The organism is Ensifer sp. CCNWLY38 (genome assembly GCF_037120565.1).
Taxonomy (GTDB): domain Bacteria; phylum Pseudomonadota; class Alphaproteobacteria; order Rhizobiales; family Rhizobiaceae; genus Ensifer; species Ensifer adhaerens_H.
Map to the genome: position 1 here is coordinate 342,431 of NZ_JBBBBO010000006.1, position 57,066 is coordinate 399,496.

The window sequence follows — 57,066 nt, forward strand, 5'->3', positions numbered from 1 at the left end:
GCCGTCTCTTCCCGAAACACGCCGGCATCCACCTGGCGCACGAAGCCGCCAGGTACTGCGACGGCAAAGCTTGTGCTTTCGCTGAGCGTGGTTGCGACGCGCAGGCTGTAGGTAACGACGCGCAGGTCGCGGCGCTTCAACAGGCCCCGGGCCACCGCCTCGCAGGTCGTGCCGGTGTCGAGGAAGACGGCAGCGCCATCCGCAACGAGATCTGCCGTCAGTTGCCCGATGCGTTCTTTCAGCGCGGCATTGTCGACGCGCCGCTGCCGATAGATGTTGGGGTCAACCGGGGTCGCAATGGTCGCGCCGCCATGCAGGCGGCGCACCTTGCCGTCCTGTTCAAGCGCCATGATGTCGCGGCGAGCCGTCTGCGTCGTCACGCCGAACAGCTCGGTGATCTCTTCGATCGAGATATAGTGGTTCTTTTCAAGATGGCTGAGCAGCTGCGCCTGCCGGCGCGTTTTTTTGTCTCCGCCCACGATTTCCCGATCGTCCATCACCCTCATCCCGATTGCCCCTCAGCATGCCTTGCTACCACAGCGTTGCCGGGGTTCTCCATGGAAATCCACGCCTTGTTTGAGCCGCTGTATACAATTTCGGGCGACCAGCCAAAATGTTGTAAAACTGACATTTGACTCAACTAGTGTCCGAAATTGTACATTTTAGTGAACTCTTCCGCTCATCAACACCATCGCCATGAAGGTCTTGTGACGGGGCGTGTTCGCATCGTGACATTGGAGCAAGATAATGAGACTACGTGGACACGACCTCCGCGGGGTGCGGGCTTTTGCGCGCCTCACGCAACCGCTTCGCCTGGCGACGGCGATCCTTCTCTGTGGAACGAGCCTGACGCTTTCGGCAGCCGAAGCGCGCGCCGCCGACGACAGCATGAAGATCCTGACGCTGAACACCTGGCTGGACCGCTTCAAGGCCAATCCGAGTGTCATGTCGGACTTCTTCATCAAGGGCAATTACGACATCCTGACCTTCCAGGAGTTTCGTGCCAACAGCACCTATGCGCGCGACATTCCGGGCATACTGAAGAATGCCGGGCTTGGAACCTACGGCACGCGTCAGGACAGCGATACCGGCGTCTTCTCGCGCCTGCCCGGCACCTTCGGCGCCAGCACGCTTGGCGACATCGTGACCTATACGGTCGTCGATCCGACCGTCAGCAAGCCGCAGGTGGCCGTCGGCACCACCCACCTCAATTATTACGACCCGCCGACCACCCGCATCAACGAGGCCAAGGGCATCAATCAATGGGCCAAGTCTGAGACACGGCCGATCATCCTGACCGGTGACTTCAACGCCGGCGACGTGTCAGAGCGCGGCCTGCATTCGGTGAGCCAGCAGGAACTGCTCCTCAAAACCTACGTCAAGAACCCGACCAACAGCTTCTACATGAGCCTGCTGCGCGACTACGCGAAGGACCAGCAGAAGCTGGATGCCTATATCGCTGAGTGGAAGGGCAAGGGCGCCACTGCGATCAACGCCTCGACGGTCCCAACAGGCCTCTTTGCCGACGAGATGTATCCGGTTGCGGGCAACCTGCCGCAGACGATGAACATCCTGAAGAAGCAGTTCCAGCTGCTGCAGCTTCCGAACGAGCGCGAACAGTTCTCGCCGCATGCGCTCAACGACGGCAGCGTCACCTGGCCCTCGCATGGCGAAGACGCCACCAACACCTGGGCGAGCTGGCACCGGGTGAAGATCGACCATTTCCTGGCATCGCGCCCCTTCGGCAAGTGGTGGACGCTCAACGACGATCCGAAGGATCCCTATTCCGGTGTGATCACCGATGTCAGCTACGTGACCAATCCCGATGGATCGAAGACACCGCTTTCGGACCACGAGCCAGTAGCGCACACGGTGCGCTGGGTCGGCCCGGTGCTGCAGAACTACACCGATCCCGCAACGTCGGCGGCCAAGACCCGGATTGTTTGGGGCGATGATGCGTCGACCTTTGCCGAGAAGGGCGGGGTGTTTACGCTTAGCCGCAACAATATGCGCAACGACGTCTATCTCGGCCAGATCGCCGACGGGAACGGTTTGCCTGTTCTCGCCGGATTGACCGACCAGGAGAAGAAGACGCTGCTCGACTGCAAGAGCACCGATCCGCGCTTCCAGCAGGCGATCCGTGATTACTGCATCGACGATCACTCCTTCATCGGCGAGACATTGGTAACAGACGGTGGCACGGTCGTCGTCGAAGAGGATGCAGCCCTCGGCGGTGCTGAGGCCAAGCTCAGGCTCGACGGTGGCGCTCTCCGGATTGCCGGGCGCGACATGCACCAGATCAACCGCGATATCGTGCTCGAAGGCGCGGGCGGTGCGCTCGACGTGGCGGATGCAGCAAACGTCGTCGCCGTCAACAGGGCGATCAGCGGCAGTGCCGGCCTGACGAAGCTCGGCGCCGGCGCGCTCGTGCTCAACGGTCAGAACACCTATACCGGCGCGACGACCGTCAAATCTGGCCTGCTCTCGGTTCAGGGCTCGATCGCCTCGTCCTCGGGGCTGTCAGTCGAAAAGGACGGCGCGATCGGCGGCATCGGTACCTTCGGCAGCGTCACCGTCGCCGATGGCGGCGTGATTGCGCCCGGCAATTCGATCGGCACTCTCAACGTTGCCGGCGATATCACCTTCGCGGCGGGCTCGACCTATGAAGTCGAAGCCAATGCCAAGGGCGAGAGCGACAAGATCGTCGCCACCGGCAAGGCGCAGCTCAATGGCGGCTCGGTTCTGGCGCTCGCTGCCAATGGCAGCTACGCGCCGCAGACCCGCTATACGATCCTGACGGCGGCGGGCGGCGTGACCGGTACCTTTGCCGACGTCGCATCCAGCCTCGTCTTCCTCGACCCGACGCTTGGCTATGACGCCAACAATGTCACGCTGACGCTGAGCCGCAACGATATCCGCTTTGCCGATGTCGCGACGACAGCCAACCAGCAGGCGGCGGCGATCGGCGCGGAAAGCCTCGGCTTCTCCAATGCCGCCTACACCGCGCTTACCAACCTCGATCGCGATCAGGCGCGTTTTGCCTTCGACCAGCTCTCGGGCGAAATCTACGCCTCGACCAAGGGCATGTTGCTGCAGGATGGCTTGCTCTTGAACAGTGCCGCCACGAACCGCATTCGCGCTGCCTTTGGCGATGACAGCGGCAAGGCAACGCCAGTGCTCGCCTATGGCGAGGGCGGCATCGAAAGCGTTGCGGCCGACACGGAGCGCTTCGCCTTCTGGAGCCAGGCCTTCGGCACCTGGGGCGATACGGACGGCGATGGCAATGCGGCGGGCTTCCACCGTAACACTGGCGGCTTCCTCGCCGGTGCCGACGGTCTCGTCGGCGACGCCTGGCGCGTCGGTCTCATCGGCGGCTACAGCCGCTCGTCCTTTGATATCGTCGACCGCCAGTCCTTCGGCGACAGCGACAACTACCACATCGGCGCCTATGCCGGTGCCGGGTTCGGTGCGCTGTCGCTGACGGCGGGCGCGACCTATAGTTGGCACCGCATCGAAACGGCGCGTAGCGTGTCGTTCGCCGGTTTCGACGACAACCTGTCGGCCGCCTATGATGCGCGCACCGCGCAGATCTTCGGCGAGGCGAGCTATGCCACGAGCGCGGGCCGCTTTGACTTCGAGGGTTTCGCCAACCTCGCCTATCTCAACCTCGACACGGATGGCTTCCGTGAAAAGGGCGGCGCTTCGGCACTGTCCGGCGCTTCGGACAACACCGACACGACGTTCACGACGATCGGCGTACGCACGTCAACCGACGTTTCCTTCGGCGAGACGGCGGCAGTTCTGAGCGGCACCGTCGGCTGGCGCCATGCCTTCGGCGATGTCGTGCCGACCTCCACGCTTGCCTTTGGCGGCGGCCAGGGCTTCACGGTCGGTGGCGCGCCGATCGCCCGTGATGCCGCGCTCGTCGAAGCGGGCATCGACTTCAACATTGCGCCGGCCGCGACCTTCGGCGTCAACTACACCGGCCAGATTGCCTCGGGAGTCTCCGATCACGGCGTCAACGCCAAGCTCAAGGTGAGCTTCTAAGGCTCACGCCGAGCAGCGGAGCATTGCAAGGGCTGACCTTGCTCGAGCATTGGAACGCCGCGCGGCAACGCGCGGCGTCTCGACGTTCGCGATCTGCGTCCGCGACTGTTGCAAACAGGCCGCAACCGCGACGTTTGGCACGATGGCAAGATTTCTGCACTTGGCGGTTGCGTGCGATTCGCCTATAGGTCGTCATCCGGCAACCAATCAGGGAGGTTTCAAAAGATGCCAGCTTTTTCTTTCTCCCTACGGGGCGGCGTACAGTTCTGAGCTGGACGCAGAAGGGCGCTTTCGCCTTTCCGTCTTTTCCAGGTCGGAGTTCGTCTCGCTGACCTTGGCCCTTCCTCCCCGGAGGACGCTGCCAAACCAATGATGCCGCATCGGAAGCTGGGTTCCTTTTTTCGGCATATTCCGTTTTGAATCAGTTTTGAGGCCGATGCACGGGCATCGGGCAATCGTTATGGCTTTTACTCGTTTTGCCTTGCGCGGCGGTGCATTCCGCAGCGTTCTTGGTTTCACTTGGACCCACTGGAAGGCGCAGCCGCTGCGGATCAGCGTCATCCTCGGCATGGTCCTTTTGTCGACGCTCGCCGATGTGCTGACGCCGCTCTATTCGGGTCGGCTCGTCGATGCGGTCGTCTCCGGTGCTGCGACCGATCAGCTTGCCTGGAATGCGGCGATCGCGGCATTCTGGATGCTGATGGCGCTCTCGCTCGGCGCGATCCTGCTCCGGCACTTCACGTTCCTGGGCGTCACGGATCTGACGCTCAAGATGATGGCCGACATCGCGTCGGCCGCCTTCTACCGCATCCAGCGCTTCTCGACCGACTGGCACGCCAACAGCTTTGCCGGTTCGACGGTGCGCAAGGTGACGCGCGGCATGTGGGCGCTCGATCTGTTGAACGACACCTTGCTTGTGGCCCTGTTCCCGTCCGTCGTGATGCTGGTCGGTTCGACCGTGCTGATGTCGTTCTACTGGCCGATGATGGGCGTCATCATCGGTGTCGGTTCGATCGTCTTCATCGTCGTGACGATCCTCCTGTCGCTCGGCTATGTGGCGCCGATGGCGAGCCTTGCCAACCGGTGGGACACCAAGCTTGGCGGGGCGCTCGCGGATGCAGTCAGCTGCAACATCGTTGTCAAGGGTTTCGGTGCCGAAGGCCGCGAGGATGCGCGCCTTGCCAAGGTTCTTGCCAAGTGGCGGGACCGCACACGCCGAACCTGGATACGCGGCACGACCAACGGCACGGCACAGGGAGCCATGCTGCTCATCCTGCGCGCCGCGGTGATCGGCTTTGCGCTCCTGTTGTGGTCGCGTGGGCAGGCGACGGCCGGTGACATCACCTTCGTGCTCACCTCGTTCTTCATCTTGCAGGGGTACCTGCGTGAAGTCGGGCAGCACATCCGCAACCTGCAGCGCTCGATCAACGACATGGAGGAGCTCGTCGATATTCATGGCCAGTCGCTCGGCATCGAGGACAAGGTCGACGCCAAGGCGATCCGGATCACCGATGGCCGCATCGAGTTTAGGGATGTCACGTTCCACTACGGTGCGCACCGCAAGCCGCTTTACGACCGGTTCTCGGTGACGATCCGGGAGGGCGAGCGTGTCGGTCTCGTCGGGCATTCGGGCTCGGGCAAGACGACCTTCGTCAAGCTGATCCAGCGTCTGCACGACCTGAAATCCGGGCAGATCCGGATCGATGGCCAGGATATCGCCTCGGTGGCGCAGACGTCGCTGCGTCAGCAGATCGCGATCGTCCAGCAGGAGCCGATCCTGTTCCATCGCTCTCTGGCGGAGAATATCGCCTATGCGCGACCGGACGCCACGCAGAGCGAGATCGAGAAGGCGGCGAAGCTTGCGAGCGCGCACGACTTCATCACGTCGCTGCCGAAAGGCTACGGCACGCTGGTGGGCGAGCGCGGCGTCAAGCTCTCGGGCGGCGAGCGGCAGCGCATCGCCATCGCCCGTGCGTTCCTGGCGGATGCACCGATCCTGATCCTGGACGAGGCGACCTCGAGCCTTGACTCGGAATCGGAGGTGCTGATCCAGCAGGCGATGGAGCGGCTGATGCTCGGGCGCACGACGCTGGTGATCGCACACCGGCTGTCGACGGTCAGGGCGCTCGACCGGCTGCTGGTGTTCGATCATGGCCGGATCGCCGAAGAGGGCACGCATGACGCGCTGATCCGCCTCGACGGCGGCATCTACCGCGGTCTCTTCGAGCGCCAGGCGCTGGAACTGACCAAGGGGCTGGTGCTGAACGACCAGTAGGGCTCTCGGGAGCCTGCCAGAACAACCAACCGCCGCGCCTGACGAAGGCGCGGCGAATTCTACCTTTCCTCGCCAAGCCAGCGATCGATGCCGCGCGCGGCGGCACGGCCAGTGGCAAGGCAGGCGGTCAGCAAATAGCCCCCGGTCGGCGCTTCCCAGTCGATCATCTCTCCCGCAACGAAGGTGCCGGGCAGTGCCCTCAGCATGTAGCTGTCGTCGATCGAATCCCACTGAACTCCGCCTGCCGAAGAGATAGCTTCGGCGATCGGCCGCGGGTGCAATAGCGGTATCGGCAGGGCCTTGATCAAGGCCGCGAGATCAGGTGGACCCATCCGGGCGGCTTCGGGCGCCAGTTCGCGCAACAGGGAGGCTTTCACGCCTTCGAGCCCGGCTCCCTTGCGCAGGCGATTTGAGAAGCTGGTCTTGCTGTCGAAGCGGCCAAGCTCCTTTTCCAGTCTCGCAACGCTTCTTCCCGGCGTGAGATCGACCACCAGGTTGGCTTCTTCGCCGCGCGCCAGCCGATCTCTGAGGGCGGCCGCATGGGCGTAGACAAGGCTGCCTTCGATGCCGTTCCTCGAAACGACGAATTCACCAGGAACGGTCCCGGCCGCGGACGTAGCGGTGACACCCTTGAGCGCCGCACCCGAGAAGCGATCGCGGAAAGTTTCGCTCCAGTTGACGTCGAAGCCGCTATTGGCAGGTTGGAAACTGGTGACGGCCACGCCGCGCGCGTCCAACCAGGGAACCCAGGCGGCATCAGATCCGAGGCGGGGATAGCTGGCGCCGCCGAGTGCGAGCAAGGTCGCGTCGGCACTCACAAGCGTCTTGCCATCAGGTGTGTCGAAGGCGAGCTCGTTGCCGTTAAAGCCTGTCCAACGATGTCGGGTCAGGATCCGGACGCCACGACCTTCCAGCGATTTGAGCCAGGCGCGCAGCAAGGGCGAGGCCTTCATCACCTGCGGAAAGACGCGGCCTGACGAGCCGACGAAAGTTTCGGTTCCGAGATCTGCCGCCCACTGCCTGATATCGTCGGGCGTGAAGGCATCAAGCGCCGCGCGCAGTCGCGGCGAGGCGTTGCCGAAGCGCTCGGCAAAGGCGGCATAGGGTTCGGAATGGGTAATGTTCAGTCCCGACTTGCCGGCGAGCAGGAACTTGCGCGCGACCGTTGGCATGGCGTCGTAGACGGTGATCGCGTGGCCGCGCTCCGCCAACACCTCCGCCGCCATCAGCCCGCTTGGCCCGCCGCCTATAATGGCGATGTTCTTTTGTCCCATGCGCTTGCCCGGTCACAGATTCCATGTCGCCGCACTCTTGGCCCGGCGGCGCGAGGCGCGCAACCCCGCGCGACGTGCGCTCAGCGGCGATTGGAACCGTTGAGCTTGCGCTCGAGCCAGAGGCTGTAGCGCGAACCGGTGAAGCAGATGATGAAATAGACCAGCGCCGCAAAGATATAGGCCTCGCTGTAGAAACCGAGCCAGGTGGGGTCGGTCGCCGAAGTCTTGGCGGCGTTCAGCAGATCGTAGATGCCGATGACGGCGAGCAGCGAGGTGTTGAGCACGATGCCGATCGACAGGTTGACGATCGCCGGGATGACGGCGGTGAGCGCCTGCGGCAGCACGACCAGCCGCAGCATCTGGATCCGGCTGAGGCCAAGGGACAAGGCCGCCTCCTTCTGGCCCGCCGGAATGACCTGCAGGCCGGCGCGGATGACTTCGGCGAGATAGGCGGAGAAAAACAGGGTGACGCCGATCTGGGCGCGCAGCAGCTTGTCGATCGCAGCACCGCTTGGCAGCGCCATCGGCACGATCAGCATGGCGACGTAGAGAACTGCGATCATCGGCACGCCGCGCAGGACTTCGATGAAAGCGATGGCGAGCGAGCGCAGGATACCCATGTCGGACTGACGCGCCAGCGCCAGCAGCAGTGCGATCGGGAAGGCGAAGGCGAGGCCGGCGATCGAGACGGTGAGCGTGATCGGCAGTCCGCCCCAATGGTTGGTCGACACTGGTTCCATGCCAGCCGTGCCGGCCATCAGCAGCCAGATGCCGACAAGGGCCAGCAGCCAGATCGGCACCAGGCGGAAACTCCAGAAGCGGGGAAGGGCGGAGATCGTCAGCAGCGCTGCAACGAGGGCAAGCACCAGCCCCGGACGCCACTGCAGCGGAGGTGGGAAGAAGGCGAAGAGCATGAACCGCAGTTTCGCGCCGACGAAGGCCCAGCAGGCCCCGGCCGTCTCTGTTGCGCAATCGGCTGACGTCCCGGACCAGACGGCATCGACGACGGCCCAGCGGAAAAAGGGAAGCGCGAGCCAGAGGATCGCCGTGAGCGTGGCAAGCGTGACGAGGCCATTGGCCCAGCCGCTGAAGAGGCCTTCCCGCCAACGGTGCCAGTCCGGTGCGACGGGAGACGCAAGTTCGATCTGGCTCATCGCTTTCCTTCCGCGCGCAGAACCACGCGCCGGTTGTAGAGGTTCATGGCGGCCGAAACCGCAAGGCTGATCGTGAGATAGACGGCGCCGATGATGATGATCGCTTCCAGCGCCTGCCCGGTCGTGTTGGCCGTCGTGTTGGCGACGCTGACGAGATCGGGATAGCCGATCGCCACCGCCAGGCTCGAATTTTTGGTGAGATCGAGAAAGCTGGAAATCATCAGTGGCGTGATGACGCGAAGCGCCTGCGGCAGCACGACAAGGCGCAGGATCTGCCCGGGCTTCAAGCCCAGTGCGCGGGCTGCCTCCCATTGGCCTGATTTCACCGACTGGATGCCGCTGCGCACGATCTCCGAGATCGAGGCCGAGGCATTGACGACGAGGCCGATCAGCAGTGCCGCGAATTCCGGCGTCAGCGACAGGCCGCCGCGAATGTTGAAGCCGCCCTTGGCGGGAATTTCGACGGAGGCCGCGAAACCCAGGGAGCTAAGGGTGAGGTAGCAGAGGGCAAGCGCCACGAGCACGGCACCGGCAGACTTCGGGAGATAGAAGGCTGAGCCTGCAAACAGACGACGGCACAGGACGAGCGCGGCGAGGACAGCCAGCACCACCACCGAAAGCCAGACCACCGCCGGCAGTCCTTCGACCGAGAGCGAGGGAAGATAGACGCCGCGGTTGCTGAGATAGACGCTGCCGAGGAACGTATAGGCGCCGCGCGGTGGCGGCAGCGCGTGGATAATGGCGCTCCAGAGAAAGAGCTGCAGCAACAGGGGCGTGTTGCGCAAGAGCTCGACATAGGTGTGAACGAAAGTGGCGAGCAGCAGATTGCCCGAGAGCCGCGCGATCCCGAGCGCAACGCCGAGCACGGTTGCAAGCAGGCAGCCGATGACCGCGACCTTGATCGTGTTGGCAATGCCGGCGCCAAGCGCGCGGGCATAGCTGTCGCCGGCGGAATAGGGCAGCAGGCTTTCGCCGATCTCGAAGTTCGCCTGGTGAGAGAGAAAGGCGAAACCGGGCGTCAGCCCCATGCGGTGCATGCTGTCGGCGGTGTTCTGGCCTAGAAAGACGAAAAGGAAGAGCACGCCGACGAAAAGCAGGCCTTGCTGCAGTGGCAGAGGCCCGACCCAACTACGCAATCGAGAGACAGGTCCGGGCCCCGAAGGGCCCGATTGTATAAAGCGTGTCACGGGGAAATCCATGAAAGGCTCAACGGAACGGCGGCGAATAGAGAAGGCCGCCCGCGGTCCAGGGCTGGTTGTAGCCGCGCTCGAAGTTGAGGGCCGTGCCCTTGCCGACGTTGCGCTCGAAGATCTCGCCGTAGTTGCCGACGGCCTTGACGATGTTATAGGCGAACTTCGGATCAAGCCCAATCGCTTCCCCAAGCGAGGGATCGACGCCGAGGAAGCGCTTGACCGCCGGATCCTCGCTCTTGAGGAATGTGTCGACATTGTCCTTGGTGATGCCGAACTCCTCGGCCTGGATCGTCGCATAGACCGTCCAGTTGACGATTTCGAGCCACTGGTCGTCACCGGCGCGGATAGCCGGCGCCAGCGGTTCCTTCGACAGGCGTTCCGGCAGCAGCACGTAGTCATCAGGCTTCGAAAGTTGGGTGCGCTTGGCGGCAAGGTCGGTCGCGTCTTGGGTGAGCGCGTCGACGCGGCCGGAGTCGAGCGCCTTCAGGAACTCGCCGGTCTCTTCGATCGTGACCGGCGTGAAGGCCTTGCCGGTCTTGCGGAAGAAGTCGGCGATGTTGAGCTCGCCGGTCGTGCCGCTCTGGACGCCGATCGTCGCGCCGTCGAGCTCCTCGCCCTTGCTGACGCCGAGGTCCTTGCGCACCAAGAGCCCCTGGCCGTCGTAGAAGACGACCGGACCGAAATGGAAGCCAAGCTTGAAGGCGCGGCTGACGGTCTGGGTCACGCCCGAAAGCAGAATGTCGAACTCGCCCGACTGCAGCGCCGGCAGGCGCTGCTGCGGCGAGGAGTTGGTGAACTCGACCTTTTCGGCATCGTTGAAGACGGTGATGGCGATGGCGCGGCCGAAATCGACGAAGAAGCCCTGCCAGCGGCCGCTGCTATCGGGCGAGAAGAAGCCCGGCGTGGTGCCGACGCCGACCTTGATCACCCCGCGCGCCTTGATCTTGTCGAGCGTTTCGCCGGCAAGCGCTGACGTGGCGATGAGGCCAGCCGCCAGCGCCGCCGTTGCGGCAAAGGCTTTTGTGAAAAGTTTTCGGTGAGTGAAATGTCGCTGCATGAAGGCCCCCAAGCCATAAAGGAATGTCACTGCGCATCCACGGCGGAAGCGCCCGATGCGTGTCGAAATTATTAAATCTATAGAAATTATATAATAGGTATTTTTGTGCGAAATTGACGCGCGGCCCGAAACAGATTTCGCCGCCTCGTTTTCGCCGGGAACGTTTTTGACAAGCGGTTGGTCGGTTCGAAGCAAGGCGGCTCACGCAATGGCTGGATTGCCTTGGCCCTGAGCGATAGCGGCAAGCTGCGCACCGGAACTCCGGTTGCATCCGAAGGCCGCGCCTCTTGTTGACATCGGCGGAAGTTCCTAGGTTCCGCCTGTCGGATGGGTTATCTCCTTGGCGATGCAGCTCTTTGCGGGAAATTGGCGGGAACGGTTAGGATGGGGTGCGCCCGTGTCGGTGGCCCTGCATCTCGTCGTCGCCTTCTTTCTTTTGTTCGACCTGCCGCTGGAACTGCCGAAGCCGCCGAAGGAGCAGACGGTCAATGTCGAGCTCGTTCCCCCTCCCGAGGTAAAGGAGGAGAAAAAAGCCGAAGCGAAGAAGGCTGAAGAGAAAAAGGTGGAGCAGAAGAAGGGCGAGGAGAAGAAGGCCGAGCAACCGAAGCCGCAAGCCAAACCCAAGCCGCAGCCGAAACCACAGCCGCAGCCCAAACCGGCGCAGCGGCTACAGCAGCCTTTTGCCTCGGCCATGGCCAAGACCAAGCAGGAAAACAAGGAAACCGAGCTGCCACCGGCTGCTGCGACGGGCGCCAAGAAACCCGAGCAGTCCGAGCAGGCAAAGGCTGGGGGCGAAACGGCGAAACCGGCGGATCAACCGACAAAGACGCCACCCAAGCTGGACGAGGCACCGGTCAAGGAGCAAAAGCCGCTACCGACGCTGGCAGTGCCCGCGAAGTCGCCTGAGAACGCCACAGAACAATCCGGCAAAGATCCCCTCGCTAAGGTGGCAGAGGCCAAGCCTGCGCCGAAGGACGCCAAGCTGTCTGAGGCAAAGCAACCGGACGAAAAGACGAAGGCGAAACCGACCGAGGCTGCGGCAAAGGTCGACATCAACCCGACACCGAGCAAGCTGACCGAGGCAAAAGTACTGTACTCGGAGAAGGCGATCGCCGACCCGCGGTTCAAGCAGGCGCTTCTTAAGCTGCCACTCAAGGTGCGCATCCGCCAGCTTTGCACCGGCGAGGCTTTCGAACAGATCCGCCACCAACGTCCGCATAATCAGCCGGAGGGACTGGTGCCGTTCGGCCCCAAGGGCGGCTTCATCTTTGAGAACCGGATGGAAGCCAGCGGCGGCGCCTACCACAACAAGTCGGACTGGTATGATGTCGACTTCAAGTGCCTCCTCAACGAGGATGCAACGGAGGTGGTCTCCTTCAGTATCGCCATTGGCAACGACATCGTGCCCAAGTCGACCTGGAAAGTACGTCGCCTGAGTCAGCCGCCGGGCTGATCTTTGACGCCTGGTACGAAAGGTCGATCGCGTGCAGCCGACGTGCTTGCCGTCGGTTCGGATCTATCATCCGCGGCGGCGCCGTGCCGCCGTCTCAGCCGACACCCAACGAACGCGTGCCTTGCATGGTTTCGCCTGCCGAGTCCTTGGAGACCCGGCAGGCGCCAATGCGAGTTGCCACTCCCGCACTGATCTTGGTCAGCTACTCCGCCGCTTGCAGCGCCCGCTCGCGATAGACGGAGACCAGCGACGTGCCGAGCATCGCCGCGACTGCGGCGAAGAGGAAGACGCCGGCCGGTCCCTGGAGCTCGACGAGCAGGCCGCCGAGGATTGCGCCGGTGGAGATGGCGATCTGGAAGGTCGTGAGCGTTGCTGCTCCCGCACCTTCGGCCTCGTCGCCGGCGGCGCGGCTTAAGAACGACTGGACGCTGACCGGCAGTGCGCCGAAGGCGAAGCCCCAGGCGGCGGTAGCAAGAATGGCGACGGCGGGCAGTGCGCCGGCAAGCGCCAGCGTCAGGGTGGTGACGGCGACGCCGGCTGCGGCCGACATCATCGACAGCCGCGTGCTGCGTTCGGCGAGGAAGCCGCCGGCAATGTTGCCGAAGAAGCCGCCAATGCCGAAGGCGAGCAGGATTGCGGTGATCGCTTCGACGCCGAACTGCGGCACCTGTTCAAGGAACGGGCGAACATAGGTGAAGCCGGCGAAGTGGCCGGTGACGACCAGCAGGATGGTTGCGAGGCCGAGCCGGATCGCCGGGCGCTTCAGAACATTGAGGATGGTGTCGAGGCCGGTCGTCCCGATCGGCGGCAGGCGGGGAACGGTGAGCGCCTGAACGATGAAGGTGACGATGCCGACGGCGGCGGCGAGCAGGAAGGCGTAGCGCCAGCCGAGCGTCGCGCCGATCCAGGCGCCGACCGGGGCGGCGCAGACCGTCGCGATCGACACGCCGGACATGATGATCGCCATCGCCCGCGGCATCAGCCGGCCGGGAACGAGCCGCATGGCAAGTGCAAGCGACAGCGCCCAGAAGCCGCCGAGCCCAATGCCGAGCAGGAAGCGCGCGACAAGCAGCATCGGAAGACTTGAGGCAAAACCAGCGATCAGGCTCGAAATCACCAGAAGGGCGGTCAGGGTCAGAAGGACGTTTCGCCGGTCGAAACGGCCGGTGTAAACGACGATGGCCGGACCGGCGATGGCCGCGACGACGGCCGTGGTCGTTACCGATTGTCCGGCCGCGCCGACGGTAACCCCGAGATCGGCGGACATCGGTGTCAGAAGACTTGCCGGCAGAAATTCCGCCGTGACCAGGCCAAAAACCCCAAGCGACAGGGACACGACGGCCGCCCATAGCGGCTTCTTTTGCTCATCCGCCTCGCCCGCGGGCCTTGCGACGATGCCATCCATGATTTTCATCTCCATTGTGGTTGGGATGAAAATATGCATGGCCAACTGGAGTTTCTATGCTAGAAAATCCAAAACACTATGCCGTTTGTCCAAAGCTGGAGTGGTCCATGACTGATGCGCTCACTGACATCCTGCGCGGCCTGAGGCTCGACGGCGTGGAATATGGGCGTTGCCAGCCCTGTGCGCCATGGGCAACCTCCTATCCCGCGCAGGAACCTGCGCGTTTTCATTTTCTCGCATCCGGTTCCGCCCATCTGCAAACGCCCGACGGCGCCTGGATGGAGCTTGCGCCGGGCGATGCCGTGCTGTTGCCGCGCGGCGACGCCCATGTGCTTGCAAGCAAGCCCGGCCTTCCGGCGATCTCGATCCGTGATCTGCCGAAGCGGCAGCTTTGCGACGGCATCGTCGACGTGCAATGCCCCAATTCGGACAGCCAGAACCTTTTGTTTTTCGCCGTGATGCAGTTCAACGTCGATCGGCTTCATCCTCTGCTGCAACTCATGCCTTCGGTCATGCGCACCAGCGATCTCGCCTCGAGCGAGCCGTCGATCCCGTCTCTGCTCGATACCATGACGCGTGAGGCGGCGATGCAACGCGTCGGTTCCGGCGGCATCCTGGCGCGGCTTGCCGACGTGTTGACCGCAACGATCATCCGCGCCTGGGTGGAGCACGGCTGCGGCACGGCGACCGGTTGGCTTGCCGCCGTGCGCCATCCGGAAGTCGGCCGGGTTCTCGCCGCCATCCATCTCGATCCGACGAAGGACTGGTCGGTTCCGGAACTCGCCAAGCTCATGGGCGCATCGCGCTCGGGGTTCGCCCAGCGCTTTGCCGATACGGTCGGCGAGACGCCGGCCCGCTACGTCGCCCGCATGCGCATGCACCAGGCGCATCAGTGGCTGCGTGAAGGAAAGCGCGTTGCCCATGTCGCCAACCGCCTCGGCTACGATTCCGAGGCGTCGTTCAGCCGCGCCTTCCGCAAGATCATGGGCGCGCCACCGAGCCATTCCCGGAGCCTCACCCCGGCGATGGAGCAGGCCGCTTCGTGAACTGCACCGCGCCGACGTCTCAGAACTTGACGGCGCAATCGGCCCTTGCGCCATGATCCCGGACCGCCGATGTATCTGCCGGCGTTGCAGGCTTCTCATGAAACTATTCCATTTTTGAGATGCCGTTTTGCCACCGATGAAGGTAGGGTGCCCCGCGACGAAATGTCTGTTTCGCGATCGGGTCGACGGGCAAGGAAATGACGGAAAAATGGTAGATATCAATTGCTTGCGACTTCGGAACCTTGGCTTCCGCCCGGGCGTCTATGAAACCGGCCCGTTGAATGCCATTACCGATGTCGAGGGCGTCGCGGTCGGTCATGCCACCGTGGTCGAGGGGGACCGCATCCGCACCGGCGCGACCGCCATCCTGCCGCATGGCGGCAACCTGTTTCAGGACAAGGTGCCCGCAGCGCTTGCGGTGCTCAACGGCTTCGGCAAGTTCGCAGGATCCACCCAGGTCGAGGAGCTCGGTGAGCTGGAAACGCCCGTCGTTCTCACCAATACGCTGGCGACCGGCCGGGCCATCGAGGCAATCAACCGCTGGACCCTGGCGCAACCCGGCAACGAGAAGGTCGTGTCGCTGAACGCGGTCGTCGGCGAGACCAACGATTCCCGCCTCAACGACATCCGTGCCGGTCGCCCGACGATCGACGAGATTGGATCAGCCCTCGCCGCCGCGAAGACTGGTGCCGTGGAGGAGGGTGCGGTCGGCGCCGGAACCGGCACGGTGGCCTTCGGCCTCAAGGGCGGCATCGGCACCAGTTCGCGCCGCGTCAAGGCGGCCGGGGAATTCTTCACGCTCGGCGTACTCGTTCAATCCAACTATGGCGGGCGGCTCACCGTCTGCGGTCGTGCCTATGATGCGCCGGCGGCACACGATCGGGATGGATCGATCGTCATCGTAATCGCGACCGACGCGCCGCTGTCCGCACGCAATCTCAAGCGTCTCGCAGAGCGTGCCTTTGCCGGCCTTGCCCGCACTGGTGCAGCACTCAGCAACGGCTCCGGTGACTACGCGTTTGCCTTCTCGACGGCGCCATCCGTCCGCCGAACGAAGGCGCGGCGGGCAGCGATTGCGGGTTACCCGGACCTCCCGAACGACCTGATGTCGCCGCTCTTCGAGGCGGCCATCGAGGCAACCGAGGAGGCAATCCTCAATTCGCTGACCATGGCGCGAACGACGCTCGGATTCAACGCCGCGAACGGCAAGCCAAGCACGGTCGAAGCGATCTCGCTCGAAAGGCTTCGCGACCTGAGCGAGCAGTGATCATTGCGCCATGGATCGCGAGCGGTGTGGCGATCCACGGCTGCACGCCAAACCTAATATTTATGGAGCCCACATGTCCCAACTGCCCATTCGCACAGTCTATCTCAACGGCGCGTTTCTGCCGGAGAACGAGGCGCGCCTCTCTATCTTCGATCGCGGCTTCCTCTTCGGCGATGGCATCTATGAGGTGACCGCTGTTCTTGACGGCAAGCTGATCGACAGCGCGCCGCATATGACCCGGTTGGAACGTTCGGCGCGTGAAATCGACGTGCCGCTGCCGGTGTCGACCGAGGAGATCGTGACGATTGAAAAGCGACTGGTGCGAGACAACGACCTCGTCGAAGGCATCGTCTATCTCCAGCTCACCCGCGGCGCCGAAGACCGGAACTTCCTGTTCTCGGAGGATATCAAGCCGACGCTTCTGCTCTTCACCCAAGAAAAGACGCTGGTGGGCGTCACTGCGGCGGAGAAGGGCCTTTCGGTCAAGACCGTGCCCGATCAGCGCTGGGCACGCCGCGACATCAAGAGCGTATGCCTGCTGCCGCAGGTGATCGCCAAGCGCATCGCCAAGACCGAAGGCTGCGACGAGGCCTGGATGATCGAAGACGGCTTTGTCACCGAAGGCGCTTCCTCCACCGCCTATATCATCACCGAGGACAACCGCATCATCACGCGCGGCAACAGCCATGCGACGCTGCCGGGCTGCACGCGGCTTGCCGCACTGGCGCTGGCGCGCGAGCAGGGGCTGACGCTCGAGGAACGACCCTTCACGCTCGACGAGGCGTTGAACGCGCGCGAAGCCTGCCTGACCAGCGCCTCGAATTTCGTCGCACCGATCACCCGGATCGACGGCAAGCCTGTTGGCTCCGGCGCACCGGGCCCGATCGTCAAGCGTCTGCGCGAACTCTATCTGGAGCACGCGCGGCGGACGGCGATCTAGGCAGGGACGGAGAGGTCGGCAGTGGATCAGGCTCAACTGCAAATATGTCAGCGCTACGGTGTCGGGTTCACACCGCCCAGCATGTTCTGCAAGGTAGGTATTTCTGCCAGTGCGCTTCGAGGAGAACAGCCGCTTAACGGTTTGAGGCATCCACCCGAGAGTGGAACAAGCGGCTGGTTTGTCTGGGGAGGTCAGGAACTTTCTGCGGATCCTGACTTCTTCATGCCGCTACACGTCCACCATCTGCGGGAGCGTTGCGCGGCGTTGCTGCCGTATCTTGCCCTGCCTCCAGGCTGGCGTTTTCTGATTGCGCCTGGCTATGAGGACGTATGGTACGACAGCACGCTTCTGATGCCCTCGATCTAAGCAGTTACGTCAAGGCTCTGCCAGACGCGACCGACGACCGGGCGGCGGTTCTCCTTGGCGCGGTAGAGCCGAATTTCGACGCTGACGTCCCAGCGAGGCTCGGCGGCTCTGACCAGGGAACCACCAGCCAATTCGTCGGTCATCAGGCTCTCCGGCACCCAGGCGATGCCCCAACCGGCTTCGGCCATGGCTTTCAATCCCACGGACATGCTGCCTTCGTGCACCCTTTGCGCCGGCGGCAGGTTGGGGCTTATCAGCTCGTCGAGGAGTTGGCCGAAGAAGGACGACTTCTCGTAGCTCAGATGCGGGAAGGGTTTCGCCTCGTCTTCGAGCAGATGCACGGGCGCACCTGTTTTGCTCGCGGCCGAGACGGGAAGGATGCGCTCGTGTCCGAGCACACGATGCTCGAAGGCCTCTGGGTCGAGCAGGTGCGGAACCTCGGTGTGGGCGTAGGTGAGCAGGAAGTCGCATTCGCCGTCGACGAGCGAGTTGAGGTTCTCCTCCATGCTGCCGGAGTCCGGGCGAAGCCTGGAGAAGAGCGGGCCGATCTTGGCGTTGACGCGGCTCATCCACTGCGGAAAGAAGGTGAAGGAAAGCGTGTGCAGCGCCGTCAGCTTGATGGTGCGGGCGTCGGAGCCCTCTTCCTGCTGGAGATTGCGCCTCGCCTGATAGAGCTGTTTCAGCGTTTCCTGCGCCACCGGCACGAATTTCACGCCGGCTTCGGTGAGGCGCGAAGGGTAGGTTGCCCGGTCGACGAGCGTCGCGCCCAGCCAGGCTTCCAATTGCCGGATGCGGCGGCTGAAAGCGGATTGGGTCACGTGACGCTCGTCCGCCGCCTTGGAGAAGTTCAGCGTGCTGGCGAGTGCCAGAAAGTCTTCAAGCCATTTGATTTCCACGACATGCACTCCGGAAGTCCAGTCCGCTCAGCCAGTCGCCGGGCGACAGGCTTCTTTGCGGCAGCGCTCGCGTGTCATCAAGAAAAATCAGGCGCGGCGACGATATTCGATCATGCGGGCGCGGCTCGACACCAGCTCGAGGCGGTCGGGCCCGAGGAGATGCAGGCAGATGCGCTTGACCCACGGGCCGTCGTTCAGGGTGAACAGGAAGCGGCCATTGCCGAGTGTAGTCAGCGCCATGGCCTGACGCACAGGGCCGATGCCCATAAGGACCGTGCCGTTCTCGATGGTGAATTCCGCGCCCTCGTCCGAGCGCCAGACTCCGGAAAGCGATGCCGGCACCGGCTCATGCGTCGCCGCCAGGACGAAGCGTCTTGCCGCATGGCCGACTTCGCCGACAAGGGCGGAACCATTCCGGCGAAGCCGCAGGGGTGATGAGGCAGAGCGCGACGAGACCCAGCTTTCGCCGTCGTCATAGAGCGTCTCGTCGGCATCGAGATAGGTGCAGGTGCTGCCCTTGATCTCGATCCACCAGGGACCGGTCTCCGTCACATAGAGACCGTCGCCGAGATCGGCCATGGGAGCCGGTAGTGTGAGCCCGGTGAGCGCCGCCATGCTTTCGAGCGCGATCTTGCTCCCGTTGGTATCTTCGCGGTTGGAAACGACGACGAAGCCGGCGCGCGTTTCGGGATCGAGCAGGAAATAGGTCTTGTAGCCGGGGTGTGAGCCGCCGTGGCCGACGAATTCACGCGGGCCGAGCCAGGACTTGCGCAGGCCCAGGCCGTAACCCGTCGGTCGCCCGTCGGCAAGAAACCGGGTCGCCTGCAATTTGTGCAGAAGACCGGCGCAGCGACCTTCGTCGCCGAGCAGGGCCTGTAGCCAGGTGGCGAGCGCCCGAGCGCTGCCGGTCAGGCTGCCCGAGGCGGAAATATGCAGGCCGGCCGCGGAAAGCTGCCAGCTTTCGCCCGAGTGCCAATAGCCGGGAACGAGGTCCTTCACCGGATCGTTCCAGACGTCCGGCGCCTTCAGCGCGATGCCGAGCGGGCCTGCGATTTCCCGTTGGATGAAATCGTCGAAGCGGAATCCCTTGTGCTCCAACGCCGCTTCGACGAGGCGATAACCGGTGTTCGAATAGGAGACCTCGGTGCCTGCCGCGAAGTTCAGCCGCTCCAGGCGCGAAATGTAATCGAGCAGCGCTCCGGCCTTGGTTTCCGTGTAGACGGAAAGGCCGAGCAACGACAGGCATTCGCGGGTATCCGGCAAGCCGCCGCTCATGTCGAGCGCCTGTCCAACCGTTACTTCGGCAAGCGGCGAGCGCAATTCCGGAAGGTGTTGGCCGAGCGGATCGTCGAGGCCAATCAGATCGTTATGAGCGAGCACCATCGCCGAAAAGACGTGCTTGGTGAGGGACGCATAACGCACGACGCTGTCGACCGTGAACGGCGCAAACGTGGCGAGGCTCTCGATGCCGCCCGCATGCGAGAAGCAAATTCCGGATCCGTCGAAACCGATGACGGCGCCGCCCGGCTCGTCCACCGCCCATTGTGCGGTCAGGCGTCTCGCTGTTTCTTCGGCGGCTTGCCAATTCAGCGATGCCGGCTTCGTCATGTCCATTCTCCGTCCTGTTCGCGCGGTGTTGCCGCGCGCGTTTTCTGACTAAGCACGATAGCCGCATGCGCTGCCAATTCCATTTCCGGCAGGGCCTATGCACGGTTTGCATTTGCCCGGCATGGCTGCAGTGGGCTAGGGCGGCAGGGAAAAAGGGTGCGGTTCGCGCACCCAATGTCTATGGTCCGTCCGCGACTATCCATGAGTCGCGCACAGGACATCAGGTTGAGAAGGCGATCCAGAATTGGCGATCCAGGCGAAAATCCCGGTCTTTGACGGACATAACGACGTGCTGTCGCGGCTTTGGCGTTCGCCGGGCGGCGCGCCGGAACGCCGCTTTCTCGACGGCGCCGATACCGGACACATCGATCTCGACAAGGCGGAGACGGGCGGCCTTGCTGGCGGCCTCTGTGCCGTCTACGTCGCTTCGCCGGGCCTGGCCAAGGACGGCAGCGGCGACTTTGCGACACCCGAACAGCAAACCGCTCTCGAAGCGACTCTCGGCATGGCGAGCCTGTTGCTGCGGATCGAGCGCCAGTCCGAGGGGCGGCTGAAGATTTGCCGCAGTGCTGCCGATATCCGCGATGCCATGGCCAAGGGTGCCTTTGCCTCGGTGCTGCACATCGAGGGCATCGAGGCTGTCGGCGCCGATCTCGACGCGCTCTACGTGCTCCATGCCGCCGGCCTGCGCACGCTCGGGCCCGTCTGGAGCCGGCCGAACATCTTTGCCTATGGCGTCCCCTTCCGTTTTCCCTCTTCTCCGGATATCGGCCCGGGCCTCAGCGAGGCCGGCAAGGATCTGGTGCGCGCCAGCAACGTGCTGAAGATCATGCTCGATCTCTCGCATATGAACGAGCAGGGCTTCTGGGACATCGCCGCGCTGTCGCAGGCGCCGCTGGTGGCATCCCATTCCAACGTTCATGCGCTCTGCCCGCACAGCCGCAACCTGACGGACCGTCAGCTCGACGCGATCAAGGATACCGGCGGGCTCGCTGGCATCAATTTCGGCGTCCTCTTCCTGCGCGCCGACGGCGTCAAGAACCCCGATACGCCGTTGACGCTGCTCGCCGATCACATCGACTACATGGTCGAGCGTATCGGCATCGAGCACGTCGCGCTCGGCTCGGACTTTGACGGCACGACGATCCCGGCGGCCATGCGCAGCGCGGCCGATCTGCCGCTGCTCGTCGATCTCCTGCGCACACGCGGCTATGACGACGCCGCACTTGCGAAGATCTGCCACGGCAATTGGATCCGGGTACTGGAGACGACCTGGGGCGCGTGAGCTCCACCGGAGCCGGTTCGCGCCTTTCGCCGTTTCAACGCGGCAACGGAACGCTAGATTCTTGATGTGATCGGCAGGGCTTCGAGCAGCACACCGATCGCCGCATCGACGACGGCTGTGCGGCGATCCCTGGCGAAAAGCCCGTATTGGACGGCAAGCGGCTTCGGAACGCCTGACGAAGCGGGGAGCGCCCGCATTGTGCCCGCGCGCACGGCTTCTGGCGGAAGCAATCCAATGCCGAGCCCGTTCTCGATTGCGGCTTGCAGCGCCGTGATGCTCTGGCTCGTAAAGGTGATCCGGTGTTCCCGGCCCTGGTCCGCCAGCGTCTCGATCATGCGCCGGCGCCAGAGGCACGGTGCTGCGAAGGCGACGAGATCGACCGGCCGTGTCTCGTCGAACGCATAGTCCGTGGCGCAGACCCATTGCAGTTCTACGTTCCAGGTGGTGAGGGCGTCGGCCGTGACCACAGACGTCGGCACGACCATGATGTCGAGTTCACCTTCGGGCCAGGTCCTTCCGAGCGCCACGCACTGCTCCACCACCACGTCGAGCCGGATCTCCGAATAGCCGCGCCGCAGCCGCCCGAGAGCCTCGGGCAGCGCCGTCGTCGCCACTTCCTCGGCAAGCCCGACCCGCACGCCACCGCTGAGATCGGCCTGTCGCAGTCGCGCGGCGGCTTCGTCGCCGAGCGCCAGCATGCGGGTCGCATACCCCAGGAACAGTTCGCCCTCGGGCGTAGGCACGACGCCGCGACCAGTGCGGTTGAAGAGTTGGCGGCCGAGCAGATCTTCGAGCCGGCGCATCTGCATGCTGAGCGCCGATTGGGTGCGGCCGGTCTGGGTGGCGACGCGGTTCAAGCTGCCTTGTCGACAGACCGCCACAAAGGCGCGCAGCAGGTCAATGCCGATCTGATCAGATATCATGATTTTTGAACTCTGTTGTCATCGATATCAGTCTACACGGGGAACTGCCGTGTGGCTATCTATCAGGTGTGACCAGCGAGGAAGCCTCGAAACGGCACGGCAGTATCAGGCAAATCGGCATCGACCGTCGGCTAACCTGCCACGGCCAGCCAACCCAACCAGAGGACAAACCCATGAAAGCTATCCGCGTGCATCAGCACGGCGGCCCCGATGTGCTCGCCTATGAAGATGTCGAACTCGGCGAGCCTGGCCCCGGCGAGGTCCGGGTGCGCAACCGCGCGATCGGCGTCAACTTCGTCGACGTCTACCTGCGCCGCGGCTCCTACCCGCCGCCGCAACTGCCGTTCATCCCCGGAAAGGAAGGGGCGGGCGAGGTGATCTCGGTCGGGCCTGATGTCGAAGGCTTCCAGCCCGGCGATCGGGTCGCCTATGCCGAGGCGCTCGGCGCCTACGCGCAAGAGCACAATGTGCCGGCCCATTTCCTCGTGCATCTGCCTGACGATATCGACTTCGAGACGGGTGCGGCGATGATGCTCAAAGGCCTGACGGCGCAATATCTCCTGCGCCGCACCTTCCGTGTCGAAGCTGGCCACACCGTCCTCGTCCATGCCGCCGCCGGCGGCGTCGGTCTCATCCTGACACAATGGGCGAGGCACCTCGGCGCAACGGTCATCGGCACCGTCGGCTCGCCTGAAAAGGGTGATCTCGCGCGATCCAATGGCGCAGACCACGTGATCGACTACAGCAACGAGAACTTTGCCGCTCGGGTGCGCGAGATCACCAAAGGCGAGGGCGTCGATGTCGTCTATGACGGCATCGGCAAGGCGACATTCGAAGGTTCGCTCGACAGCCTGCGCCCCTTCGGTCACTTCGTCAGTTTCGGCGCCGCCTCCGGCCCGATCCCGCCGTTCGACATCACGACGCTGGCGACAAAAGGCTCGCTTTACGCCACGTGGCCGCTGCTGCCGGCGCACCTCGCGCGACGCGAGGACGTGCTTGCGATGAGCAAGGATCTCTTCGACGTCGTCGCGAGCGGTGCGGTCAAGATCCCCGTCCACGCGCGTCTGCCGCTTTCGGAGGCGGCCGAGGCGCATCACCGGCTCGAGGGACGCCGGACGACGGGTGCCATGGTGCTGTTGCCTTAGCGTTCGGAGGCTCAAGCTATCGGGGGCTCAGACGCTCCTAAAGGTCACGTCTTGCTGGTGGCAGTCAGCCGGTCGTCGGCCCGCGTCACCGCAAGGCTGTCGGCAGGGCTTCCCGACGGATCTCCGTCGCCGAACACATCCATGGTGCAGGTGTGCAGAATGGTGGTGGGCTCACTGGTGTGGTTCCACATCGTGTGTGTGCGCAGCGAAGGGAAATGGGCGGAATCGCCGGCTTCCAGCACCATGCGTTCGCCGTCCACTTCGAGCGTCAAAGCCCCCTGGAGAATGAAGAAGATCTCTTCGCCCTCGTGCGACATCGGTTCGCTGCGATGGCCCGGCGGTTCGTGGATGATGGTGCTTCTGAGGACATTGCCGGGGAAGGACGCGGAGAGCCGTTCGTAGGAGACCGCGTTGCCGCGTTCTCCGCCGAGCCCATAGATCGGCCGGTGTTCGCGGCGGGTGAACGGCGTCGCCACCTTCGGTGGGTTGAGGAAGCTGCCGGCCTCGACCTTCAGGGTCCGGCAGACGGCGATCAGCGAGGTCAGTGACGGGACGGTGATGCCACGCTCGATCTGCGAAATGAAACCAACGGAAAAGCCTGCCTCGTCGGCGACCTCCTGAAGGGTCATCTTCAGCGTCTTGCGCCGTTGGCGCAGGCGATCGCCGAGCGACGGCGCCTCCGCCTCGCCGGTAGATGCGCCGCTGGCATGTTCCGTCGTCACTGTCTGTCCCCTTCTCGTCTCTCCTCAAGCTAGGGCGCGGCCCAATTTCCTGTCAATCGTTTTTAGGTATCCTAAAAATCTCCGGAGGCAGCGGGAGGCCGGGAACGGCAAACTCCTCGCAAATGGTTGCCGAGCGCGCAAGGAGGATTGCGCTGCGCGCCTCAAGGGCTACTGCGCGGTTGCTCCACCGTCGCCGCCACGATCCGGCGCACGACCGGAAGAACCACGAGCAGACTTGGGAACGCGACCAGCCAGGAGAAAGCCCAGGCCTTGAGCCATAGCGCCAAGAGACCCGGCTGCAGGCCGCTGCCGCTGGCCGTCGAGACAAAGGAGACGATGGCGGACATCAGCACGGAAAGCACCAGCGGCATGACGATCGCCTGGTATCGATGTGGAAGCTTCTTTGGCATAGGGGTGAACTCCAGGATTTCGAAAAAGAAGGGGAACGGCTGTCGGCCGGAACGGCGCCGGACAGCCCTTGTTGCTAGGCTTGCGCCAACTCACGGATGAAGGCCTCGAGGCTGCGGGGGGCACGCTGAAGGGCGGCGCGAAGCGTCAGGCTGTTTCCGCCGAGGCCCACCTCGGCATAGTGGGCATGGACCTTGGCCAGCAATTCCAACTGGTGGTCGGTGTAGGTCGCGGCGATCGGCTTTGCCCATTCGTGAAAGCCGATGTCTCCGGCAATGATCGGCCGCCCGAGCGCCCCGCTCATCATCTGGGCGATTTCCTCGCGGTTATGCCGCCCGTCGGCGCAGAGTTCGAGCGTCGCATAGGCGAGGCGGCATTCGGTGAGTGCGATCGCCGCAACTTCGGCGACGTCGCGGTAATCGACACGGGCGATACGCGCCGTCGTCGGGAACGGCTCGGCGAAGGTGCCGGTTGCAAGCACACTAGGCCAGGGCGGGCGGAGGTTCTGCATGAAATTCGCCGGATGCAGAATTGTGAACTCGAGGGGAGAGGAATAGAGCGCGTCCTCCACCGGGATCTTGGCCGCATGGTTCTTCAGCCGGACATGGGTCGGCTGGATGACCGAGGAGAAGACGAACTTTTGCACTCCGGCACGCACGGCTGCCTCGACCATGGATACACCCATTGCCGCTTCATCCGGGGCAAAGGCGGGCCCGATATGGAAGACGCCGGCAGCGCCTTCGAGTGCCCGGTCGAGGCTTCCGCGCTCACGCAGATCGCCGATCGCGATTTCGGATGCGCCCAGCGATTTCGCCAGCGCGCCATGCGTCTCATCACGGATCAGGGCGCGAACCTTGGCGCCGCGCCGCGCCAGTTCCGGAACAACGAGACCGGCGAACCGGCCGGTGGCGCCGACAACGAGGATCGTATTGGATCGCTGGTTCATTGAGCTGCCTTTCGTGCCGCCGAGAAGTGATGACCTCAAGCTAATGAGGCACAACAAAGCGGACAATCGGCGCAGAATGTGATTTATTCTCCCGGAAAACGGGATTATTTCATGAGCCGCATCGAAGACCTGGAAGCCTTTATGGCCATTGTCGAACAGGGTAGCTTGACGGCGGCTGCGAAACGGCTGGGGCGTCCGCTCCAGACCGTCAGTCGGTCGCTCGCCATGCTTGAGGCCGACGTCGGTGTGGAGCTGGTGCATCGCACGACCCGCCGCTCCATGCCGAGCGAGGCGGGCGAGAGCTTTTATCAGCGCATCAAGCCGGCGGTGGAGGAAATCCACGAGGCGCGCGAGGAGGCGGCGCAGCGCCGGTCCGAGCCGTCAGGCGTGCTGCGCCTCGGGGCGCCCAATCTGTTTGCGCCGCGGTTCCTGATGCCAATCATCGCCGAATACATGGCGAAATATCCTGAGGTCGAGGTGGACCTCGACCTCTCCGACGCCTTCGTCGATCTGGCCGGAAGCGGGCTCGATATGGTGGTGCGGATCGGGGATCTCGCGGACTCCGGACTGACAGGCAAACGCTTGGGGGCGCTTCGCCGCGTCGTCTTCGGTTCGCCCGCCTATTTCGCGCGCTTCGGTCGGCCTTCACATCCGCTGGAACTGGCTGAGCACAGCTGTGTCACGCGCACGGGCGACGAGCGACCCGGCGCCTGGATGTTCACCATCGACGGTCGGGCTCGCGCGGTCAAAGTCACCGGCGCGTTTCGCACGAATTCGATGAACTCGATCTACTCGGCGGTGGAGGTAGGTCTCGGCCTTGGCTACTCTCCGCTCTGGCAGATCAAGCACCTGATCGACGCGGGCAAAGTCGAAATCGTCCTTGAAGACTTTGAGCCCGCTCCTGTGCCGATCCACGCGCTCTGGCTCGAGGGGCGGAGCCCTTCGGCAAAAATCCGCCGCTTCCTTGACCTGCTCGGCGAGCGGCTGAAGCTCGACCGCCTTTAGGGCGGGCGGGGCCCTTAATCTGCCGGCTCCGCCCTTGACGCGTGAAGCTGCCTACTTCGCGAACTTCTTGGCGCCGGCGACGCAGAGCACGATGGCGCCGGTTGCTGCAAGCATGGCCCAGCTTACGGGCTCTCCCAGAAGCGTCGCGGCAAGTGCCAGGCCGAAGAAGGGCTGGAGCAATTGCAATTGGCCGACGCCGGCAACGCCGCCGAGCGCGAGGCCGCGGTACCAGAAGACGAAGCCGACGAGCATGCTGAAGACCGAGACATAAGCGAGGCCCGTCCAGGCGCCATGCGTGACCGTCGCGAAGGAGGCTGGCAGCGTGAACAGCGTGAGCGCGAGCATGATCGGCAGCGACAGGACCAGCGCCCAGCAGATGACCTGCCAGCCGCCAAGCTTGCGCGAGAGGCTGGCGCCTTCGGCATAGCCAAGGCCGCAGACGATGATGGCGCCGAGCATCAGGAGGTCGCCGATGGGCGACGCGGCGAAGCCCTGTACCAGCGCGAAGCCCACCACTGCGGCGCTGCCGAGGGAGGAGAAGAGCCAGAAGGCCGGGCGTGGCCGCTCGCCGGCGCGCAACACGCCGAAGATGGCCGTTGCCAGCGGCAGCAGGCCGACGAAGACGATCAGATGCGCCGAGGTCACATGCTGCAAGGCCAGGGCGGTCAAAAGCGGGAAACCGAGCACGACGCCGAAGGCGACAATCGCCAGCGAAACGAGATCGGCTCGCGCTGGACGCGGTTGACGGAAGATCAGAAGCAGCGCGAGCGCGAGCAGGCCGGCGATCGCCGCACGCGCCACCGTCAGAAACACCGGATCGAAATCCATGACTGCGACACGGGTCGCAGGTAATGATCCGCTGAAGATCAGCACCCCGATAAAACCGCTCATCCAACCGTCTGCCGTCTTGTCCATCGCATTCTCCTTTTTCGTCTGTATCGGCCGCAGAGGGTGGTCTTGCCAGAGACAATGCGGTACAGTTTCGCCAAACTGTAATGGATGTTTGGGCAGTACGGATGACGATGCAGGAGCTTGGGATTGGCAGCGAAACGCTGCTTGAAGGCGTTATGGCGACGATCCGGCAGCGGATCTCGGGGCGCGTTCTCACACCCGGCGCGAAGCTTCCGTCCATCCGCGCCTTCGCCAAGACCATGCGCGTTTCCAAATCGACCGTCGTCGAGGCCTATGAGCGGCTGGTGGCGGAAGGCGTCATTCGCTCGAAACCGGGCGCGGGTTTCTTTGTCTCGGCGCCGCTGGCGCCCTTGTCGCTGGCCGAGATTGGGCCGCGGCTCGACCGGGCCGTCGATCCGCTCTGGGTGTCGCGCCAGGCGCTGGAAACGGGCGACAACGTGCTGAAACCGGGCTGTGGCTGGTTGCCGCCGAGCTGGATGCCGGAGACGGCAATTCGCCGCGCGCTCAAGTCCGCAGCCAGGCTTGAGGCGAGCGGGCTGACGGACTATGGAACGCCGCTCGGTCATCGGCCGCTGCGCCAGCTTCTGGCGCGACGTCTCGGCGAACATGGGGTCGAGGCGTCGCCTGATCAGATCATCCTGACGGAATCGGGAACGCAGGCGATCGACCTTCTCTGCCGCTTCCTGCTCGAGCCCGGCGATACGGTCGTGGTCGACGATCCCTGCTATTTCAATTTCCATGCCTTGCTGCGCGCCCACCGGGCTGAGGTGGTGAGCGTGCCCTATACACCCTCGGGGCCCGATCTGGAAAAATTCGCCGAGGTGCTGACGGCGCATCGGCCGCGGCTCTACATCACCAATTCCGCTCTCCATAACCCGACAGGCGCCACGCTTTCTCCGGTCGTCGCCCATCGGCTGCTCAAGCTTGCCGAGCAGGCGGGATTGACGATCATCGAGGATGATATCTTCGCGGATTTCGAGCATACGCCGGCGCCACGGCTCGCCGCCTTCGACGGGCTCGATCGTGTCGTACAGATCGGCAGCTTTTCCAAGACCCTCTCCGCCTCGATGCGCTGCGGCTTCATCGCCGCGCCGCGCGACTGGATCGAAGGGCTCATCGACCTGAAGATCGCCACCACCTTCGGCGGGCCGAGCCTTGCGGCGGAGCTGGTTTTTTCGATGCTCAAGGATGGCAGCTATCGCAAGCACATGGAGGCGCTGCGCCAGCGTCTGGCCCGCGTCATGAGCGAGACAGCGGCGCGGCTCGGTGTCATCGGCATCAAGCCATGGATCGAGCCGCAGGCCGGGATGTTCCTCTGGTGCTGCTTGCCCGATGGTGTCGATGCGGCCGACGTGGCACAGAAGGCGCTGCAGCAGGAGATCGTGCTGGCGCCCGGCAACGTCTTTTCCCATGCCGGCACGGCCAACGGCTTCATGCGCTTCAACGTCTCCCAATGCGAGGATGAGCGGCTTTTCGAAATTCTACCCCTGATCATGCGCCAGTGCGGAGTTGCGCGAGCAGGCTGAGCAGACCGGCGTGCTGAAGGCGATTGCTCGTTTTAGAGGCAATCGCCGGCGATTGCTGGGGAAGTGCCGTCGATCTCAGCCTTGCCACTTTGCTTTGCCGCGGAGTTGGGCAGGTTTTGCCTATTTTTTGCGCAATGCGCTTCTTCCTTGCGCTGTAGCGTCTGCTCGCCGGGGCTCCTGCCTGCCGCCAAACGCAAATTTCTCTGGATTCTCGGCGCTGAAATCGAGTTGGCACGATTAATGCTTCTTAACGGGCATCGGTCGTCGGGCAGCCGATCTGGATTGCCCAGCCGCTTCGGAACCCAGCCATTCCTGGCGTCATGTGAGAGAACGAAATGACAAAGTTTAAGCTCGAATACATCTGGCTCGACGGTTACAAGCCCACCCCGAACCTGCGCGGCAAGACCTTGATCAAGGAATTCGATGCTTTTCCGACGCTTGAGCAGCTGCCCTTCTGGGGCTTCGACGGTTCCTCGACGATGCAGGCCGAAGGCAGCAGCTCCGACTGCGTTCTGAAACCGGTTGCCGTTTATCCGGATCCGGAGCGCAAGAACGGCGTTCTGGTTCTCTGCGAAGTCATGATGCCCGATGGCACGACGCCGCATCCGTCCAACACCCGCGCCCCGATCCTCGATGACGAAGGCGCCTGGTTCGGCTTCGAGCAGGAGTATTTCTTCTATCAGAACGGCCGCCCGCTCGGCTTCCCGGAAGCCGGCTTCCCCGCGCCGCAAGGCCCCTATTACTGCGGCGTCGGCTTCAGCAATGTCGGCGATGTTGCCCGCAAGGTCGTCGAAGAGCACCTCGACATCTGCCTGGCTGCCGGCATCAACCATGAAGGCATCAACGCCGAAGTCGCCAAGGGCCAGTGGGAATTCCAGGTGTTCGGCAAGGGCTCGCGCAAGGCCGCCGACGAAATCTGGCTCGCCCGCTACCTGCTGCAGCGCCTGACCGAAAAATACGGCATCGACGTCGAATACCACTGCAAGCCGCTCGGCGACACCGACTGGAACGGCTCGGGCATGCACGCCAATTTCTCGACCGAATACATGCGCACAGTCGGCGGCAAGGACTATTTCGAAAACCTGATGGCCGCCTTTGCCGAAGCCCGCGCCGACCACATTGCCGTCTACGGCCCGGACAACCACATGCGCCTGACAGGCAAGCACGAAACCGCTTCGATCCACCAGTTCAGCTACGGCGTTGCTGACCGGGGTGCCTCGATCCGCGTTCCGCACAGCTTCGTCAACAACGGCTACCGCGGTTACCTCGAAGATCGCCGCCCGAACTCCAAGGGCGACCCCTACCAGATCGCTTCGCAGATCCTGAAGACGATCTCGACGGTGCCGACCGACGTCGCAAAGCGCGAAGCCGCCTGATTTTCCCTTGCCCGGCGCATACGAGGGCGCCGGGCAAACTCGACTATGTCGTGTCTCTCGCGACGACAAACAAAAACGCCCTGCGGATTGCGGGGCGTTTTTGTTTTGGAGTGATACGTGTGTGGCTCTGAGCTTCAGGCCGCGCGCACGAAATGGTCGGGCTCCACCTCGCGGATCGTCTCCTGCCTCGCCGCCGATCTGCGGCGTGTTTCGTCGGCCTCGGAGGCGCTGACCTGCGCGTTCGGATCGTCGAAGCGGATGTCGGGGTCGGGAACGGCCGAGAGCAACAGCTTGGTATAGGGATGGGCCGGATTGTCGATGACCTTGCCGGTATTTCCCCATTCGACGATCTGGCCGGCATACATCACCGCGATATCCTCGGCGACGTAGCGGGCGGTCGCGATGTCGTGGGTGATGTAGAGCAGGCCGAGGTTCATCTCGCGCTTCATTTCGCTGAGCAGATTGAGCACGCCGAGGCGCACGGAAACGTCGAGCATCGAGGTCGGCTCGTCGGCGACGATGACCTCGGGCTTTGCCGCGAGTGCGCGGGCGATGTTGACGCGCTGGCGCTGGCCACCCGAGAGCTCGTGCGGGTACTTCGGTGCGACGATATCGGGATCGAGCTTCACTTGCCGCAGGAGCGCCTTGATCTCCTCCGCGATTGCGGCGCCCTTCATGTCGGGGCGATGCAGCATCAGCGGCCGCTTCAGATGATAGGCGATCGTGTGGGCCGGGTTGAGCGAGGCGAACGGATCCTGGAAGATCATCTGCACCGATCGGCGATAGTCGGCGATCTCCTTGCTTCCCGCTGAAACGATGGGCTTGCCCTTGAAGAGCAGCCGCCCTTCGCTCGGTTCGTATTCGCGCATGGCGATGCGGGCACAGGTGGTCTTGCCGCTGCCGGATTCGCCGACGACCGCAAGCGCCCGTCCCGCATGAAGCGAGAAGGAGATCGACCGCGCGGCGCGCACGGCCCCCGGTCCATTGCCGAAGGTCTTGCTGACCTTGTCGAGGGTCAAAATCGGGGAAGTACCGGTCATCGAAGAACGCCTCCGTGCAGCGAGGGGAAGGAAGCCCAGAGCTTCTTCGTATAGTCGTGTTCGGGCGTCCGGTAGATGGTGTCGGCGGTGCCCTGCTCGACCAGCTTGCCGCCAAGCATGATGCCGATGCGGTCGCAGAACTGCACCATCAGCCCGAGGTCGTGGGTGATGAAGAGCACGGCAAAGCCGAGCTTGCACCTGAGTTCGTTGATCCGCTGCAGGATTTCGCGCTGCACGACGACGTCGAGCGCCGTCGTCGGCTCATCCATGACGATGAGCCGCGGATCGAGCGCCAGGCAGATGGCAATGACGATGCGCTGGCGCATGCCGCCCGAGAACTGGTGCGGATAGTCGCGCATCCGGTCCGGCGAGATATCGACCAGCCGCAGCATCTCGGCGGTGCGGTCGCGCGCTTGTGCGCGGCTGATGGTCTTATGCGTCTTCAAGACGTCGTAGAACTGCTGCTCGATACGCAGCACCGGGTTCAGCGAGTTCATTGCGCTCTGGAACACCATCGCTACTTCGCGCCAGCGGAAGTCGGCAAGGCCCTTCTGGTCGAGATCGAGCACGTTGCGGCCGTCGAGCAGGATGGCGCTCTCCTTGCGGATCAGCGCCGGCGGCCTGTGCAGCCGGCTGATGGCAAAGGCGATCGTGCTCTTGCCGCAGCCGGATTCTCCGGCAAGGCCGAAGACTTCGCCGGGCGCAACGTCGAAGCTGACGTCGTCGACGGCGCGGAAGTCGGTGCTCTCCCCTATGTAGTCGATGGTCAGGTTCCTGACCGAAAGTAAAGGCGCGGTCACAGGCGGCCCTCCCCGGAGCGGATAAGGGCCGACCAGCGACCGAGCCGGTTGCCGGTGCGCAGCCGCGGATTGGCGATTTCGTCGACGGCGAAGTTGAGCAGCGACAGGCCGATACCGAGGAAGGCAAGTGCAAAGCATGGCGTCAGGATGTCCCACCAGGCGCCGACCGAAAGGGCGGAGGCCTTCTGGGCGCCATAGAGCATAGTGCCCCAGGAAACGACCTTCGGGTCGCCGAGGCCGAGGAACTCGAGCGTCGCCTGGGTGATGATCGCAAAGATCACGCTGCCGATGAAGTTGATGCCGACGATCGAAATCAAGTTGGGGAAGATCTCGAAGCTCATGATCCGCCAGCGCGGCTCACCCATCATCTCGGCGGATTTCACATAGTCCTTTTGCTTGACCGAGAGCGTCTCGGCGCGGGTGACGCGTGCCCCCCAGGCCCAGGAGGTGCCGCCGAGAATGAGCGCGATGACCCAGGGGCTCGCCTGGCCGATGAAGGCGGCAAGCACGAGCAGCAGCGGCAGGTTGGGAACGACGAGCACCATATTGGTGAAAAAGCTGATGACTTCGTCCACCTTGCCGCCGCGATAGCCGGCGATGATGCCGAGTGCTGTGCCGACGACGGTGATCAGGAGGCCGGCGCCGAAGCCGACGGCAAGCGAGGTGCGAGCGCCATAGATCAGGCGCGCGAAGACGTCCTGGCCGATGCGGGTGGTGCCGAGCCAATGCTCGAGCGACGGCGCCTGGTGCGGCCGGCCGACGCGGGCGCTCGGATCGTAGGAGGTCAACAAGGGGGCGGCGATCGCAACGAGCAGGATGAAGGCGACGATCAGCGCGCCGACCATGGCCTTGCGATTGTGGATCAGCGGGAAAGAGGAGGTCTTCATATCAAGCCCTCTTCAGCCGCGGGTCGAGCAGCACATAGCTGATGTCGACGACGAAGTTGGCGACAAGCATGGTGGCGGTCATGATCAGAAGCTGCCCTTGGATGACGGGATAATCGCGGGCGAGGATCGCCTGGTAGAGAATGTTGCCGAGGCCGGGGTAGTTGAACACCACCTCGGTCACCAGCGAACCGCCAAGCACCGTGCCGATGGCGATTGCAAGGCTCGAAACGGTCGGCAGCAGCGCGTTGCGCGCGGCATACCAGAGCATCACGCGGGTGTCGGAAAGCCCCTTGGCTCGCGCCATGACGATATAGTCTTCGCCGAGCAGGTTGATCATGTTGTTGCGCATGGTCACGGCGAAGCCGCCTGTCAGAACGGCGCAGAGCGTCAGCATCGGCAGGATGCCGTGATAAAGCAGGCTGCCGATATATTCGAGCGTGAAGGCCGGATCGAGCGCCGGGTCGGCGGCATAGCCGGTCGGAAACCAGCCGAGCGTGAAGCCGAAGGTGAAGACGACGATCAGCGAGGTGACGACGGCCGGAACCGAGGTCGCAAAGATCGCGCCGACGGAAACGATGACGTCGAACAGGCTGCCGCGCCGCCAGGCGGCAAGAATTCCGAGGAAGGTGCCGAGCGCGAAGCTTACGAGTGTCGCCGTGCCCATCAGCCCCACGGTCCAGACCAGCGCATTGCCGAGAACCGTCGTCACCGGCAGCGGGAAATACTTGATCGAGCGACCGAGGTCGCCGCTAAAGATGCTGCCGAGATAGGTGAGATACTGCTGCCACAGCGGCCCATCGACGAAGCCGAAGGTGAGTTTCAGGGCCTGCAGGCTTTCGGGCGGCAACTCGGCGCCGGCGCTCGAAAACATGATCTGCACCGGATCGCCGGGCATCAGCCGCGGCAGGAAGAAGTTGATCGTCGCGGCTGCAACGAAGGCCGCTAGGTAAAAGCAGAGGCGGCGAAGCAGAAAGGCCATCGGGAACTCCATCGACCGCGGCCGCCGCGTGCGGGCGTCAGGCGGCAGGGCTGTCTTCTTGTCGGACCGTCCGTCTGGGCAACAGCCAGGACGATCGCGTGGCGGACGAAGGCCGCCCGCCACTGTTGCCGGATCAAGACAAGGCGCACGCCCGGAGCATCGTCCGCGAAGGCGCCGCGTCTGCGATCGGATTACTTCACCGGTTCAAGCGCCAGCAGGTGCAAGAGACGCGCCGGGTTGTTGCGAGTGATCGACGGGTTGACGAAGGGGTTCTCCGCCGTCGCCCAGCCCTTGAAGCGCTTGGTGTTGTACTGGTACCAGTTCGGATTGTTGAACACCGGCATCAGGGGCAGGTTCTCGGCGACGATGCGCTGCGCCTTGTTCATCGCTTCCTTCTGCTTGGCGGGGTCGGCCGTCTGGGTGAACTCCGTCAGCAGAGCCTCGACTTCCGGATTGAACCAGCGCTGCGAGGTGAAGCGTGTCTTGCCCTTGTCGCTCGAGCTGAAGGCGCGCTTGTAGGGGTAGTAGGGCGAGGCCGACGCCGGCAGGCTGTTGATCGCCGCGTCGAAGGTGCCGTTGATGAGGTTGCCGGTCCAGACAGCTTCTTCCGGCGTCTCGATCTTGGCGTCGAGGCCGACGGCCTGCAGGCCTTCGACGGCGATCGTCACCGTGTCGATCCAGTCGGTCCAGGAACTCGGCACGATGATCGAAAAGGCGATCTTGCTGCCATCCAGATTGTCACGGAAGCCGTCGCCGTCCTTGTCGGCATAACCGGCCTCGTCGAGCAACGCCTTGGCGGCGTCGGCATCGTACTTACCGTACTTGCCGAAGTCGGCCGCAACAGACGGATCGGCCCAGCTCTTGTAGAGTTCGCCCATGCCGGCCGGGTCTTCGTTGAGCGTCGGGTAGCCGTAGCCTGCGACATCGACCATGGTGCCGCGGTCGAGCGCCATCGAGGCGGCACGGCGGAACTTCACGTCTTTGAAGGCCTTGCGGTTGTTCTCGTTCGCCGTCTCCTGGTTGAATAGGAAGGCGACCATGCTGCTCGGCGAATACCAGAAGTGATAGTGTTCCGGGTCCTTGGCGACATAGACGTTCTCGATATCCGGGATGAAGGAGACACCCCAGTCGAGCGTGCCCGACGCGGTCGCCGTCAGGATCTGGTTGTTGTCGGCGAGCTGCGGGAAGCGCACGCAGTCGATCTTCAAGGTTGCGGCATCCCAGTAGTGCGGGTTGCGGCACTGGTCATAGGTCTGGCCGGTAAAGCGCGGGATCTCGGTCAGCGGACCGCTGCCGACCGGCGTCTCGTTGGCGAATGTTACCGGCTCGGCAATGTCCTTCCAGACATGCTCGGGAACGATCGGCAGCTGTGCCAGTTGCTCGGCTGCGAGCGAGCTCGGATTGGCGAGCGTGAATCGTACGGTCTCTGCATCCACGGCCTCGGCACCGGTGATGAAGGTCCAGATGCTGACGAAATCGAGCGCCGGGAACTTCTTCAGATAGTCGTAGGTGAACTTGACGTCAGCCGCGGTCAACGGTTTGCCGTCGGACCATTTCAGGTTCGGGCGGAGCTTGAACTCGATCGACTTCAGGTCGTCCGAGAGCTTGAAGCTTTCGGCGAGCCGGAAGACCGGCTTGTTGCCGTCGAAGCGGTTGAAGACGACCAGCGGCTCGTAAATGAAGTCGAGCGTGCTCTGGCGCGCCGAGGTCTGGTTGAACGGGTTGAAGTTGCGCACCCAGGTCGTCGCCGGTTCGATGTTGGCGGTGAGCACGGTCTGTGCCGCGGCCGGGCCGGCGATAAGGGCAAGCGCGGTGGCCGCGCCGAGAAGCGATTTTTTCACGGTAGTTCCCCTTTTGATTTTCGGATTGGTCAGGCGACGAGGGCGCTGTTGAACATGTCCTCGACTTCCGCATGGACCGCGCGCACGTCGACCTTCAGCGTGCCGAGCCGGGCCTTGCCGGCGTCGATCCGCTTCTGGGCGGCGGCGGTCAGCGGGCTTGCCGCCTTGGCCGCGGCTTCGCTTTCCGCGAGCGTGCCGTGGCTGTGCAGTGCGATGTCGAAACCGGCGTCGAGCACCTGGCGGACACGCTCTGGCAGCGTACCGCGAAGCGATTCCATGAAGATGCAATCGGAAACGAGAACACCGTCATAGCCCATGTTGTTGCGGATCACGTCGTGCATGACCGGCGAGATCGATGCGGGAAGCTCCTTGTCGAAGGCGGAGTAAACGACGTGGGCGACCATCGCCCAGGGGGTGTCGCGCAGGGCCACGAAAGGCTTGAAGTCGGTGGCGGTCAGCGTTTCGCGCGAAGCGTCGACGATTGGACGTTCCTTGTGCGAATCGAGAGTCGCGCGGCCATGGCCGGGAATGTGCTTCATGACTGGCATGTTGCCGGTCTCGAGCAGGCCATCGACCACTTCGCGGCCGAGCGCTGCAATGAAGTCCGGATCAGCGCCGAAAGAGCGGGCGCCGATCACCGAGCTGGTGGTTGCAAAAACGAGGTCGAGCACCGGCGAGCAGCCGCTCGTCAGGCCAAGCTCGCTCATCATCGTGCCCATGGCCTGGCTCGAAAGGCGGAGCGCCTTCTTGCCGAGGGCAAAATCGTGCCGGGCGAGCTCGGCGAACTCGCCGAAGGAACGAAACAGCGGCCAGGGACCGGCATCGAGATGCTGGACGCGACCGCCTTCCTGGTCGGTGAAGACAGGTGCGTCTTCGCGGCCGACCGCTTCGCGGAAGCGCTCAATCAGCACCTTCACCTGGCCGGGTTCACGCAGGTTGCGGCGGCCGACGAAAAGGCCGAGCGGGTTGGTTTCGCGGAAAAAGGCGAACTCGTCGTCCGAAAGCGTGGGGTTCGGAAGGCCGACAAATAGGGCAAGCGGGGTCGAGGACATTGGGAGGCTCCGATATAGGGAATTATTTGGAAGGGCGGCGCAGCATGCCCTGGTAGATCCCCTTGTCGGGGGCGGGGATCGGCACGGCGCCGACGGTCTTTGCGTAGAAATCGACCGGGCCGGCATCACCGATGAAGGCATAGGCGTGGCCAAGAGTCTTCATGGTGTCGAGGCAGTCGGAAAGCAGCGCCACGCCGATGCCCTTGCCGCGGCTTGCGCCGTCGACGCCGGTCGGCCCGAAGAAGCCCGGCGCGGTCGTGTCATAGCAGGCGAAGCCGACCAGCTTGCCGTCGTCGACGGCAATCAGGCAGGCGATAGGCCGGCGAGCAAAGGCGACGGTCACCTCGCTTGCCCAGTTCTCGCTGAAATTCTCCCGCACCCAATCGATGACCAGGCGCATTTCCGGCGGCAAGGCGGGACGGATCGCCACCTTGTCGGTTTCGGTTCTTCGCTTGAGTTCGCCGAGGATCGGCGAATACAAGCTCACCAGCATGTCAGGCATGTGCTCCTCCACATATTCCCTTATTAAGGAATTGCTGCCTTTGTAATGCAATAGATGGAGCCAACCCGACCAGCTTGTCAATCGCCAATCGTCAGATTCGGGGTGCTATCCTCTTTTCGCGCGATCAGACGTCGATCGATGAAACGTTCCAGCGGTGCAGCCTAGGGCCGCGTATCCCGGCCGGCCTCGGGTGCATGGCTGCGGTAGCGGTGCCGGGAAAATGGTGGCCAAAAGAGCCGAGCAACGCGCGTCGCTCTGGAAATTGCACGTTTGTACAACTTTGTTCTTGGGTTGTTCGAAATATATCTTGATTTACAAAAACACTAAGTATGAATATTCGCGCTCTCATGAAGTGCATGCTTAAGAAGAGCTCGCCATTTTCGATCGCGACCAAGTATTTCCTGAGAAGAAAAGTATTGTTTTCCTGCATGGACGGCGCGCAGGTTCTTGTCCCGCTGCCTTTATGGCTATTCCGCCGGCCGCGTCAGGATGAACAGCGCCGGAAACGCCATCGCCACCGCGACGATCGCGGCCAGCGTCAGGCTCGGATTGCCGAAGAAAAAGAACAGGCCGAAGCTTGCGGCCATCAGGCTCACCGCGCCGGTTTTGGCGCGCTTGGAGATCGCGCCCTTTTCACGCCATAGCCGCAGCGAGGCCCCGAAGACGCGGTGATTGAGCAGCCACTGCTCCAATCGCGGTGAGGCGCGGGCGAAGAGCCCCGCCGCCAGAAGCAGGAACGGGGTCGTGGGCAGGACGGGGAGGAAGGCGCCGATGACACCCAGCCCGACCATCAGCCATGCAAGGCAAAGACAGAGGATGCGAAGGGCGGGGTTCATGCGATGGCTCCGGCGAGCGTCATGCTTCGGATGTTTCGACGATCGGCGTTGTGGCCGTCTCGCTCGGCGGCCAGCGGCGAAGCGCCTCGACCCCCAGCTCCGTCAGGGCATAGATGCCGCGGTCGATCCGCTCGAACCAGCCATAGACGTTGCTAAGCAGGATCTTGGCGGCATCCGGTGCGACCGGGCGAAGATCACGCGGGCGCTGCTGGCCGGCTTGCAGGGCGGCCGCGCAGGCAAGCGCCTGCTGCCGATAGGCGGTCATGATCGGCGAACGCGTGGCACCGCCGGCGGTCGGGTCGCCCTTGCGGCGGCGGTGCTCGCTGATCAGGCGCGACCGCTTCCTGTTGTTCCTGCGTGGCATCACCGCGGAGGCCGACAGAATAATGTCGACCATGCCGTTGTCGGCAACCGCCAGCATGCCGAAGCCAAGCCGGCGGCAGAGATCGCGGAACCGGCGATCGCTCTCCCGTCCCTTGCCTTTGGCCGAGACGCGGGCGGCAATCCACACCTCGTCGCCGGCGGTGGCGCGGTCGACGGCCTGCAGGATGAGCTCGAGATTGAAGCTCAGCTTGAGCTCGCAGATGACGACAAGCGGCGGCTCGTCATCGCTGAGCGCCACCATGTCGCAGCCGCCGATCTCGCCCTTGACGCTGTAGCCACGGGTTTCGAGAAAGCTCTTGATCGGCTGATAGAGGGTCGTCTCCAAACCCGGGAATCCTGTTCTGGTCGAAATCGCGGAGGCTCAAGCAGTGGCGCATCATTGCGAAAGGAGACTAGCAGATAACCCTGATCGCCGGACTTGTCATCACGTCGCAGCTGCAAGGCGGGCTGACCTTATTGCTCCGAGGATCCAACCGATGCAGTAGCAACCTTGCTTCGTCCTAACCTTGTGTTGTGCTATTATTCTCGAATGGACGTCCTCTTCGGAGGCGTCGGGTATTCGAGGTTTTGACGACGGATGTTGCGAATCCTCACGCTGTTGTTTGTTTTGATCTCGTCATTCGCGTTTCCAGCTTCGCCGCAGGCCGAAAACGATCGGGTCGCCTTGGTGCTGCACGTTAACGGCGCCATCGGCCCGGCCACGGCCGAATATGTCAGGCGCGGCTTGACGAAGGCGGAACAGCGCCGCCTTCCGCTGGTGGTCTTGCAGATGGATACGCCCGGCGGCCTCGACACCTCGATGCGCGAGATCATCCGCGCGATCCTGGCTTCCCCCGTGCCCGTTGCAAGCTACGTTGCGCCGAGCGGTGCGCGCGCGGCGAGCGCCGGCACCTATATCCTCTATGCCAGCCACATCGCGGCGATGGCGCCGGGAACGAACCTCGGCGCGGCGACGCCGATCGCGATCGGCGGTGAGATGTTCGGTCAGGGGAAGGATGGCGATACCGGCAAGGACGGCGGCAAACAGCCGGCGGCGCAGAACGCTGCCGAGGCGAAGCTCGTTAATGATGCAGTGGCCTATATCCGCGGGCTGGCCGAACTGCGCGGGCGCAATGCCGATTGGGCCGAAAAGGCGGTGCGCGAAGCCGCAAGTCTTTCCGCCGAGGCGGCCGTGCGCGAGAAGGTCGTCGATTTCACCGCCGCCACCGTCGCCGATCTCTTGAAGCAGGCAAACGGGCGCTCCGTGCAAGCGGGGCAGCAGGAGATCGTGCTCGATACGGCGGGGTTTGCCGTCGAGGACTTCGTGCCCGACTGGCGGACCCGGCTGCTTTCGGTCGTTACCGATCCCAATATCGCGGTCATCCTGATGATGATTGGCATTTACGGCTTGATCTTCGAGTTCCTGTCTCCGGGGTCGGTGGCACCAGGCACGATCGGCGGTATCAGCCTGCTGCTCGGGCTCTATGCGCTTTCGGTGCTACCCGTCAGTTACGCCGGCATCGGGCTGATCCTGCTTGGGATCGGATTGATGGTTGCCGAGGCGCATTCGCCATCCTTCGGCGTGCTCGGCGCCGGCGGCAGCGTTTCACTGGTTCTGGGCGCGGCAATCCTCTTCGACACGGATACGCCGGGCCTGCAGGTCTCCTGGTCCGTGCTGGCGGGGCTTGCCGTCGCAAGCTTCGGCTTCAGCCTGCTGGTCGCACGGCTGGCCTTCAGCTCACGGCACCACGCGGTGGTGACCGGCGGCGAACAGATGATCGGCATTGCGGGCAAGGTCGAGAGCTGGACAGGCGCCGCCGGCTACGTCATCGCCCATGGCGAACGGTGGCAAGCTGTCAGCACGGAAACGCTGTCGAGAGGTGAGGATGTAAAGGTTGTCGGGCGGAACGGACTGACGCTCGAAGTGGTGCGCGACGCTCAGAAGGCATAGCGCCGCGGATCCTGTGGGCGCAGGCGAAAGCGTCCGGAATGGAGGAATGGTCATGGACATGTTCGGGAGCCTCGCTCCTTTTGCCGCGTTGCTGGTGCTCATCATTCTCGTCATCGCCTATTCGATCCGGATCCTGCGCGAATACGAGCGCGGGGTGGTCTTCACGCTCGGGCGGTTCACCGGCGTCAAGGGACCGGGGCTGATCTTGCTCGTCCCCTACGTGCAGCAGATGGTGCGGGTCGACCTCAGGACCCGGGTGCTGGATGTGCCGAGCCAGGACGTGATCTCCCATGACAACGTTTCGGTCCGGGTCAGCGCCGTGATCTATTTCCGGGTTATCGATGCGGAAAAGTCGACGATCCAGGTCGAGGATTTCATGATGGCGACCAGCCAGCTGGCGCAGACGACCCTGCGCTCCGTACTTGGCAAACATGATCTCGACGAGATGTTGGCCGAGCGCGACCGGCTGAATGAGGACATCCAGAAGATCCTCGACAGCCAGACCGATGCCTGGGGCATCAAAGTGGCGACCGTGGAAATCAAACATGTCGACATCAACGAGAGCATGATCCGCGCAATTGCTCGCCAGGCCGAAGCCGAACGCGAGCGGCGTGCCAAGGTGATCAATGCCGAGGGCGAGCAGCAGGCTGCCGCCAAGCTGCTCGAGGCTGCCGAGATCCTGTCCAAGCAGCCTCAGGCGATGCAACTGCGCTATCTGAGCACGCTCAACGTCCTTGCGGGCGAGAAGAATTCGACTGTCATCTTCCCGTTCCCCATGGAGCTCGGCCGCCTGTTCGGGCTAAAGGCCGACAAGCCGCCCGGTCAAACGTGAGCACCGCTAAGGAGCTCAGGCTGCCGCCGTTTCAAGATTGGCGACCTTCATGAGGTCGTCGACTGCGCCGGGCGCAGCCGCCAAGACCGGAGACCAATGCGTCAAAGCCTCGCCGCACGTCGGGAAGGGCAATGTCCAGCCGCCGGCTTCGTTCACCAGGCAGTAGCCACCGAGGCAGTCCCAGGCATGCATGTAGGGCTCGTAGTAACCGACGAGGCGACCGGCGGCGACATAGGCGATCATCAGCGCACCGGAGCCGTTGCGCATGAAGTTGCCGCCGTTCGAAAGCAGGCGCTCGACGATGGCACCCATCTCGCCGGGCTTCACCTGATCGTTGGCGCCAAGCCCGGTGACGGCGTTGCGGATCGTGCGCGTGCCGTCGAGGCGAAGCGGCTTGCCGTTCAGCGTCGCGCCCCGGCCCGTTGCTGCCGCATAGACTTCCTGATGGCAGGGCGCATGGATGACGCCGATGACGGGCTTCTCCGCATGCACGACGGCGATCGAGACGCACCAGTTCGGCATGCCGTTGACGAAGGGCGTGGTACCGTCGATCGGATCGAGCACCCAGGTGAAGCCGGATGTGCCATCGAGAAGACCATGCTCCTCGCCAAGCACGCCATCATCCGGAAACGCGGCGGCGATCTTGTCGCGGATCAGGGTCTCGACGTTGCGATCGGCGATCGAGACGACGTCGTGAGCGTCGCGCTTGGTTTCGATGACAAGCGTTTCCCGCTTCAGGAAATAATCGTAGGCGAGCCGACCGGCCTCCTCGGCCATGGATTTGGCAAGCGCGAACCGGGCGTCGAGGCCGGCAATTTCAGCAGTCATGCAAGTGTCCTTTTCGTATCCAGTTGTAAAAAGTCATGCGTCAATCAAAGCGAGGCCCCGGTTGCGGAAACCGATCGCGACCTCCGTTGCCGGAGATAACATGTCCTCAACGGCCTGATCGACAACAAACAGGAGGCCGGTTGCCGTTTCGACCTCGTATTCGACATGGCCGCCGAGATAGGCGGCGCTGCTGATCGTGCCGGCAAGGGCTGCGCCCTTGGCCGGCGTCAGGGTCACTGCATTGGGGCGGACCGCGAGCTTGGCCGGGCCGGGCCGCGTGTTCCTCGACGGCAGGCGATGTTCGAGACCGCCGACGCGGATCGTCGCCTGACCGGCTTCGGCTGCCGTCACCTCGCAAGGAAGCACATTGGCCTCGCCCATGAAGTCGGCGATGAAGGTCGAGGCGGGCGTCTCGTAGAGATCGCGCGGTGCTCCTTCCTGCGCAATCGCCCCATCCTTCATGACGATGATGCGGTCGGACACGGCGAGCGCCTCGTCCTGGTCGTGGGTGACGTAGACGGCGGTGAAACCAAGGCGCTGCTGCAACTCGCGGATCTCGGTGCGCACCTTGCGGCGCAGGCGTGCATCGAGATTGGAGAGCGGTTCATCGAGCAGGAGTACCTGCGGCTCGAGCACCAGCGCACGGGCGACGGCAACGCGCTGCTGCTGTCCGCCGGAAAGCTCGGCGGGAAGCCGCTGGCCGAGGCCGCCCAGGCCGACGAGCTGCAGGCCTTCCTCAGCGCGCTCGCGCGCCTCCTTCTTCTTGATGCCGGAGGATTCAAGGCCATAGGCGACGTTGTCGAGCGCCGACATGTGCGGGAAGAGCGCATAGGACTGGAAGACCATCGAGACGTCACGTTCGTTGGCCGGCAGCATGGTCACGTCCTTGCCACCGATCAGGATCTTGCCGGCGGAGGGGTGCTCGAGCCCGGCAAGCATGCGCAGTGTCGTCGTCTTGCCGCAGCCGGAAGGCCCAAGCAGGGTCACGAGCGTACCGGGCTCGATGGTGAGCGACAGGTCGTGGATGGCGGTGAAGGCGCCGAACTGCTTGCGCACGTTCTGAAAGACGACCGAGCCGGTGCGCGGGTTGCTCATGTGAGTGCTCATGCGGTTTTCTCCTGGGAGATGGTGGCGGCGGACGAACGGGCCGGAGCGGCGCTGAAGACGCGGTTTTCGCGCCTCAGCTTGCGTTCGCCGACGAGGAGTTGCAGGCCGGTGATGACGGTGATCATCACCAGGATGAGGGCCGAGGAATAGGCGATCGCCACGCCGAACTCGCCGTTCTCGACAAGGCCGACGATATAGGCGGTCGCCATGTTGTATTCGGCGCTGACGAGGAAAACGACGGCGCTGATCGAGGTGATCGCCCGGACGAAGGAATAGACCAGGGCTGCGACGATCGCCGGCCTCAAGAGCGGCAGGATGACCTTGCGGAGCGTCCGGAAGCTCGTTGCCCGAAGCGTCAGCGACGCCTCGTCGAGGCTCTTGTCGAGCTGGCTCATCGCCGCGATCCCGCCGCGCACGCCGACCGGCATGTTGCGGAAGACAAAGCAGGCGACGAGGATCAGTGCCGTGCCGGTCATTTCGAGCGGCGGCAGGTTGAAGGCGATGATGTAGCTGATGCCGATGACGGTGCCGGGAATGGCAAAGCTCAGCATCAGCGCGAACTCGAAGACATCACGGCCGGCGAAGCGCTGGCGCACGATGAGATAGGCGGTCAGCAGGCCGACGAGGGCCGTGAGTGGAGCGGCGATCAGGGAAATCTCCATGGTCGTCCAGAAGGAGTTCCAGGCAACACCGGTCCAGGCGATCGCGCCGTCGGCGACGGAGATCGAGAAGGCCTTGGCGTAGTGATCGAGGGTCAGCGAGTGGTCGAGGCCCCAGGTTTTCACGAAACCGCCGAAGAGGATCATGCCGTAGACGACGACGGTGAAGATCATCCAGGGGATGACGACGGCGTGGACGCCGATCGACAGCGAGCGTGGCAGCGCGCTGTGGGCGCCGGAGTCGCCCTTGCCGGTGACCGTCGAATAGTTCTTGCCGGCAAGCCAGTAGCGCTGGGCGAGGAAAGCCGAGAGCGTGAAGCAGAGCAGGATGATGGCAAGCACCGCGGCGCGTGACGGATCGTTCTGCGCGCCGACGACGGCAAAGAAGATCTCGGTCGAAAGCACGCCATGGCTGCCGCCGAGAACCAGCGGATTGCCGAAATCGGCCATGCTCTCGATGAAGCCGATGAGGAAGGCGTTGGCGAGGCCCGGTTTCATCAGCGGCAGCGAGACGTTCCAGAAGGTGCGCCAGCGATCGGCACGAAGCGTCTGCGACGCCTCTTCCATCGATGGGCTGACGCCCTCGACGACACCGATCAGCACGAGGAAGGAGATCGGCGTGAAGGAGAGGACCTGGGCGATCCAGATGCCGGTAAGGCCGTATAGCCAGCGGCCGGGCTCGATGCCGAACGCATCCGAGAGGAGTTCGGTGACGACGCCGGCGCGGCCGAAGAGCAGCGTCAGCGCCAGGCCAATGACGAAAGGCGGCGTGATGATCGGCAACACGGTCAAAAGCCGCATGCCCTTCTTGAAGGGAAAGCGTGTGCGGGTGGCGACGAGCGCGAAGGCGAGGCCGAGTAGCGTCGAGCCCGATGCCGTCATCAGCGCCAGCCACAGGGTGCGCCAGGCGACGCCGCAACGGCCCTCGCCGACGACGCAGCTCAGGCTCCAGATCGAGGCATCCTGGATGTTGCGGATGAAACCATCGGGCTTGAACGAGCCGTCGAAATCCTGGACGGAAGCTGCGAACATGCTGCCGACCGGATAGAAGACGAAGACGATGACAAGGGAAACGAGCAGCGAGATCGCCGCGACGATGAAGGCGTCGCCCTTGAGCACGCCACGCTCGGCGAGCCCGAAGGCGAACAGGAGAATGAAGGCAAGGGCAGACAGTACGGCGCCGGCGCCCATCGACGGCTGACCGTCGGAAAGCGGTCCGAACAGGGTTTCGCTGATTGTCCACGTCCAGCCGGTGAAGCCGATCGCCAGTCCTTGAAGGACGAGATAAAGGACACCCGTTGCGCCTGTGACGGCAAGCAGGAGCCCGCGGCGCGCGGGATCGCTGACAAAACGCGCTGCCGCGCAGATGCCGAGCAGTATCATTGCCACGACCAGCCACGGCCGACCATGGGCGAAGATCTGCATCAGGCCAGGGGCGACGGCCGCATCTCCCGGGAAATCGGCGAGCCAGCCAAGGCCGAAGAAGCCACCTTCGATACGATACCAGGGGACCAGCAGGAAAGCGGCCAGTCCGAGCCCGAGTGTCAGGTCGAGCCTGCGGTTGCGATGTTCCATGACGGTCCTCGCGTGAATTGAAATGAAAATGGAATGCCGTTGGGCCTGATCAGAGATCGGAGCCGACAAACGGGCGTCTGTGCCGGGCGGTGCCGGCCGGATCGCTTTCCGGCCGGCCGATCCTGCGATCAGTTGGCGCTGGCGCCCACTTCGCGGTCCCAGCGTTCGAGCAGCGACTTGCGCTTCTCGGCGTCGCCGAAGGTGGCGAAGTCGTAGTCGATCAGCTTGATGTCCTCGAACCGCGGCGCTTCCTTAGGCACTTCGGCCGACTTGTTGGACGGGAGCTGGAAGGACTTGGCGTCCTTCATCCGCGACTGTACCTCCGGCTTCAGCGCCCAGTCGTACCAGGTCTTGGCGCTCTCCAGGTTTTTGGCGCCGCGGATGATCGACATCGAGCCGATCTCATAACCGGTGCCTTCGCAGGGCGCGATCGACTTGACCGGGAAGCCTTCGGCGGTCTGCGCCACCGCGTCATGCATGAAGACGATGCCGAGGCCGGCCTCGCCGCGCGCGGCCGCCTTCACCGGTGCCGAGCCCGACTTGGTATACTGCGCGATGTTGCCGTTGAGCTTCTTCAGGTAGTCGAAGGCCTGGTCTTCGCCCATGATCTGCACCAGCGAGGCAAGCGCGGTATAGGCGGTGCCGGACGAGTTCGGGTTCGCCATCTGGATTTCGCCCTTGAGCGAGGCGTCGAGCAGATCGGCCCAGCACTTCGGCTCCTTCAGGCCCTTCTTCGAGAAGATCTCGGTGTTGTAGCCCCAGCCGAGCGCACCGGCATAGACGCCGACGGTGCGGTAACCCGAGCCTTCGGCCTGCTTCTTTGCCCAATCCTGAAGCTGGTCGAGCATCGGCGACTTGTATTCGAGCGTCAGGCCGTCGGATGCCGCCTGTAGATGCGGGTCGCCGGTGCCGGCCCACCAGATATCGGTCTTCGGGTTGCGCGCTTCGGCGCGGATCTTGGCATAGGTCTCACCCGAGGACAGGCGAACCATGTTGACCTTGATGCCGGTCTCTTTCTGGAAGTCGCCGGTCATCTGCTCGCAGATCACCACGTCTGCCGAGCAGATGAGGTTGAGGCTGCCGGCAGCTTGCGCCGGCAGCGCGGCGAGCGCCGTGCCGGCGAAGAGCATGAGGGAAAGGGTCGGTGTTTTCATTGGGGCATCCTCCTGTTGCCTTGGTTTATGCGGGCGCGAACGAGACACGGCGCGGCCATCGGCCTGCCCGCCGGGCAGCACGTTCACGATTTCGGATTTGTGGTTTGCTGGAGCGGGTACGGAAAAACGTGTGCGGTTATCCGCGCCCATCCCGTCCCAGTTTATGCGGCCCGGTCAGTTCGTCGCTGTGATCTCCGCGTCGAACCTTTTGAGCAGGCGACTTCGTTCTTCCGGCGAGCCGAAGGTGGCGAAGTCGTAGTCCACCATTTTGATCATCGAGATATCGGGCGCGGCGAGCGGCAGGTTCGAGCGGGCGTTGGACGGCACCTGGTTCTGTCCGGAGGCAGCCCCCGTGCCCTGGCCCTCCGGGCTAAGCGCGAAATCGACGAAGCTTTTCGCCGCCTCCAGATGACGGGCACCCCTAACGATGCTGACGGCGCCGATTTCGTAGCCGGTGCCCTCGCAGGGCGCAACGATGACGAGCGGCGAGCCCGCCTGCTTCTGCGTGACGGCGTCGTGCATGAAGGAAATGCCGATCAGCGTTTCCCCGCGGGCGGCCGCTTTGACGGGGGCGGAACCGGCGGTCGTGTATTGGTCGATGTTGCGATTGAGCGCTACCAGGAAGCGGAAGGCTTCGTCTTCGCCGAAGAGCTGAACCAGGGTCGCAAGCGTCGTGAAGGCGGTGCCGGAGGAATTCGGGTTGCCGCTGCGGATGCGGCCGCGATAGGCGTTGTCCGCGAGGTCCTTCCAGCAGGTCGGGGCCGGCAGCTTCAGGGCATGCAAGAGGTCGGAATTATAGGCGAAACCGAGCGCGCCGGCATAAATGCCCGCCGAACGGCCGCCGGAAATGGCGAAGAAGTTTTGCGCCCAGGGCAGCATGTCGCGTTCGTGCGCCGGCCTGTAGGGTTCGAGCAAGTTCTCGGATCCGGCCTGCAGATGGGTGTCGCCGGTGCCACCCCACCAGACATCGACGGTCGGCGCGTCTTTCTCGGCCCGCAGCTGGTTGAGGATGTCGCCGGTGCTCTTGCGGGTCATCGAAATTTCGAGCCCGGACTTCGTTTCGAACGCCGTCTTCATCATCGCGCACCACGCTTCGTCGACACCGCAAAGCACGGTGAGCGCCGGCGCCGTCATGCCTGTCGTGGCGGTGCACAGCCACAGGGCCACGCACCCGCCGATAGCGGTGATGCCTCTCACGATGTCCTCCCATTTGGAACGCTGCCGTCCCAATCTCCGCAGTGAGGATGTCGATATTCCCCGCCTGCCGCAATCGGAGAATGGTTACCGTTCTTACATCCTTGGGCGCTCTCCGCCGTTTCAAAATTACAAAGATTACAAATATGACAAATCACATAATGCGAGCTGCTTTGAACATTGGGACGGCCCCGCCTATGATGGGGGCGGGAGGACGTGCATGCTGAATGAGAGGATACGGATTCTGATCGTCGAGGACGATCCGGACATGGCGGAGCTTATTTCCGATCTGGTGGAGGCAGAAGGTTGGCTACCCCTGACCGCGCCGTCGGCGGAAGCAGCAGCCAATGTCCTGGCGCGCGAGGCGGTGCATCTCGTGCTTGTCGACCACAATCTGCCGGGCACTTCGGGCCGCACCTTTGCGCAAAGGCTGCGGGCCCGCACCAATATCGGCATCGTCATGGTGACGGCGGCAGGCAGTGCTGCGGACCGGGTGCTGGGTTTGGAGACGGCAGCGGACGATTACGTCGTCAAGCCGTTCGAGCCGATCGAGTTGACGGCGCGCATCAAGGCCGTCCTGCGCCGCACCTATCCCTCGCTCAAGCCCGAGCGGGAAAGCGAACGCGAGACCGAGCCGGCATCGATGAAGCTCGGCGACTGGTCGATCGACCTCAGGAGCCGCCGGGCGATTTGCCTGAACGATCCTTCGAGGTCGCTGACGAGTGCCGAGTTCGCTCTTCTGGAAATCCTCGCAGAAACACCGAACACGCCCGTCGGCCGCGCGCAGATCCTCGACCGCCTCGGCGCCGAAAGCGATCGTTACATCGACCGCAATGTCGACGTGCTCGTGCTTCGGCTCCGGCGCAAGATCGAGCGCAATCCGGATTTGCCGCGTCATATCAAGACGAGACGCGGCAAGGGCTATGTGCTTGATACCGACGACGGCGAGCCGAAATCGTGATCGTTCGCCCTTTTCTCTCGTCGATTGCCTTCCGGCTCCCGTTCGCGATCGCCTTCATTTGCGTGCTCGTCTTCGGCCTTTCGACGGTCGCAGTTTTTGGTCTGCAACGGGCGCGCGACGAGATGGCGGCCTACGGGCTGCAGGCGTTCACCAGCCTTGCCAAGGCCTCGCTCGTGTCGCGCCAGGTTTCCGATCTTGTGTCGAGCGCGCCGTTTCTGATGAATGCCACTTCGCCCTACCGGGTTTCGAGCGAAAGCCGCTCGGTGGTCGCGCAGGTCGATGCGCTGTTGCGCGCCATGGCGCCGCAGAACGGCGATGCGGCGGTCAAAGGTTTTGCCAGCGGGCATATCGTCGAGCTTCTGGAGACCATCCGCACGCAGACGATGATGCTCGCCGGCGACGCGGAATCGGCGCAGCAGCACAAGGCCGAAGCGGCAGCCGCACTTGGCGAGATCGCGACCGGCAGCGGCATGGCCGATGCCGATTTCCGCCGCCGCCTCAATGGGATCGTGCAATCGGCATCCAACTCCGACAGTCTGTTCCAGCTCGGCGAATTGCGCCGCCGCTACATTGCCGAAACGGTGCCGCGCCTTGAGCATGCGGCACCCGATATCCGGGTTTCCGCCAACGAACTCGCGCCCTATGAACGGGTCTTCGAAGCGCAGACCCAATATCTCCTGGAGATGTTCGCCATTCGCGCGGCCGTCGCGCGCTTGCACACCGTGTCGCGCGACCTCTCGCATGCGACGGAAACACAGAGCGAAGCCGTCGCCCGCGGCCTTAATGACGATCTCGTTTCGACCTCCAATGCTCTGAGCCGCCTGCTCGTCATCGTCGCCGTCGCGGCGCTGCTCGTGCTTGTCATGGCGATCTTCTCCATTCGCTCGGTCATGCGCGTGTCACGTGGGATCGTGTCGCTGTCCAACGGCATGAACGCTCTTGCGGAGGGACGCCGGGATGTCGATACGCCGACCTACGAGGGGACGGAGACCGAGCTCGTCCGGCTGCTCGAGGCCTTCAGTGCATTTCGAGAAAGCGTCGAGCGTGTGTCGCGGCTCAGACGTACGGCCGAGGCCGCCGCACGGACCATCCGGTCCACCTTTCGCAACATGAACGAAGGCATCGCGCTTTTTGATCCCAGTGGCAAACCGATCACGATGAACCGTCGCGTCATGGAGCTCGTCGGCTGGCCGGGCTCGGCACGGAAGCTGCCGCTTCGCAATTTCGTGAGCCCGATGCCCGAGATCGACCCGGCACTGCTGCCCGCCGATCGCGACACCGGCACGCTCGGCGACCGACTTGTGCTGCGGCATCGCTCCGACGTCGGTCGTGTGACCGAGGTTTCGCTGTCGCGGCAACCGGATCGCGGCATCGTGCTCTTGGCCCGGGACGTGACCGACATGGACCGGCAGGAGGCCGAAGCGGCAAAGGCGCAGCGACTGGACGGTATCATGCGCATGACGCATCAGGTGAGCCACGAAGTCGGCAACATGATCGGCATCATCACCGGCAGCCTGGGGTTGCTGGAACGGGATACCGGTTTCAACGATCGGCAGAAGCGTCACATCGCCCGCATTCGCAAGGCGGCCGATCGCGGGCGTTCGCTTGCGAGCAGCATGCTGTCCGTCGGCAGCCAGCACCCGATCCAGCCGGGCGCGCTGGAGGTCGGCGCGGTGTTGCGTGGCATGGCCGACGTGTTGGAAATCGCCGTCGGGGAAAGATGCCGTCTCGCCTTCGAAATTGCCGACGGCCTGCCCAACGTGCATCTCGATGCCGCCCTCTTCGAGCAGGCGATCCTTAATCTCTGCCTCAATGCCGCCGCCGCGATGCCTCAGGGCGGGACGATCCTGATCCGTGCTGCGGGAGTGGAGACCGATGTCGTTGTGTCGGTCACCGACGATGGGATTGGTATGTCTCCGGAGGCCGTGGACAAGGCGTTCGAGCCCTATTTCACCACGCGTGACGAGGAAGGTGGTGCCGGTCTCGGTCTCGCGGTCGTCTACGGCTTCGTCCGACAAAGCGGGGGCGACGCCCGCATCCTGTCGCAGCCGGGGAGGGGAACGACCGTCGAGCTGGTCTTTCCGAGCTGAAATGGGTGTTAAACGCAGGCAGGGGTCTACGGATTTCGCCGCCGCCCGAGCCGTTGGACGGCGGCATCGATGCGTTCGCCGTTGTCGCGGAAAACCGCCCAAAGCCACGTCATCAGCCACAGCATCAACAACCAGGCGAGCACGACGTCGGAGAGGAAGTGCGCACCAAACAGGATGCGGTTGATAGAGAAGGCGAGTATCAGCGGGATGAGCGCGATGATCGCCAGGCGTTGCCACTGAGTGGGCAGAAGCAGCGCGAGTGCTATGAGGGCAATCGCCGTTGCGGATTCGCCTGATGCGAAGGAACAGCTGCGCGAGCAGGCGCTGGAGACCTGCCAGGCGGGCGTGAACGGCAGGGTGCCACCGAAATCCGTGATGTCGTAGGCGCGGGCGCGGCCGATCAGCCGCTTCAGGGCCTGGATGAGAAGCCCGGGGCCAATGGCGTAGAAGGTGAGAAAGAACAATGCCTTGTGCGGGCGCAGCAATCGGCGGCGCGGTGCAATCACCTGAATGATCAACAGCGCCAGGACGCAGGGCAGAATGAAGAAGGGCGGGACGCGATTGAAGTCGCGAAGTGCCCTGAGCGCGGGCTCTCGGGAAAGCGGGAAATCACCTGCCGCTGAGGCGGCCCAGCGCGAAACGACGAGATCGATGCCGGGAAAGGCCATGAAGGCGAAGGCCGCGCAAATGGTCAGCGCGCCAGCAATGGCGATGGGCTGATCGTCAACGCGGGCACGGGCTTGCCCAGCCCATTGACGTGGGCTCGCGCGCAACCATCGGATGCTGTTTGAAGACGTTACTGTGGAGGGAAGGAGGCTGGGCATGCCGGTCGCTCGCAGATTGTCGGTGTGTGCGGGCCGGACATTTGCTCTGCTCTGTCAAGGCTAAGTGGAGGATCGGGGAGAGCTTGGCGCGCAGATCGGATGATCGATGCTTGCACCTTTTGGTTGCCGATGGGCGGCGCCGTCCATCAATGTCCCGGGCCCCCGGTGCCAATTGTCAAGAAACGGCGGAGATTTGTCGGGGGCTCCATCCGGAAGGCCAGCTAAAGGGCGGCAGTGCCGTGCCGACGAATTGCAACTCGAATCCATTCGTCCCATAAGCTGCTGATCACAACATCGGGCCAGGGAGTTGCTTTATGGTCGACAAGGGTCTCATCCTTTTGGCGGAGGACGAGCCGGAGATCGCGCAGATACTCGACGCCTATCTGGTGCGCGATGGTTTCAGGACGGTGCGTGCAGCCGATGGCGAAACCGCGCTGACGCATCATGCGGTGCTGTCGCCCGACTTGGTCCTGCTCGACGTCCGCATGCCGAAGCTCGATGGCTTCGAAGTCCTCGCCCGTCTCCGACGTGAGGGCAACACGCCGGTCATCATGGTCACCGCTCTGGCCGAGGATCTCGATCGGCTGACCGGCCTGAGACTCGGGGCCGACGACTATGTGGTCAAGCCGTTCAATCCGCAGGAGGTGGTGGCGCGCGTCAACGCGGTGCTGCGGCGCACCCGAAACGGCGCCGGCGCGACGGTGCTTCGCTTCGAGAATGTGGAAGTCGATCTCGATGCCCACGTCGCCTTCGTCGAGAAGAGTGGCCACCGCCACTCGGTGCCGCTGACGCTCAGCGAATTTCGCATCCTTGCCCACATGATCCGCCGCCCGACGCATGCCTTCGACCGCGCCGATATCCTCGACGCCTGCCTGCCGGACAGCGATGCGCTGGCCCGCACGGTCGATACCCATATCGCCAATCTCAGGCGCAAGCTTGAAGATCTCGGCGCCAGCGGTCTCTTCAGCGCTGTTCGCGGTGTCGGCTATCGCTTCGTGGAGCCAAGATGAAGATCAGCCTCTCGCGCTTGCCCCTCGGCATTCTCACGGCCCTGGTGACGATCGTCCTGCTGATCATCAGCGTGTTCATCATCTATGCCGGCGTCGACTACATGGAGCCGCGGCTGGAAGCGAGGCTCTTGGAGCGGATGCCGCCGGAAGCGGCCAAGGCCTATACCGATTTTAACTCCGGTAAGCTGCCGAGCCAGGAATCGCTGCAGAAACTGCTTTCGACCATGCCCGAACTCGAAGAGTGGGCAAATTGGGAGGTGGACAAGATCATCCTCGGCTTCGGGGCGACCGCGGTGACCTTTTGCGGCCTCGTCGGCTACTGGCTGGCGCGCAAGATCAGCCGGCCGCTCGAGGTACTGGCCCAGGCGACACAGAATCTCAGGGCGGGTGATTTCGCCGTGCGCGTCGGATCGATCCGCAAGGGTGCCAAGGAGGTGGCAACGCTCGTGAAGACCTTCGACGAACTGGCGGCCGAGCTCGAAAACATGGAGAGCCGGCTGCGTTTCAACACGATGGCGGTCGCCCACGAGCTGCGCACGCCGCTGACGATCCTTCAGGGGAACCTTCAGGGCATGGCCGACGGCGTCTTTCCTCTCGAACAGGAGAGGATCCAGCAACTCTTGCTTCAGGTGGAGGGGCTTTCCGCTCTGGTCGAGGACTTGCGCACCCTTTCGCTCGCCGCTGGCCAGAAACTGGTCACGCAGTGTCAATCGGTCGATCTCGCCGCCGAGGCGGCCCAGGTTCTCGGCGCGTCCTGCACCTTGCTTGGCTCGGCCGGCATGTCGGTCGAGACGGCGCTGGAACCGGTCCGGGTCTCCGGAGATTCGCAGCGCCTGCGCCAGGCGTTGCTGGCACTGATCGAGAATGCCACCCGCTACGCGGCAAGCGGCGGCGTGCTGCGGTGCGAGACGGGCCGACGCGGCGCCGACGAGGCCTTCATCCGTTTGCTGGATCGCGGTCCAGGACTGCCGGACGATGTCTCGACCCATTCGATCGATCTTTTCTGGCGCGGCGATGCCTCGCGGTCGCGGGCAACAGGAGGCACCGGCCTCGGTCTCTCCGTGGTACAGGCGATCGCCAAGGCGCATGGCGGGCGGCTGGAATTCGCGTCCCGCGCCGGCGGTGGCGCCGTGATCACGATCGTCCTGCCGCGCGCCATCCCAGCCTAGGCCCGGCGCCGGTAGTGCCGCTTGCCACTGCATGTTTCCTTTAATCGTAGCCGGTTAAAGGACAAAAACATGCAGCCATTCAAAGTGCTACAGCGACCTTTGCGCGTCTGATAAGACGCGCGGCGCTGTAGCGCCGAGCGCGGAGTGGCGTTAGCTCGTCCGGGCGTTGCGCCCGGCCCGCAGGTCCCGCGCTCAATTGCCGACCACTTCTCCGCAAATCCTTGACAGTCCACGGGCAAACCGAGGCTGGCCGAATTATCCGGCCGGCAGAGTTTGCTCTCAAGGATTGCACCATGTCCCTGGAAATCAGGCAGGAATACAGCGCCGATCTGCGGTTGCCCGCTCAAGACAGCACGACTTTCGGCGGTGAGCCCCTACCGTCTTCCGGACGCTCGGTTTCTGGGCCTATCGTCAGAGATCGATCGCAAGCCAAGGTATCGATTCAGCGTCACGTCCTGAAGCTCGGCCTCAGGGTGAGCCTGAAACGTGTCGTCGTCTTCTCGATGCGGTTTGTGCGCCACCCCTTGCTCACGGCACGCTGGATCGCCTTTCTCGGCGAGTTCGGCGAGCGCTATCGTCTGGGGCTGCCGCATGACGATCTCGTGCGCAAATCGATCCCGACCTTCTTCCTGCACGGAGCGTCCTCGTCCGAGCGGCTCGATTTGATGCTCAATCATTTCGACGTTGCAAGCGAAGTCCTCTCGCGCCGCTCACTGACGGCGCTCTGGCGCGGAGGTACGCTGGAGATGGGAACGGTCTCCGGTCGCAGCGAAAACTATCGCATCCAGCTGCAATTGGCAGACCATTGCGGTGCCCGTCACGAGGGCGCCTTCGCAATCCGGCTTCGCCGTCAGAGTGACGAATACACACTTTGTACGGTCGGCTTCGTCTTCGTCCGCTGTAACGACGATACCTACAGTCTTGCGATCGGCGGCATGCAGGGGCCGAAGGGCGAAGACGCGAAACGAGCGCTGATCACCGCAACGCGCGATCTTGGCGGTCTGCGCCCCAAGGATGCGGCACTGCTCGTCCTCCAGGGGCTGGTGGCGGAAGGGCACGCGGCCTCAATCCATGCGATTTCGAACGACAGGCATGTGATCAATCGCCGCCGCCTCAAGCGGCGGAAGATGATGATGGCTGATCTCGATGCCTATTGGTGCGATCGTGGTGGGGTGCCGTGCGAGCTTTTCGGTTTCCGTCTTCCCATTGCGGACGGCAAGGCTGCGCCCGAGGGTAACCGGCGCGACCAGAGCAAGCGGGCATTTCGCGACATCGGCGCCTGGTTCTATTGAACCGGGCGTGTTGTCAGCTTCCGCCCCTCGGCTTTCCTTGATGGTATATGCAACGTACGGTGGCGCCGTTCGAATCAGATATGCTGCTGGAGATCGGCCTATGACGACCGTTGCCGCTGGGAAGAAGAAACCGCTTTTCACCGGAGGCTGCCTCTGCGGAGCGATCCGCTTCGAGGCCAAAGGGGCGCCCGGCAAGCCGCACACATGTTCGTGCAAGATGTGCCAGCGCCATTCGGGCGCGCTGACGGTGGCCTGGGTCGAATTCGACAAGGACGTGATTGCGTGGACCGGTCCGGGCGGCATCCCTTCGGTCTATCGCTCGTCAGACTATTCCAGCCGCGCCTTCTGCCCGGCCTGCGGCAGCAGCATTGGGGCGATCGACGATGCACCGGTCGTTGCCTTGCTGCTTGGCATCTTCGACAAGACGAATTCCGCCGACTTGATCCCGACCGGTCACAGCTACCGCTCCGCACGGCCCAAGTGGTGGCACGTGGAGGCCGTGAAGCCCGCGACTTGATGAGAAACGCGGCCAGGCTGCAAGTCGTTGGCGCAGCCGGGTAGGCTGCGCCGACTGTTCTAGACCAACCCCTTGGCTGCGGCGGCGATGGCAATGATACCGAACGCGATCAGGACCAGGCCCGAAAGGCGCGACACCCAGGCGACGAAGCTGTCCGGCAGCCGTGTCCGGGCGATCGCCACCCCGCCGCTCAGGAAAAACCACCAGCCGAGCGAGCCCAGGAAGACGCCCACGACGACGATGGCGGCGCTCAGCGCATCGCCTGCTTCGGCAAGGCCGAGGCCGGCAAAGATCGCAGCGAAGGAAAGGATCGTCGCCGGGCTGGTCATCGTCAGGAAAAAGGTGGCGATGGTCGTGCGGACGAGATCGCGTCCGCCGACGTCGGCCGCGGCCGTCACCGGTTTCGGCCGCAATCCGCTCCAGCCGAGCCAGATCATGAACAGTCCGCCGGCGAGGCCGAGCGGTGTTGCGATCATGGAAAGCACCGCGGCAAAGGCGGCGAAACCGATCGCGGCAAGCGCTGCATAGGTGGCATCGGCGGCGGCTGTTCCCAGCCCACCGGCGACGCCCGCCCAGAAGCCGCGCTCCAGCGTACGGTTGATGCAGAGCGCTCCGATGGGGCCGAGTGGGGCAGCCACCGCGAGACCGACCAGGAGGCTTTTTCCAAACAACAACGTAGACATAGGCATAGGGCTCCGGCCGCGGCATGGCTCAATCCATCCAGATCAAGGACGGAACATGTGCGGCAGTTCAAAAATGTTTCAGCAGTCTTTACGCGTCCCGTCAGGCGTGCGGTGCAGTCGTTGCCAGGCTTTCCCGGACGGTCGACAGCGCGATCACCGTTTCGCTTCGCGCCAGGAACCGCCGTCGCTTCAACTCGGCAAGGAACGGCTCAAGGTCGCCGAGCGACGGCATGCGGACCTTGACGCAATAGGACCAGGCGCCGGTGACGTGGTGGCATTCGGCCACGGCCGGATGGTCGGCCATGAAGCTACGGAACGCCGCCTCGTCCGCATCCGGCGCCAGGCCGACCCAGACGAAGGCAAGCACGTCGAGGCCAAGCGCGCGATGGTCGACTTCCAGCGTGAAGTTTCGGATCACGCCATTGGCGACGAGCCGACGAATGCGCTCGTTGACGGCGGAGGGCGAAAGCTCCACCGCGGCGCCGATGTCAGTGAGCGACCGCCTCGCGTCTTCAGCGAGAATTTCGATGATTTTTCTGTCAACCGCATCCATTGCCAATTAATACGTCGAAATTGGCGAATTGTACAGAGGATTTTTTGTTAAACGATGTGCCTGACCGAGGAAACGTTGGCGGGTGATCGCCCAGATGAGTCGCATGAGCTACGGCCAAGCGCCCGATGACGAGAGCGT

Annotated in this window: 50 protein-coding genes and 1 pseudogene (2 of these 51 only partly in view); 21 read left to right on the plus strand and 30 right to left on the minus strand. The window is 63.6% G+C overall.

The annotated features are described in order from the left end of the window. Positions 1–506: the 5' portion of a DeoR/GlpR family DNA-binding transcription regulator gene (locus V7S54_RS15700; RefSeq protein WP_336408468.1), read on the minus strand. It extends 286 nt beyond the left edge of the window; the window shows 506 of its 792 coding nt (coding positions 1–506); the start codon lies at positions 504–506; the stop codon falls past the left edge of the window. A 241-nt stretch (positions 507–747) separates the two neighbouring features. On the opposite strand from V7S54_RS15700, the gene V7S54_RS15705 reads away from it, so the two are divergent. Together V7S54_RS15705 and V7S54_RS15710 are read left to right on the plus strand one after the other, a co-directional pair. Continuing rightward, entirely contained in the window at positions 748–4,047 is a 3,300-nt protein-coding gene (locus tag V7S54_RS15705) for an autotransporter domain-containing protein (RefSeq protein ID WP_336408467.1), read from the plus strand. A 460-nt stretch (positions 4,048–4,507) separates the two neighbouring features. Beyond that, positions 4,508–6,322 (plus strand): ABC transporter ATP-binding protein, encoded by a 1,815-nt coding sequence (locus V7S54_RS15710; protein WP_065376628.1) that lies wholly within the window; start codon positions 4,508–4,510, stop codon positions 6,320–6,322. Between the two features lie 59 nt (positions 6,323–6,381). Here the strand turns inward: V7S54_RS15710 and V7S54_RS15715 are convergent, their stop codons facing one another. From V7S54_RS15715 to V7S54_RS15730, 4 genes are all read right to left on the minus strand, one after another. Continuing rightward, complete coding sequence (locus tag V7S54_RS15715; RefSeq protein ID WP_065376629.1) at positions 6,382–7,596, minus strand: TIGR03862 family flavoprotein; 1,215 nt, start codon at positions 7,594–7,596, stop codon at positions 6,382–6,384. 80 nt (positions 7,597–7,676) lie between these two features. Then, positions 7,677–8,750: an amino acid ABC transporter permease gene (locus tag V7S54_RS15720; protein ID WP_065376630.1), complete on the minus strand. Its 1,074-nt coding sequence runs from the start codon at positions 8,748–8,750 to the stop codon at positions 7,677–7,679. Further along, complete coding sequence (locus V7S54_RS15725; protein WP_234793183.1) at positions 8,747–9,886, minus strand: amino acid ABC transporter permease; 1,140 nt, start codon at positions 9,884–9,886, stop codon at positions 8,747–8,749. Before V7S54_RS15725 ends, V7S54_RS15720 begins: the two co-directional genes overlap by 4 nt. A 70-nt stretch (positions 9,887–9,956) precedes the next feature. Then, positions 9,957–11,000: an amino acid ABC transporter substrate-binding protein gene (locus V7S54_RS15730; protein ID WP_065376632.1), complete on the minus strand. Its 1,044-nt coding sequence runs from the start codon at positions 10,998–11,000 to the stop codon at positions 9,957–9,959. A gap of 346 nt (positions 11,001–11,346) precedes the next feature. Here V7S54_RS15730 and V7S54_RS15735 point away from each other — a divergent pair, with 346 nt between their 5' ends. Continuing rightward, entirely contained in the window at positions 11,347–12,453 is a 1,107-nt protein-coding gene (locus V7S54_RS15735; protein WP_065376684.1) for a DUF930 domain-containing protein, read from the plus strand. A gap of 202 nt (positions 12,454–12,655) precedes the next feature. On the opposite strand, the gene V7S54_RS15740 is transcribed toward V7S54_RS15735, so the two are convergent. Further along, on the minus strand, positions 12,656–13,858 hold the full coding sequence (locus V7S54_RS15740; protein WP_141679544.1) for an MFS transporter: 1,203 nt from the start codon (positions 13,856–13,858) through the stop codon (positions 12,656–12,658). Positions 13,859–13,965: 107 nt separating this feature from the next. Here V7S54_RS15740 and V7S54_RS15745 point away from each other — a divergent pair, with 107 nt between their 5' ends. The 4 genes from V7S54_RS15745 (at position 13,966) to V7S54_RS33270 (ending at position 17,477) form a co-directional block, all read left to right on the plus strand. Further along, complete coding sequence (locus V7S54_RS15745) at positions 13,966–14,904, plus strand: AraC family transcriptional regulator (RefSeq protein ID WP_065376634.1); 939 nt, start codon at positions 13,966–13,968, stop codon at positions 14,902–14,904. A gap of 208 nt (positions 14,905–15,112) precedes the next feature. Continuing rightward, positions 15,113–16,171, plus strand: coding sequence for a DmpA family aminopeptidase (locus V7S54_RS15750; RefSeq protein ID WP_336408466.1), 1,059 nt, complete (start codon positions 15,113–15,115; stop codon positions 16,169–16,171). 73 nt (positions 16,172–16,244) lie between these two features. After that, positions 16,245–17,111 carry a D-amino-acid transaminase gene (locus V7S54_RS15755; protein WP_065376636.1) on the plus strand — a complete coding sequence of 289 codons (867 nt, stop codon included), beginning with the start codon at positions 16,245–16,247 and terminating at the stop codon, positions 17,109–17,111. Positions 17,112–17,132: 21 nt separating this feature from the next. Further along, the gene (locus tag V7S54_RS33270; RefSeq protein WP_083203809.1) at positions 17,133–17,477 is read left to right on the plus strand and encodes an immunity protein Imm33 domain-containing protein; all 345 of its coding nucleotides are present in this window, start codon (positions 17,133–17,135) and stop codon (positions 17,475–17,477) included. Here the strand turns inward: V7S54_RS33270 and V7S54_RS15760 are convergent. Then, positions 17,474–18,373 carry a LysR family transcriptional regulator gene (locus V7S54_RS15760; RefSeq protein WP_065376637.1) on the minus strand — a complete coding sequence of 300 codons (900 nt, stop codon included), beginning with the start codon at positions 18,371–18,373 and terminating at the stop codon, positions 17,474–17,476. The two genes, V7S54_RS33270 and V7S54_RS15760, sit on opposite strands and share 4 nt — an antisense overlap. Before the next feature lie 87 nt (positions 18,374–18,460). Next, positions 18,461–19,981, minus strand: a complete 1,521-nt coding sequence (locus V7S54_RS15765) for a serine hydrolase domain-containing protein (RefSeq protein WP_336408465.1) — start codon at positions 19,979–19,981, stop codon at positions 18,461–18,463. Between the two features lie 244 nt (positions 19,982–20,225). Between V7S54_RS15765 and V7S54_RS15770 the strand changes: the two genes are divergently transcribed. Then, the gene (locus tag V7S54_RS15770) at positions 20,226–21,266 is read left to right on the plus strand and encodes a dipeptidase (protein ID WP_065376639.1); all 1,041 of its coding nucleotides are present in this window, start codon (positions 20,226–20,228) and stop codon (positions 21,264–21,266) included. Between the two features lie 53 nt (positions 21,267–21,319). On the opposite strand, the gene V7S54_RS15775 is transcribed toward V7S54_RS15770, so the two are convergent. After that, positions 21,320–22,189: a LysR family transcriptional regulator gene (locus tag V7S54_RS15775; RefSeq protein WP_065376640.1), complete on the minus strand. Its 870-nt coding sequence runs from the start codon at positions 22,187–22,189 to the stop codon at positions 21,320–21,322. Between the two features lie 173 nt (positions 22,190–22,362). Between V7S54_RS15775 and V7S54_RS15780 the strand changes: the two genes are divergently transcribed. Beyond that, entirely contained in the window at positions 22,363–23,334 is a 972-nt protein-coding gene (locus V7S54_RS15780; RefSeq protein WP_336408464.1) for a quinone oxidoreductase family protein, read from the plus strand. 44 nt (positions 23,335–23,378) lie between these two features. On the opposite strand, the gene V7S54_RS15785 is transcribed toward V7S54_RS15780, so the two are convergent. The 3 genes from V7S54_RS15785 to V7S54_RS15795 all read right to left on the minus strand — a co-directional run bounded on the left by V7S54_RS15785 (position 23,379) and on the right by V7S54_RS15795 (position 25,410). After that, positions 23,379–24,056, minus strand: a complete 678-nt coding sequence (locus tag V7S54_RS15785; RefSeq protein WP_065376642.1) for a helix-turn-helix domain-containing protein — start codon at positions 24,054–24,056, stop codon at positions 23,379–23,381. Between the two features lie 161 nt (positions 24,057–24,217). Beyond that, positions 24,218–24,466, minus strand: coding sequence for a DUF2798 domain-containing protein (locus tag V7S54_RS15790; RefSeq protein WP_065376643.1), 249 nt, complete (start codon positions 24,464–24,466; stop codon positions 24,218–24,220). Between the two features lie 74 nt (positions 24,467–24,540). Beyond that, positions 24,541–25,410: an NmrA family NAD(P)-binding protein gene (locus V7S54_RS15795; RefSeq protein ID WP_065376644.1), complete on the minus strand. Its 870-nt coding sequence runs from the start codon at positions 25,408–25,410 to the stop codon at positions 24,541–24,543. Positions 25,411–25,521: 111 nt separating this feature from the next. Between V7S54_RS15795 and V7S54_RS15800 the strand changes: the two genes are divergently transcribed. Beyond that, positions 25,522–26,415, plus strand: a complete 894-nt coding sequence (locus tag V7S54_RS15800; RefSeq protein WP_065376645.1) for a LysR family transcriptional regulator — start codon at positions 25,522–25,524, stop codon at positions 26,413–26,415. Positions 26,416–26,466: 51 nt separating this feature from the next. Here V7S54_RS15800 and V7S54_RS15805 read toward each other — a convergent pair whose 3' ends face one another. Continuing rightward, complete coding sequence (locus V7S54_RS15805; RefSeq protein WP_065376646.1) at positions 26,467–27,330, minus strand: DMT family transporter; 864 nt, start codon at positions 27,328–27,330, stop codon at positions 26,467–26,469. An 80-nt stretch (positions 27,331–27,410) separates the two neighbouring features. On the opposite strand from V7S54_RS15805, the gene V7S54_RS15810 reads away from it, so the two are divergent. Then, positions 27,411–28,853: an aminotransferase-like domain-containing protein gene (locus tag V7S54_RS15810; RefSeq protein WP_065376647.1), complete on the plus strand. Its 1,443-nt coding sequence runs from the start codon at positions 27,411–27,413 to the stop codon at positions 28,851–28,853. A gap of 335 nt (positions 28,854–29,188) precedes the next feature. Next, positions 29,189–30,229, plus strand: a complete 1,041-nt coding sequence (locus V7S54_RS15815) for a glutamine synthetase beta-grasp domain-containing protein (protein WP_057255488.1) — start codon at positions 29,189–29,191, stop codon at positions 30,227–30,229. A gap of 134 nt (positions 30,230–30,363) precedes the next feature. On the opposite strand, the gene V7S54_RS15820 is transcribed toward V7S54_RS15815, so the two are convergent. The 9 genes from V7S54_RS15820 to V7S54_RS15860 all read right to left on the minus strand — a co-directional run bounded on the left by V7S54_RS15820 (position 30,364) and on the right by V7S54_RS15860 (position 38,875). After that, positions 30,364–31,269, minus strand: a complete 906-nt coding sequence (locus V7S54_RS15820; RefSeq protein ID WP_065376648.1) for an ABC transporter ATP-binding protein — start codon at positions 31,267–31,269, stop codon at positions 30,364–30,366. Then, positions 31,266–32,069, minus strand: a complete 804-nt coding sequence (locus V7S54_RS15825) for an ABC transporter ATP-binding protein (RefSeq protein ID WP_065376649.1) — start codon at positions 32,067–32,069, stop codon at positions 31,266–31,268. Before V7S54_RS15825 ends, V7S54_RS15820 begins: the two co-directional genes overlap by 4 nt. Then, complete coding sequence (locus V7S54_RS15830; RefSeq protein WP_065376650.1) at positions 32,066–32,956, minus strand: ABC transporter permease; 891 nt, start codon at positions 32,954–32,956, stop codon at positions 32,066–32,068. Before V7S54_RS15830 ends, V7S54_RS15825 begins: the two co-directional genes overlap by 4 nt. 1 nt (position 32,957) lies before the next feature. Then, positions 32,958–33,935 carry an ABC transporter permease gene (locus V7S54_RS15835; protein WP_065376651.1) on the minus strand — a complete coding sequence of 326 codons (978 nt, stop codon included), beginning with the start codon at positions 33,933–33,935 and terminating at the stop codon, positions 32,958–32,960. A gap of 191 nt (positions 33,936–34,126) precedes the next feature. Beyond that, positions 34,127–35,776, minus strand: a complete 1,650-nt coding sequence (locus V7S54_RS15840; RefSeq protein WP_065376652.1) for an ABC transporter substrate-binding protein — start codon at positions 35,774–35,776, stop codon at positions 34,127–34,129. A gap of 29 nt (positions 35,777–35,805) precedes the next feature. Then, positions 35,806–36,828 carry a glycoside hydrolase family 3 N-terminal domain-containing protein gene (locus V7S54_RS15845; RefSeq protein ID WP_065376653.1) on the minus strand — a complete coding sequence of 341 codons (1,023 nt, stop codon included), beginning with the start codon at positions 36,826–36,828 and terminating at the stop codon, positions 35,806–35,808. Between the two features lie 22 nt (positions 36,829–36,850). After that, on the minus strand, positions 36,851–37,330 hold the full coding sequence (locus V7S54_RS15850) for a GNAT family N-acetyltransferase (protein ID WP_065376654.1): 480 nt from the start codon (positions 37,328–37,330) through the stop codon (positions 36,851–36,853). Between the two features lie 467 nt (positions 37,331–37,797). Further along, positions 37,798–38,166 carry a YbaN family protein gene (locus V7S54_RS15855; protein WP_065376655.1) on the minus strand — a complete coding sequence of 123 codons (369 nt, stop codon included), beginning with the start codon at positions 38,164–38,166 and terminating at the stop codon, positions 37,798–37,800. Between the two features lie 19 nt (positions 38,167–38,185). Further along, entirely contained in the window at positions 38,186–38,875 is a 690-nt protein-coding gene (locus tag V7S54_RS15860; protein WP_065376656.1) for a DUF2161 domain-containing phosphodiesterase, read from the minus strand. A gap of 252 nt (positions 38,876–39,127) precedes the next feature. Here V7S54_RS15860 and V7S54_RS15865 point away from each other — a divergent pair, with 252 nt between their 5' ends. Both V7S54_RS15865 and V7S54_RS15870 read left to right on the plus strand, forming a co-directional pair. Then, positions 39,128–40,480, plus strand: coding sequence for an NfeD family protein (locus tag V7S54_RS15865; RefSeq protein ID WP_065376657.1), 1,353 nt, complete (start codon positions 39,128–39,130; stop codon positions 40,478–40,480). A 52-nt stretch (positions 40,481–40,532) separates the two neighbouring features. Next, positions 40,533–41,312, plus strand: coding sequence for a slipin family protein (locus V7S54_RS15870; RefSeq protein ID WP_065376658.1), 780 nt, complete (start codon positions 40,533–40,535; stop codon positions 41,310–41,312). A 15-nt stretch (positions 41,313–41,327) separates the two neighbouring features. On the opposite strand, the gene V7S54_RS15875 is transcribed toward V7S54_RS15870, so the two are convergent. The 5 genes from V7S54_RS15875 to V7S54_RS15895 form a co-directional block, all read right to left on the minus strand. Further along, positions 41,328–42,140: an inositol monophosphatase family protein gene (locus V7S54_RS15875; RefSeq protein WP_065376659.1), complete on the minus strand. Its 813-nt coding sequence runs from the start codon at positions 42,138–42,140 to the stop codon at positions 41,328–41,330. Positions 42,141–42,173: 33 nt separating this feature from the next. Beyond that, complete coding sequence (locus V7S54_RS15880) at positions 42,174–43,235, minus strand: ABC transporter ATP-binding protein (RefSeq protein ID WP_065376685.1); 1,062 nt, start codon at positions 43,233–43,235, stop codon at positions 42,174–42,176. 8 nt (positions 43,236–43,243) lie between these two features. Continuing rightward, positions 43,244–45,481: an ABC transporter permease gene (locus V7S54_RS15885; RefSeq protein ID WP_065376660.1), complete on the minus strand. Its 2,238-nt coding sequence runs from the start codon at positions 45,479–45,481 to the stop codon at positions 43,244–43,246. 128 nt (positions 45,482–45,609) lie between these two features. After that, positions 45,610–46,635, minus strand: a complete 1,026-nt coding sequence (locus V7S54_RS15890; RefSeq protein ID WP_065376661.1) for an ABC transporter substrate-binding protein — start codon at positions 46,633–46,635, stop codon at positions 45,610–45,612. Positions 46,636–46,809: 174 nt separating this feature from the next. Continuing rightward, a complete protein-coding gene (locus V7S54_RS15895) occupies positions 46,810–47,802 on the minus strand; it encodes an ABC transporter substrate-binding protein (protein WP_065376662.1) in 993 nt (330 codons plus the stop codon). A 247-nt stretch (positions 47,803–48,049) separates the two neighbouring features. On the opposite strand from V7S54_RS15895, the gene V7S54_RS15900 reads away from it, so the two are divergent. Further along, the gene (locus V7S54_RS15900; RefSeq protein ID WP_065376663.1) at positions 48,050–48,790 is read left to right on the plus strand and encodes a response regulator; all 741 of its coding nucleotides are present in this window, start codon (positions 48,050–48,052) and stop codon (positions 48,788–48,790) included. Beyond that, positions 48,787–50,880 carry a two-component system sensor histidine kinase NtrB gene (locus tag V7S54_RS15905; RefSeq protein ID WP_065376664.1) on the plus strand — a complete coding sequence of 698 codons (2,094 nt, stop codon included), beginning with the start codon at positions 48,787–48,789 and terminating at the stop codon, positions 50,878–50,880. Before V7S54_RS15900 ends, V7S54_RS15905 begins: the two co-directional genes overlap by 4 nt. 26 nt (positions 50,881–50,906) lie before the next feature. Here V7S54_RS15905 and V7S54_RS15910 read toward each other — a convergent pair whose 3' ends face one another. Further along, on the minus strand, positions 50,907–51,653 hold the full coding sequence (locus V7S54_RS15910; protein WP_176707614.1) for a phosphatase PAP2 family protein: 747 nt from the start codon (positions 51,651–51,653) through the stop codon (positions 50,907–50,909). A 365-nt stretch (positions 51,654–52,018) separates the two neighbouring features. Between V7S54_RS15910 and V7S54_RS15915 the strand changes: the two genes are divergently transcribed. From V7S54_RS15915 to V7S54_RS15930, 4 genes are all read left to right on the plus strand, one after another. After that, positions 52,019–52,714 (plus strand): response regulator, encoded by a 696-nt coding sequence (locus V7S54_RS15915; RefSeq protein ID WP_058323118.1) that lies wholly within the window; start codon positions 52,019–52,021, stop codon positions 52,712–52,714. Further along, a complete protein-coding gene (locus V7S54_RS15920) occupies positions 52,711–53,883 on the plus strand; it encodes an ATP-binding protein (RefSeq protein ID WP_336408463.1) in 1,173 nt (390 codons plus the stop codon). Before V7S54_RS15915 ends, V7S54_RS15920 begins: the two co-directional genes overlap by 4 nt. Positions 53,884–54,176: 293 nt before the next feature. Continuing rightward, entirely contained in the window at positions 54,177–55,175 is a 999-nt protein-coding gene (locus V7S54_RS15925) for a DUF535 family protein (RefSeq protein ID WP_083203811.1), read from the plus strand. Positions 55,176–55,275: 100 nt separating this feature from the next. Beyond that, the gene (locus tag V7S54_RS15930) at positions 55,276–55,692 is read left to right on the plus strand and encodes a GFA family protein (RefSeq protein ID WP_065376667.1); all 417 of its coding nucleotides are present in this window, start codon (positions 55,276–55,278) and stop codon (positions 55,690–55,692) included. Between the two features lie 59 nt (positions 55,693–55,751). On the opposite strand, the gene V7S54_RS15935 is transcribed toward V7S54_RS15930, so the two are convergent. Together V7S54_RS15935 and V7S54_RS15940 are read right to left on the minus strand one after the other, a co-directional pair. Next, the gene (locus tag V7S54_RS15935; protein ID WP_058323115.1) at positions 55,752–56,375 is read right to left on the minus strand and encodes a LysE family translocator; all 624 of its coding nucleotides are present in this window, start codon (positions 56,373–56,375) and stop codon (positions 55,752–55,754) included. 100 nt (positions 56,376–56,475) lie between these two features. Beyond that, positions 56,476–56,928: an Lrp/AsnC family transcriptional regulator gene (locus tag V7S54_RS15940; protein WP_065376668.1), complete on the minus strand. Its 453-nt coding sequence runs from the start codon at positions 56,926–56,928 to the stop codon at positions 56,476–56,478. A gap of 79 nt (positions 56,929–57,007) precedes the next feature. Between V7S54_RS15940 and V7S54_RS15945 the strand changes: the two are divergent. Beyond that, positions 57,008–57,066 (plus strand): annotated as a pseudogene (locus V7S54_RS15945) (class II aldolase); its annotated part runs 34 nt beyond the window's last position; the annotation flags it as partial.

What these genes read in the sequence shown, in the direction of transcription:
- V7S54_RS15720 (WP_065376630.1), bottom strand. Translation starts at nt 8,750, where the DNA reads ATGAGCCAGATCGAACTTGCGTCTCCCGTCGCACCGGACTGGCACCGT.
- V7S54_RS15765 (WP_336408465.1), bottom strand. Translation starts at nt 19,981, where the DNA reads ATGACGAAGCCGGCATCGCTGAATTGGCAAGCCGCCGAAGAAACAGCG.
- V7S54_RS15865 (WP_065376657.1), top strand. Translation starts at nt 39,128, where the DNA reads ATGTTGCGAATCCTCACGCTGTTGTTTGTTTTGATCTCGTCATTCGCG.
- V7S54_RS15915 (WP_058323118.1), top strand. Translation starts at nt 52,019, where the DNA reads ATGGTCGACAAGGGTCTCATCCTTTTGGCGGAGGACGAGCCGGAGATC.
- V7S54_RS15925 (WP_083203811.1), top strand. Translation starts at nt 54,177, where the DNA reads ATGTCCCTGGAAATCAGGCAGGAATACAGCGCCGATCTGCGGTTGCCC.
- V7S54_RS15835 (WP_065376651.1), bottom strand. Translation starts at nt 33,935, where the DNA reads ATGGCCTTTCTGCTTCGCCGCCTCTGCTTTTACCTAGCGGCCTTCGTT.
- V7S54_RS15845 (WP_065376653.1), bottom strand. Translation starts at nt 36,828, where the DNA reads ATGTCCTCGACCCCGCTTGCCCTATTTGTCGGCCTTCCGAACCCCACG.
- V7S54_RS15890 (WP_065376661.1), bottom strand. Translation starts at nt 46,635, where the DNA reads ATGAAAACACCGACCCTTTCCCTCATGCTCTTCGCCGGCACGGCGCTC.
- V7S54_RS15815 (WP_057255488.1), top strand. Translation starts at nt 29,189, where the DNA reads ATGACAAAGTTTAAGCTCGAATACATCTGGCTCGACGGTTACAAGCCC.
- V7S54_RS15790 (WP_065376643.1), bottom strand. Translation starts at nt 24,466, where the DNA reads ATGCCAAAGAAGCTTCCACATCGATACCAGGCGATCGTCATGCCGCTG.
- V7S54_RS15885 (WP_065376660.1), bottom strand. Translation starts at nt 45,481, where the DNA reads ATGGAACATCGCAACCGCAGGCTCGACCTGACACTCGGGCTCGGACTG.
- V7S54_RS15710 (WP_065376628.1), top strand. Translation starts at nt 4,508, where the DNA reads ATGGCTTTTACTCGTTTTGCCTTGCGCGGCGGTGCATTCCGCAGCGTT.
- V7S54_RS15830 (WP_065376650.1), bottom strand. Translation starts at nt 32,956, where the DNA reads ATGAAGACCTCCTCTTTCCCGCTGATCCACAATCGCAAGGCCATGGTC.
- V7S54_RS15755 (WP_065376636.1), top strand. Translation starts at nt 16,245, where the DNA reads ATGTCCCAACTGCCCATTCGCACAGTCTATCTCAACGGCGCGTTTCTG.
- V7S54_RS15775 (WP_065376640.1), bottom strand. Translation starts at nt 22,189, where the DNA reads ATGATATCTGATCAGATCGGCATTGACCTGCTGCGCGCCTTTGTGGCG.
- V7S54_RS15855 (WP_065376655.1), bottom strand. Translation starts at nt 38,166, where the DNA reads ATGAACCCCGCCCTTCGCATCCTCTGTCTTTGCCTTGCATGGCTGATG.
- V7S54_RS15880 (WP_065376685.1), bottom strand. Translation starts at nt 43,235, where the DNA reads ATGAGCAACCCGCGCACCGGCTCGGTCGTCTTTCAGAACGTGCGCAAG.
- V7S54_RS15935 (WP_058323115.1), bottom strand. Translation starts at nt 56,375, where the DNA reads ATGTCTACGTTGTTGTTTGGAAAAAGCCTCCTGGTCGGTCTCGCGGTG.
- V7S54_RS15740 (WP_141679544.1), bottom strand. Translation starts at nt 13,858, where the DNA reads ATGGATGGCATCGTCGCAAGGCCCGCGGGCGAGGCGGATGAGCAAAAG.
- V7S54_RS15705 (WP_336408467.1), top strand. Translation starts at nt 748, where the DNA reads ATGAGACTACGTGGACACGACCTCCGCGGGGTGCGGGCTTTTGCGCGC.
- V7S54_RS15730 (WP_065376632.1), bottom strand. Translation starts at nt 11,000, where the DNA reads ATGCAGCGACATTTCACTCACCGAAAACTTTTCACAAAAGCCTTTGCC.
- V7S54_RS15810 (WP_065376647.1), top strand. Translation starts at nt 27,411, where the DNA reads ATGGATGTTTGGGCAGTACGGATGACGATGCAGGAGCTTGGGATTGGC.
- V7S54_RS15920 (WP_336408463.1), top strand. Translation starts at nt 52,711, where the DNA reads ATGAAGATCAGCCTCTCGCGCTTGCCCCTCGGCATTCTCACGGCCCTG.
- V7S54_RS15940 (WP_065376668.1), bottom strand. Translation starts at nt 56,928, where the DNA reads ATGGATGCGGTTGACAGAAAAATCATCGAAATTCTCGCTGAAGACGCG.
- V7S54_RS15800 (WP_065376645.1), top strand. Translation starts at nt 25,522, where the DNA reads ATGAGCCGCATCGAAGACCTGGAAGCCTTTATGGCCATTGTCGAACAG.
- V7S54_RS15805 (WP_065376646.1), bottom strand. Translation starts at nt 27,330, where the DNA reads ATGGACAAGACGGCAGACGGTTGGATGAGCGGTTTTATCGGGGTGCTG.
- V7S54_RS15930 (WP_065376667.1), top strand. Translation starts at nt 55,276, where the DNA reads ATGACGACCGTTGCCGCTGGGAAGAAGAAACCGCTTTTCACCGGAGGC.
- V7S54_RS15715 (WP_065376629.1), bottom strand. Translation starts at nt 7,596, where the DNA reads ATGGGACAAAAGAACATCGCCATTATAGGCGGCGGGCCAAGCGGGCTG.
- V7S54_RS15870 (WP_065376658.1), top strand. Translation starts at nt 40,533, where the DNA reads ATGGACATGTTCGGGAGCCTCGCTCCTTTTGCCGCGTTGCTGGTGCTC.
- V7S54_RS15735 (WP_065376684.1), top strand. Translation starts at nt 11,347, where the DNA reads ATGCAGCTCTTTGCGGGAAATTGGCGGGAACGGTTAGGATGGGGTGCG.
- V7S54_RS15850 (WP_065376654.1), bottom strand. Translation starts at nt 37,330, where the DNA reads ATGCCTGACATGCTGGTGAGCTTGTATTCGCCGATCCTCGGCGAACTC.
- V7S54_RS15875 (WP_065376659.1), bottom strand. Translation starts at nt 42,140, where the DNA reads ATGACTGCTGAAATTGCCGGCCTCGACGCCCGGTTCGCGCTTGCCAAA.
- V7S54_RS15745 (WP_065376634.1), top strand. Translation starts at nt 13,966, where the DNA reads ATGACTGATGCGCTCACTGACATCCTGCGCGGCCTGAGGCTCGACGGC.
- V7S54_RS15900 (WP_065376663.1), top strand. Translation starts at nt 48,050, where the DNA reads ATGCTGAATGAGAGGATACGGATTCTGATCGTCGAGGACGATCCGGAC.
- V7S54_RS15780 (WP_336408464.1), top strand. Translation starts at nt 22,363, where the DNA reads ATGAAAGCTATCCGCGTGCATCAGCACGGCGGCCCCGATGTGCTCGCC.
- V7S54_RS15795 (WP_065376644.1), bottom strand. Translation starts at nt 25,410, where the DNA reads ATGAACCAGCGATCCAATACGATCCTCGTTGTCGGCGCCACCGGCCGG.
- V7S54_RS15820 (WP_065376648.1), bottom strand. Translation starts at nt 31,269, where the DNA reads ATGACCGGTACTTCCCCGATTTTGACCCTCGACAAGGTCAGCAAGACC.
- V7S54_RS15750 (WP_336408466.1), top strand. Translation starts at nt 15,113, where the DNA reads ATGGTAGATATCAATTGCTTGCGACTTCGGAACCTTGGCTTCCGCCCG.